Genomic DNA, 44,783 nt, shown 5'->3' with positions numbered 1-44,783 from the left:
CGCCGCGCGCCGTACGGCGAGGGCGGCGTCCACACGCGCGCGGGGTCCGAAGGCGGTGTCGGCCTCCCCCGCCCACAGGGCGGCCGCGTCCGTGACCAGGGTGGGGTCGGCGAGGCTGTGCACCTGGACGACGGCCGCGCCCGCCGCGCGCGAGCCGCTGTCGTCGCCCGCGTCGAAGACCGCGTACGCCGAGAGGTCCAGGCGCAGCGAGATCCGTACGCCCGCGTCCATGCCCGCGGCGACCTCGGCCGCCCAGTCGTGGGCGCCGGGCAGCGGCTGGGGTTCGCGGGCGGCGAAGGGGCGGCCGCCCGTATGCGGGGCGGCGGGGGTGCGGGGCAGGGTGTCGGCGACCGCGTCCAGGAAGGAGCGGACCAGGGCCTCGGGTTCGGGCAGCCGGAGCGGGCCCTCGCCGGGCAGCGGCACCGCGTGGCCCTCGGCGGGCAGGGCGGCGGCGACCGCGCGCAGGTGCGCGATGTCGTCGGGCTCCAGCGGGCCCGCGCGCCAGGCGTCGTGGCCGCTCGGGGTGAGGCCGGGCAGCAGTCGTCCCCGGGCGGCCAGGCGCAGGGCGTGCAGCGCGGCGGCGCCCCAGCAGACGGTGGCGGGGTGGGCGGCGGCGTCGTGCCGGGCGTTGGCGAGCAGGGGCAGCGCGTCCATGAGCGGCAGGGTCAGCGCGGGGACCTGGCGGCGCCGTACGGTCGCGCCATGGCGGCGTACGACAGTGAGCTCAGTGATCGTCCCGCTGGAGCCGTCCGGCTCGGGGAGCGGGGTGCCGTCGGGCGACCAGAGGGCGATCCGGCCCTCGCGGGGCAGGGGCGCGGGCAGGTAGAGGGTGGCGAGGTACGCCGGAATCCGGCCCCCGATCGCCTCGGAGTACGCGCGCTCGCTCAGCACGGCCGTGCCGCCGTCCATACGTCCTGTCACCTCCCGCCCGTGTGTCGGACCAGTTGTCTCCGACTGTACGGGCGGGGTCTGACAATCGGCTCCGGCGAGGGCCGGGGCCCTGTCACGGCACCGTGCGGGAGACCGCGTAGACCATCGGGAACCGCGGGTCGGAGAGGTTGACGACCACGTCCTGGGTGGGCGCCGGGTTCTTCTGGGTGCGGCTCACGCCGACCCAGGGGCCGGGGCCCGCGAAGTTCCAGCCGGAGACCTTGCGGTCGCGGGCGCCGATGGTGAGGTCGCCCTTCTTCAGTTCGTCGCGGCGCAGGCCCATGGTGGCGAGGAAGCTGTCCAGGCCCGCGTCGTTGGTGCGGAACTGCACGTAGAGGCGGCTGGTCTTCCAGTTGTTGGTCTCGTAGTAGGCGAGGTAGTCGGCGGGGCGCGGGACGGCGACCTGGTAGAGGCGGCGCTGCACCTTGGAGGGCCAGCCCGGGGTGAGGCCGGTGGCCGAGTACTTCGCCTCCTTGTCCTTGCCGCTGTCGCGGCTCTGGTTGGCGGAGATCACCAGATAGCCCGCCGGTACGCCGATGAGCAGCACGATGATCAGCAGCGTGAGCGCGCGGCGGCGGACGCGGTGGCCGGGGTCCTCGGCGGGGGCGTGCGGGGTGTCCGGTGGCGCCGCCTGGTGCGGCAGCGAGGTGGTCATGCGGTGTCCTGGTCCCGGCGGCCCTGGACGTACCGCTCGTAGCGTTCGTGCCGCTCGACCCGGCGGCGCTTGGCGCGGCGGAAGCGGCGGGCGACCAGGCGGGCGAGGTCGGCGGCGCCGACCATGCCGGCCTCGGGGCCGAGCTGGGCGCGGGCGATGCGGGCCTCGGGGCGGTAGCCGCGCCCGGTGAGCTGGCGCTTGAAGGCGTCGCGCGCGGGGCCGATGAGCAGGTCGTCGGCGGCGCTGACGCCGCCGCCGATGACGAAGCAGGAGGGGTCGAGGGCGGCGGCGAGGTTGGCGATGCCGACGCCGAGCCACTGGCCGATGTCCTGGAGCAGCTCGATGCACATCGCGTCGCCCTCGCGGGCCAGCTCCGTGATCATGGGCCCGGAGATGTCGCCGATCTGGCCCTTGACGTGCTCGATGATGCCGTAGGCGACGGGCGAGTCCGCGGCGGCCAGCTCCTTGGCCTCGCGGACGAGCGCGTTGCCGGAGCTGTACTGCTCCCAGCAGCCGCGGTTGCCGCAGGGGCAGCGGTGTCCGCCGGGGACGACCTGCATATGGCCGAACTCGCCCGCGACGCCGAACTTGCCGCGCTTGACCTGGCCGTCCTCCAGGATGGCGCCGCCGATGCCGGTGCCGAGGGTGATCATGACGAGGTGGTCCTCGCCGCGTCCGGCGCCGAAGCGCCACTCGGCCCAGGCGGCGGTGTTGGCGTCGTTGTCGACGAGCACGGGCACCGACAGACGGCTGGAGATGCGGTCCCTCAGCGGTTCGTTGCGCCAGGCCAGGTGCGGCGCGAAGAGCACCCGGTTGCGGTCGGCGTCGACCCAGCCGGCCGCGCCGATGCCGACGGCGTGCACGTCGTGCCGGTCGGAGAGGTCCAGGACCAGTTCGACGATGGTGTCCTCGACGACCTTGGGGCTCTTGGACTTGTCCGGGGTCTCCGTGCGGAGCTTCTCCAGGATGTTGCCGTCGGCGTCCACGACGCCCGCCATGACCTTGGTGCCGCCGATGTCGATGCCGACGGTGGGCACGCGGGGAGCCGTGAGATGCGAACGGCGTTCCCGGGTGCCGACGGTCCGCAGTACGGGCGCTCGGCGGGAACCGATGGGGGCCGTGAGGTCGCGGTAGGTGCTCATCGTCGTCGATTCTGCCTCAACGGGCGAGGTACATGGTGTCAAGGCGGGATAAGGGAGCGCGGGTGACCATGGACGCCGCGGAAGCGGCCATGGACGTCTCGGACGCGCTCCCCGCCCCCGTCAGCCGCGCTGGAGTTCGTGCACCAGGGCGTCGAGGTCGGCGCCGCCCGCCATCTGCTTGGTCAGCTCGTCCAGGGTGATCTCGTCACGTGTGTGATTACCCACCATGGTGCCGCGCCGCAGCAGTACGAACCGGTCGCCGACCAGGTACGCGTGGTGCGGGTTGTGGGTGATCAGCACAACGCCCAGGCCCTCGTCCCGGGCGGCGGCCACATATTTGAGGACCACACCGGACTGCTTGACGCCCAGTGCGGCGGTCGGCTCGTCCAGGACGAGGACCTTGGCGCCGAAGTGGACGGCGCGGGCGATGGCGACGCACTGGCGCTCACCGCCGGAGAGGGTGCCGATGGGCTGGTCCACGTCACGCAGGTCGATGCCCATGCGGAGCAGTTCGGCGCGGGTGGTGCGGCGCATGTGCTCGATGTCGAGGCGGCGGAAGGGGCCCCGGCCCCTGCGCGGCTCGGAGCCGAGGAAGAAGTTCCGCCAGACCGGCATCAGGGAGACGACGGCGAGGTCCTGGTAGACGGTGGCGATGCCCCGGTCCAGGGCGTCGCGCGGGGAGGTGAGCCGGGTCTCCTCGCCCTCGACGCGCAGGGTGCCGCCGTCGTGGCGGTGCAGTCCCGCGATCATCTTGATCAGGGTGGACTTGCCCGCGCCGTTGTCGCCGAGGACGCAGGTGATCTCTCCGGCGTGGACCTCCAGGGAGACGCCCTCCAGGGCGCGGACGTTGCCGTAGTGCTTGCTGACGTCGGTCAGCTCGACGAGCGGCACGCGCTCCTCGGTCACGGTCATTTCGTGGCCTCCGCACGCTTGCGGACCCAGGTGTTGAGCAGGGTCGCGAGGAGGAGCATCGCTCCGAGGAAGAACTTGAACCAGTCGGGGTTCCACTCGGCGAAGACGATGCCCTTGCTGGTCATGCCGAACAGGAGCGCGCCGACCGCCGAGCCGACCGCGCTGCCGTAGCCGCCGGTGATCAGGCAGCCGCCGATGACGGCCGCGATGATGTAGATCAGCTCGTTGCCGACGCCCTCGCCGGACTGGACGGCGTCGAAGGAGAAGAGCAGGTGCTGGCCGGAGATCCAGGCGCCGAAGGCGACGCCCATGTAGAGGCCGATCTTGGTCTTGGCGACGGGCACGCCGACCGCGCGGGCCGCGTCCGCGTTGCCGCCGACGGCGAAGATCCAGTTGCCGACGCGGGTGCGCAGCAGCACCCAGGAGGCGACGGCGACGAGGGCGAGCCACCACAGGATCGTCACCTTGAAGCCGACACCGCCGACGGTGAGCGTCGAGGCGAAGAGGGCGCGGGCGCTGGGGAAGCCCTCCATGTCGGCGATGGTCTTGGTGGAGACGGTGCCGTCGATCAGCTTGGTGAAGCCGAGGTTCATGCCGGTCAGCATCAGGAACGTGCCGAGCGTGACGATGAAGCTGGGCAGCTTGGTGCGGGTCAGCATGAAGCCGTTGAAGGCGCCGATCGCGAGGGTGACCAGCAGGGACACGCCCGCGCCGACCCAGACGTTCGCCGTCATCTGGTAGCTGAACATCGAGGAGATCAGCGCGGACGACGTCACCATGACGCCCGCCGAGAGGTCGAACTCGCCGCCGATCATCAGCAGGGCCACGGGCACCGCCATGATGCCGATGGTCGAGGAGGCGTAGAGGACCGTGCTGAGGCTCGACGCGTGCAGGAACCCTCCGGCGACGCACGCGAAGAACACGAAGACGGCGAGCGCGCCGACGACCGAGCCCAGCTCGGGGCGGGCGAGGAGTTTGCGCAGCGGGGAGGTCCGCAGCAGGCGTTCGTCGGCCGACGGACTGTCGGGGCCGGGCGGCGCGGGGGCCGCGGTGTTCACGCTCATCGGGTGCCCCGCTCGGTGTACTCGGCGAGCGCGGCGGCCTGGTCCTTGGTGATGATCTGCGGCCCGGTCAGGACGGGCTTGCCGCCGCCGAGCATGTCGCCGTTGTACTTGTACAGCCAGAGCAGGTCGATCGCCTCGTAGCCCTGGAGGTAGGGCTGCTGGTCGACGGCGAAGCCGAGGGTGCCGTCCTGCAGCTCGGCGGCGACCTTGGCGTTGAGGTCGAAGGTGTCGATCTCGGCCTTGCTGCCCGCGTCCTGCTTGGCCTTGGCGGCGGTGTCCGCGTACGGCGCGCCCAGGGTGACGACGGCGTCCACGGACCGGTCGGCCTGGAGCTTGGCCCCGATCGCGGACTGCACGTCGGGCATGTTGGTGCCGTTGACGTAGAGCTTCTGCACGGTGCCGTGGAAGGTCTTGGCGACACCGTCACAGCGCTGTTCATGGCCGACGTTGCCCTGCTCGTGCAGGATGCACAGGGCCTTCTTGCGGCCGCGCTTGTTCAGCTCGTCGCCGACAGCCTCACCGGCGATGGTCTCGTCCTGGCCGACGTGGGTGAGGGCGCCGAACTTCTCGGAGTCGGCGGAGCCGGAGTTCACCGTGACGACCGGGATGCCGGCCTTCTCGGCGCGGGCGACCGCCGCCTTGAGCGCGTCGGGCTTGGCGAGGGTGACGATGATGCCGTCGACCTTCTTGTCCACGGCGGCGTCGACCAGCTGCGCCTGCTGCTGGGCCTCGTCGTCGTGCGAGTACAGGAAGTTGATGTTGTCCTTGATCGCGGCCTGCTTGGCGCCGCTCTGCACGATGTCCCAGAAGGTGTCGCCGTCTCCGGAGTGGGTGATCATCGCGAAGGTCCAGCGGGGGGTGTTCACCGCCGACCTGCCCTGGGCCGCCGCCGCCTTGCGGGCGTCCTCGGCCCGCTTGCCGCCGGTGCTGCTACAAGCGGCGAGCGACAGACAGGCGATCACACCGAGTGCCCCTGCCATCGCCGTGCCCACCCGGGTCCGAAACCGTGCCACGAGGCCGTGCTCCTTCTTGCGTGCGTACTGACCGTGCTCCAACGTGCGAGAGGGGCGGGCGCGACTCCGTCGGTTCGTCCCGGCGGCGCCGTCACCTGCCCCAAACACTTCAGTATCGAACATACGGAACACTCGTTACATGCCCGGGGCACCCATTACGGTTACTTTGTCCGGACATACGGACACATACGCACGCGAAATCCGGACGCTCAGGACCGGACGAGGAGCTGGAATTCGAAGGAGTAGCGGGCCGGACGGTAGACGTGGTCGCCGTACTCGACGGCACGGCCGGTGTCGTCGTACGTGGTGCGTCTCATGGTGAGCAGGGGGGCACCCTCGGCCTCGGTGAGCCGTTCCGCCTCGGCGGGGACGGCGGCGCGCGCGCCGATCGACTGGCGGGCGCTGTGCAGGGTGATCCCCGCCGCGCGCATCATCCGGTAGAGGCCGGTCGCCTCCAGGCGGGCGGTGTCGAGGTCGAGCAGGCCGGGCGGCAGATGGTTGACGAGGTACGCCATCGGCTCGCCGTGTGCGAGCCGCAGCCGCTCGACGCGGTGGACGTCACTGCCCTCGGGCAGCCCGAGCGAGGCGGCGACCTCGGTGGACGCGGGCACCGTCGTGTTGACGAGCACCTTGGTCGCGGGGCGCTGCCCGGCCGCCTCCAGGTCGTCGTAGAGGCTGCTCAGCTCCAGCGGGCGCTTGACCTGGCTGTGCACGACCTGGGTGCCGACGCCCCGGCGGCGCACCAGGAGCCCCTTGTCGACCAGCGACTGGATGGCCTGGCGGACGGTGGGCCGGGACAGGCCGAGCCGCGCGGCCAGCTCGATCTCGTTGCCGAGCAGGCTGCCCGGGGTGAGCGCGCCGCGCTCGATGGCGGCCTCCAGCTGCTGGGAGAGCTGGAAGTACAACGGGACCGGGGAGCCGCGGTCCACACGGAGGTCGAGCGCCACGGTCGGGTCCACATCTGGTTTCGGCACGGGCCCGAGAGTAGTCCGGTGCCCGGTTGACGGGAAGTCGTGAAGTCCGATTGTCCGGACATACTGATTGACAAGTACAGGACGGCCCTCCACTTTGTTTCCATGCGCATCGGGGTCATCGGTACGGGCCGCATCGGCACCATCCACGCGAACACGCTCAGCCGCCACAGGGAGGTCGGATCGCTCATCCTGACGGACACGAATCCGTTACGGGCACAGGAGTTGGCACACCGCCTCGGCGAGACGGCGGCGCCCGGGGTGGACGAGGTCTTCCAGTGGGGCGTGGACGCGGTGGTGATCACCACGGCGACGTCCGCGCACGCCGAGCTGATCGGCCGGGCGGCCCGCTCGGGTCTTCCGGTGTTCTGCGAGAAGCCGATCGCGCTCGACCTGCCCGGCACCCTGGGCGCCCTCGCGGAGGTCGAGGCCGCCGGAACGGTGCTCCAGATGGGCTTCCAACGGCGCTTCGACGCGGGCTACGTGGGCGCGCGCGAGGCGGTGCGCTCCGGCAGACTCGGGCGTCTGCACACCGTGCGGGCGCTCACCTCCGACCAGTCCCCTCCCCCGCCCGAATGGCTGCCGCTGTCCGGCGGTCTGTTCCGGGACACCCTGATCCACGACTTCGACGTCCTGCGCTGGGTGACCGGGCGCGAGGTGACCGACGTCTACGCGAGTGGCTCCGACGCCGGGCCGCCCATGTTCCGCGCCGCCGGTGACGTCGACACCGGCGCGGCGGTCCTCACCCTGGACGACGGCACCCTCGCCACCGCGACGGCGACCCGCCTGAACGGCGCGGGCTACGACGTCCGCATGGAACTGGCCGGGGAACGCGACACGGTCGTGGTCGGCCTGGACGACCGCACCCCGGTCGCCTCCACGGAACCGACCGGACCACCCCCGTGCGACAAGCCGTGGAGCGGCTTCTTCGAGCGCTTCGGCTCGGCCTACGAGGCCGAACTGCGCGCCTTCGTGGAGGTGGTCCGGGGCGAACTCCCCAACCCGTGCGACGGCCGCGAGGCCCTCCAGGCCCTGCGGATCGCGGAGGCGTGCGAGACGTCACGACGCGAGCGGCGGGCGGTGGCGCTGGCGGAGGTGCCGGACCGGTTGGGGGCGCCTTACGAGGGGAGCGCGCTCAGGGTGTAGAGCCCGTGGCGGACCCCCTGATGCCACGGTTCGTCGCACCGGCGACCAGGGGGCTCCGCCGGTTCTGCCTCCGTACAGGTCGCAAACGGGCCCCGCGGACCGGCCTACAGAGATCCCGGCTCGCCGTCGGCGACGAACCGTGTCAGGGATCGTTCCAGCAGTTCCAGAAACCGCCGCAGGTCATCGGCCACCTTGTCGAGCTCCGGTTCGTCCAGCGACGCCGTCCGCATCCGGTGAACCTGCCCATCAGGGCCCACGACGTAGCAGAGGCCGCCGCCGTTCGAGCCGATGACCAGACCGTGGGCCTCCTGATCCGCGCCGACGTCGACAGCGCCGTACTCCTGGAGTCGCAGGAGTACGTCACTCGCCGGGTCGAGGAAGTAGCCGTTGCCGACGTCCGCCCAGGTGACGTCGCCGATGCTGTCGTAGAAGGTGACCAGATCAGCCGGTACGGGACTCACCACCGTCCAGGCCGACTTCAGCCGGACCTCATCTCTGCCAGAGGAAGGCGGCCTCGCTACAGGGGTGGCAGTGAAAGACGTAGCCGCGGCCGCATCCGCCGAAGTTGGCGGAGGTCGCGAAGTCGGCTCCCTCCTCGAGTTCGGCCGTGAAGGTCATTCGGGTCGCGCAGGAGGGACAGTCGGGGGTCTCGTCGTTCTGGATCCAGTCGGGTTCGCCACCCAGCCTCCCCAGAACCGGCTCCGCGGTGGGGACGTCGGCCGGGTGGGGGCGCAGGGCGGTCACCGCACCGAGCGTCGTGGCGCCCTCGGCGGGGACGGTGGCCGCCGAGAGTCCACCTGTGAACACGAAGGCGCGGTTGGCACCGGCGGCAGCGTCCCAGTCGTCACACATGCCCGGGTCGTTCTGGCAGAAGAAGACCGCGACCACCCCCGCGTCGAGGGGCAGGTGAGCGAGGAACTGCATGGGCTCGCCACACTCACGGCAGTCCGGCCACACGAATCCCTCCGGGACGAGTGGCACTCCACCCGTACGCAGTACGGGAGCGTCAACCATGGTTTCTCCGCCATTGACCAGCAGCATGACCGAAGTCTACGAGCGCGCGGAGTTGCGAACTGGTCGAGCGTGCCGAGGAGTACCTGGTCACCGAGGGCCACCGGCCCGTCTCACCCTCGCCGGATGTCCGGCAGGCGCCACCAACTGCCTGCCGCAGCCCCTCCCCGGACGCAGACCCGCCCAGCGACCCCAAGGGTGGGGGGAGGGGTCGCCGGGCGGGTCGTGTGAGGGGGGAAGGTCAGCAGCCGAAGTCGATCAGGTCGAACGTGGCGTAGTGGTCGGAGGTGTAGTAGTCCTCCTCGTACGCCTTGCCGGTGACGATGCGTCGGGCGCCGCGGGTGGATTCGCCCGGGGTCTTGACCGTGTACTCGTGGTAGTAGCCGGACGACTGGCTGGGCAGGACGCCTTCTCGGTTCTGGAAGACGACGCCGTCCTGGGAGTAGGGGAACGGGCCGCCCTGGTCGATGAGTTCCAGGGTGTCGTAGGCCTGCGAGGGCAGGTCGCCGTAGCAGATGCTGCCGACGGACGCGGTGGCCGCGTCCGCCGTGCCGGTGGCGACCGTGCCGCCGACAAGGAGCGCCGAGAGCAGCGCGGCGGCGGCGCCGATGCGAGACGTTCGTGGGGGGAATCTCATGCCCTCATGATGACGCGCGTAGACGTGGGCATGTCAATGACAAGGGTGTGGATTTTCCCGTCAGGTCCGATGAGTTCTCGGGAAGTTAACCTGCCCAGAGAGGGCCTTTCGGCCCCCTCCCACGCCTCGCGCGGCGGCGCCTCACGCCTCGTCGGACAGCTCGAAGCTGCCGTACTCGGGGTCGCCCGCCACGTCGTACGTCTGGATGGAGACACCCGTGCTGGTGACGCGGCCCGCGGTGTGGCGGAAGCGGGTGGGTACGGCGCCCTCCGCGAAGAGGCGGCGGCCCGCGCCGAGCACGACCGGGAAGGTCGCGAGGTGGAGGGTGTCGAGGAGGCGGAGGTTGACCAGGGCGCGGACCAGGGCGCCGCTGCCGTGGATCTGGATCTGCCCCTCCGTGCTCTCCTTGAGCGCGCGGACCTCCTTGGCCAGATCGCCGGAGAGGACAGTGGTGCGGTGCCAGGACGGGTCCTGGAGGGTGGCCGAAACGACGTACTTCGGGAGGCCGTTGAGCTTCGCCGCGATCAGGTGGTCGGGGTCGGTCACGTGCGGCCAGTACGCGGCGAAGATGTCGTAGGTGTGACGGCCGAGCAGGAACGCCTCGGGGCCCGCGAAGACCTCGGTGATGAACTCGCCGAAGTCCGGGTCGGAGAACGGTACGGTCCAGCCGCCCTGGGCGAAGCCGCCACTGGTGTCCTCTTCCGGGCCGCCGGGCCCCTGGTACACACCGTCCAGGCTGACGAAGACGGTGGAGACGAGCGTGGCCATGAGGTGCCTTCTTCCGATGCCGGGGCCGTCGGCGGCTGGGGGCCGCCCATGTCAACGGTGCAGACCCCGGCTCGGCGCGCAACTCATCGGTGGCCGGAGCGGGCATGTCGGCAGGGCCGAGGAGAACAACGGCCCCGATAACGCACCCACCGTGTCCAGTCACACCAAGAAAGGCCGATATAGCGCCCCACGGCCCGGAAATTCCGTAGCATCATGAGCGGAAACTCGTCCGGCGGCCCGGAAAGGACCGACATGGCCTCCATGAACGACGATCTTCTCGCCACCATCGCGGCGGAGCGGGAGATCTACCGGACTTTCTACACGTTCTTCCGGCTGGTCGATACGGGCCGGTACGAACAGCTCGTCGACTGCTTCACCAAGGACGCCCTGATCGAGTACGACGTGATGCCCGGCCCCACCCAGCGCTTCCATGGACGCGACGAATTCACCGCCTTCATGTCGGCGGGGCGGTCCCGGCGGTGGGAACCCACGGTCGCCCACGTCCTCGGCCAGACCCTCATCGAGTGGACCGACAAGCGACCCCACCTGCAGGCTTACGCCACGGTCTGGCACTGGAACGCCACCCGCACCCTCGACGGCCGGCCCCGCCCCGCCGACTGGACCGTGGTCGGCCTCGTGGAGGACGACTTCGAGCAGGAGGACGGCCGCTGGCTCATCAGCCGCCGTCACGTGGCCCCGGTGGCGGGACTCGTCGCGGCGGGAACGGGGCCGATGTAGCGCACAATTATCTGGACATTCGAAAACTGTCACTGATGTTCCGAAACAAGCATTCTCCGTGCCGCCGGAGAATTTTTACGATGCCGCCGAAGAAATGACGGCCTGTTCCCAGAGGTCCAGCCCCGCACGAAGGAATTCACGCACGGCCTCGGTCTCCTCCTCCGTCCACGCTCCGTCCCCGGCGGCCGGTTCCAGAGCCTCACCGCCGAAGATCTTCTCGTAGGTGCTGTCGTGGATCGACCCCTGCGGGGGCAGAGGTGGGTCCGGCCTTCAGGCTGTGGGAGAGGCCGTCGAACGACCCACCAACGCACCATCTCCAGATCGAGCGGGTCTCCGTCCTCCCGGACGAGCTCCCAGCCGTTGCGATCACAGTATTCCTGCACTGCGTCGAGGTCATGGAAGGTGAGAAGTCGTCCGAGTTCGTCAGTTGCCGCGGCGACACTCGCCGTGCGGGTCATCCTGCCTTCGATGATCACCGTGTGACGACTGAGATTCAGGTGGAAGCGCGGCGGAGTGACGTTCCCGGGCGGCGATACAAGGGTGTACGGCTCAGCCGCCCAGTTCCCGGTGGCGCGCCGCGAGTTGGGACGCCCCCGTCTCCGTGAGCGAGCCGAACAGACGGAGCCGGGAGATGCCGCCGTCGGGGTAGATGTCCACCCGCGCGTGCGTGCCGACGGCCGGGGCCGGGAGGACGAAGCGGTGGCGGGTGTCGGGCTGGAGGCGGGTGCGGGGCAGGAGTTCGACCCAGTCGGCGCCTGAGCTGTCCTCGCCGTCCCGTACCGACACCGACGCCCACCCCGCACTGTTGCCCTTCAGACACGCCGTGTCGATCTCGACCGCCCGGATCTCCGACTGGGCGGTGAGGCGGTAGGTGATCCAGTCGTGGCCCCGGTCGCGGCGCCGACGCGTCTCCCAACCCTCGTCCATACGACGGGAGTTGCCCGGAAGGATGGTGTGGGCGGGTGGGGAGTAGAAGCGGTCGGAGGCGTCCTCGACGCGGCCGCCGTTCTCCAGGGCGACGACGTCGAAGGTGCCGAGTGCCGCGAGCCATTCAGGGTCCGGGGCGACCTCGCCGTACACCCGCAGCCGGGCGATTCCGCCGTCGGGGTGCTGGTTGAGGCGCAGGTGGGTGAAGCGCTGCCGTGCCGACACCTCGAAGCCGTTGGCCGCGTGGCCGCCGACCGGGGTGCGCGGGACGAGCGTCGTCCACTTCACGTCGTCGCCGAGGAGTTGCTCCGGTGACGGGGTGCCGGGCACCGAGGCGGCCTCGACGGAGACGGCCTCGGGGTGGTTGCCCCGGAAGTGGGCGGTGTCCACGACGATCCCCCGGATCACCCCGGGCGCGCCGAGGCGGATCAGCGCCCAGTCGTGGTCCTCGGCGGTGGGCCACGGGTGCCCGGCGTCCGTACCGCGCCGTCGCCGGGTCTCCCAGCCGTCCATCACCTTGCCCTTGTGGCCGAAGTGCCCGGGGTCGAAGACGGCCCGGCCGGGCGTGAGCAGGTTCTCCCGCTCGGCGAAGAACTCGTCGTTCGCCGCGACGACCCCCGCGCCGAGCCGCCGGTCGGCGAGGTCGGTGTACGTCGTGAAGGGGAAGTCGGCGGTGCGGTAGTCGGCGTAGGGGTCGCCGCCGCCGAACGGGGCTGCGGGTCCGGTGAATCGGGGCGCCGTCACTGGGTTCCTTTCACTGACGCGGGGGCTCAACGTGAACGCGGGGGCTCGTCGTGGACGCGAGGGCTCGTCGTGGACGCGAGGGCTCATCGGTACGCGGGGGCTCATCGAGTACGCGGGGGCTCATCGAGTGCGGGTGAGGAGGCGGCCTCTCGGCTCGGTGAACTCACCGTTCGCGTACACCCGTTCGCCGCGCAGCCAGGTCGACTTCACCACGCCGTGCAGCGTCCTGCCCGCGTACGCGGTGACCGGGTTGCGGTGCTGGAGCCGGGCCGGGTCCACGGTGAAGGTCTCCTCGGGGGCGAGGACGGCGAAGTCGGCGTCGCGGCCGGGCGCGATGGCGCCCTTGCGGTCGAGACCCGCCAGGGCGGCGGTGCGCGCGGACATCCAGCGGACCACGTCCGCGAGGCCGTGGCCCCGGCGGCGCGCTTCCGTCCACACCGCCGGAAGGCTCAACTGGAGCCCGGAGATGCCACCCCAGGCGGTCGCGAAGTCCGGTGTCTTGAGGTCGGCGGTGGACGGCGAGTGGTCGGTCACCACGCAGTCGATCGTGCCGTCGGCGAGCGCCTGCCACAGCAGGTCCTGGTTGGCGGCCTCGCGGATGGGCGGGCAGCACTTGAACTCGCTTGCCCCGTCCGGGACTTCCTCGGCGGTGAGGGTGAGGTAGTGCGGGCAGGTCTCCACGGTGAGGCGGACGCCGTCGGCCTTGGCGGCGTCAATCAGCGGGAGCGCGGCGGCGGAGGAGAGGTGGAGTACGTGCACCCGTGCATCCAAGCGGCGTGCCTGCTCGATGAGTTGGGCGATGGCCTCGGTCTCGGCCGCGTGCGGCCGGGAGGCGAGGAAGCCCGCGTACGCCGTCCCGGCGGGGGCGTCGGCGAGCCGGGTCGGGTCCTCGGCGTGCACGATCAGCAGACCACCGAATCCGGCGATCTCCGCGAGCGAGCGGGCCAGTTGCTCCCGCTCCAGGTGCGGGAACTCGTCCACGCCGGACGGCGACAGGAACGCCTTGAACCCGAAGACTCCCGCCTCGTGCAGCGGGCGCAGGTCCTTGACGTTGCCCGGCAGCGCGCCGCCCCAGAAGCCGACGTCGATGTGCGTACGGCCGTGCGCCGCGGCCCTTTTGACGTCCAGGTGGGCCGTAGTCGTTGTCGGCGGCAGGGAGTTGAGCGGCATGTCCACGAGGGTGGTGATGCCCCCGGCGGCCGCCGCGCGCGTGGCGGTGCGGAAGCCCTCCCACTCCGCCCGGCCGGGATCATTGACGTGCACATGGGTGTCGACCAGGCCGGGCAGCAGCGCGTGGTCACCCAGCTCCTCCAGCCGGGTCGCGTCCGGGAGCGGCGCGTCGTGCGGCAGCACCGCGGTGACGGTCCCGGCGGCGACGGTGACCGTGGCGGCCCGCACCCCCTCCGGCGTGACGACGCGCGTCGAACGCAGCGCCAGTTCGGCGTCGGACACCCGGACCCCTCTCGGCCGTCGACAGGCGGTTCACATTCCGGAAACGGGATTTACGCCCATGTAACGGAATTCAACGTTCTGTTGAAGGAGTCTTCATGGCGGGCGGTGCGGCGTCAAGGGTGCGGGGGTGTGGCGACCGCGCGTCGGCCGCGGGGCGGTGTTCGGCCGCGCGGCGGCCCCAGGTGGTTCCGGCGAGCACGAGGACGGCACCCAGGTAGCCGAGGGCGCCGGGGTGGTCGCCGCCGAGGGCGACGCCGATGACTGCGGCCCACAGGGGTTCGGTGCCCTGGAGGAGACTGACGCGGGAGGGGGAGCTTCGGCGTACGGCCCAGAGCTGGATGAAGAAGGCGAACAGGGTGCACATGACGGACAGGTAGAGCAGGTTGACCCACTGGGCACCGGTGAAGGACGTCGCCAGCTGCCACGGGCCGGTTCCGCTCATCGGGGACAGGAGCGCGAAGACGGCGACGGCGGTGGACAGTTGGACGAAGGTGAGCGCCGCGTCGTCGGTGTCCCGTACGGCGGGGAGTCGGTGAATCACCAGGACGTTGACCGTACGGGCGACGGCGGCCAGCAGCATGAGCAGGTCGCCGAGGGAGGGCGCGGTGAAGCCGGTGCCCTGGGTGAGCAGGGCGACGCCGAGCAGGGAGAGCGCGGCCGCGGCCAGGAAGGACCGGCTGGGTGGGGTGCGGTTGAGGGCGGCTTCGGCGAGCGGGGTGAAGACCATGGTGAGGCTGATGATCAGCCCGGCGTTCGTCGCCGAGGTGTGGACGACGCCGTAGGTCTCCAGCAGGAAGATGGCGGCGAGAATCAGCCCCAGGACGCCTCCGCCGCCCAGCTCACGTACCGTCAGCCGCCGCATCGCGCGTCGCGCCACGAGGCCGAGGAGCGGGACGGCGATGAGGAAGCGCAGCAGGAGCAGGGTGATGACGGTGTCTTCACGCGTGATGTTCTTGGTGGCCAGATAGCTGGAGCCCCAGACGATGGCGACCAGCAGTACGGGGCCGTCGGTCAGCCAGGCTCTGCGGGAGCCCGGGGTGGTGGCGGGTGTGGTGGGCATGGACTTCTCCCGGTGTGGGCGGACCGGACCCGGGCGGTGGTACCGGTCGGCCGGGTGGCGGGGGTGGCCTTGGCGGGGCGGGGCATTCGCCGCCGAGCAGCGGGCCAGGACTCGTCGCACACCCCAGCGACCCCGTTGTGGCTGAAGCACCCAAAGATCAACTTCGGAGGGCCGACGCTACAAGGAGTCGGCGGCACACGCCCCGGTGACAATGATCACTTGGAGGATGGGTGGGCCGTGACTCCTGGGGACATCCGATCCTCCGGACGGGACATGGATGCCGGACGCCGGGTATGCAGGACGCATGACCCGGACCCCCCAGACCTCCCACGCCGACCTCGCCGGTCTGCTCCTCGCCGCCGGCGGGGGCAGCCGGCTCGGCGGCCGTCCCAAGGCGCTGCTGCCGTACCGGGGGCGGCCCCTGGTCGAGCACGCGGCCGGGGTACTGCGCGCGGCCGGGTGCACGCCGGTCCATGTGGTCCTCGGCGCACAGGCGGCCGAGGTCCGCGAGCGCGCCCGGCTCGACGGCTGCGTCCTCGTCGACAACCCCGACTGGCCCGACGGCATGGGCTCCTCCCTCCGCGCCGGACTCCGCTCCCTCGCGAGAACGGGCGCGCGTGCGGCCCTGGTGAGCCTGGTCGACCAGCCGGGCATCGGCCCGGTGGCGGCCGCGCGGGTCCTGGCCGCGTTCCAGGACGAGCACTCCCTCGCGTCGGCGGCCTACGACGGCGTACGAGGACACCCGGTACTCCTCGGCTCCGCGCACTGGCCGGGCATCGCGGCGACCGCCACCGGCGACCGGGGCGCGCGGGCCTATCTGCGGGACCACACGGCGGACATCCGGCTCGTGGAGTGCGGGGACGTGGCGGAGGCGTACGACATCGACACCGAGGCGGACTTGGACCGGCTGCGGTGATCGGCGATCAGCGATCGGAGACCGGGTGCGCGCCCGGGGGCCACGTCCCGGCGCGGACGATGTGCTCCACGATGCGCAACGCCTCCCCGAGGGGCACGGTGTCCGCGTTCGAGTACGCGTCGTGCTGCCCGTTGGCCGACACGAACCCCGCACTCGACCCCCGGGCTTCCGGGTCCACGGCGTGCTCGCCGGGGTCGCCCTCCTCCGCGAGCAGCATGACCATGGCCCGCTCGGTGTTCGTCAGCACCGCCAAGGACCGGCCGGACGAACCGACCAGCCACGTCTCAAGGCGTCCACGGCCGATCCGCGCCCGGAGAGCCTCCCGAACCGTCTCGGCCGCCACCGGAGCGGTGCCGTCGTCGGCGATCACCCAGGACTCGATCATGGTCACGACGATCTCACGCCCCGCCGAAGATCCCCCACCCGTTGAGGTTCCCCCGGGAAAAACCTACGATCCGCATCTCAGAAGCGACCGTCCGTGAGTTGAGGAAGTGACCGCTCATGTCCGCACCCGCGTCGTCCCCGCCCACGGTCGTGGATGCTCCGTCGCTGCCCCGGCAGGAGGAGGTGCTGACCGGGGAGGCGCTGGCGTTTCTCGGGGAGTTGCACCGGCGTTTCACTCTCCGGCGGGACGAGCTGCTGGCGCGGAGGGCCGGGCGGCGGGACGAGATCGCGCGGACGGGCACGCTGGACTTTCTGCCGGAGACGGCGGACGTGCGCGCGGACGAGGACTGGCGGGTCGCCCCGGCGCCGCCCGCGCTGGAGGACCGGCGGGTGGAGATCACCGGCCCCACCGACCGCCGGATGACGGTGAACGCGCTGAACTCGGGCGCCCGGATCTGGCTGGCCGACTTCGAGGACGCCTCGGCGCCCACCTGGGAGAACGTGGTCCTCGGGCAGCTCAACCTGAGGGACGCCTACGCGCGCCAGGTCGACTTCACGGACGAGCGCACCGGGAAGTCGTACGCGCTGCGCCCGGACGAGGAGTTGGCGACCGTCGTCATGCGGCCGCGCGGCTGGCATCTGGACGAGCGGCATCTCGTCGGCGCCGACGGCACTCCGCTGCCCGGCGCCCTCGTGGACTTCGGGCTGTACTTCTTCCACAACACACGGCGGCTGCTGGAGCTCGGCAAGGGGCCGTACTTCTACCTGCCGAAGACCGAGTCGCACCTCGAAGCCCGGCTGTGGAACGACGTGTTCGTGTTCGCACAGGAGTATCTCGGCGTCCCGCGCGGCACCGTACGGGCCACCGTGCTGATCGAGACGATCACGGCGGCGTTCGAGATGGAGGAGATCCTCTACGAACTCCGCGAGCACGCCTCGGGGTTGAACGCGGGCCGCTGGGACTATCTCTTCTCCCTCATCAAGAACTTCCGTGACGCGGGACCGGAGTTCGTGCTGCCGGACCGCAACGCGGTCACGATGACCGCGCCGTTCATGCGGGCGTACACCGAACTCCTCGTCCGCACCTGCCACAAGCGGGGCGCGCACGCGATCGGCGGGATGGCGGCGTTCATCCCGTCCCGCAAGGACGCGGAGGTCAACCGGGTCGCCTTCGAGAAGGTGCGCGCGGACAAGGACCGTGAGGCGGGGGACGGTTTCGACGGCTCCTGGGTGGCGCATCCGGACCTGGTGCCGATCGCCCTGGAGTCCTTCGACAAGGTGCTCGGTGACCGCCCGCACCAGAAGGACCGGCTGCGCGAGGACGTCCGGGTGACGGCGGGCGACCTGCTCGCGGTCGGCACGCTGGAGGCGCGGCCGACGTACGGCGGCCTCGTCAACGCCGTTCAGGTGGGCGTCCGTTACATCGAGGCGTGGCTGCGCGGTCTGGGCGCGGTGGCCATCTTCAACCTGATGGAGGACGCGGCCACGGCGGAGATCTCGCGCTCGCAGATCTGGCAGTGGATCAACGCGGGCGTGGAGTTCGAGAACGGCGAGCGGGCCGTGCCCGAGCTGGTCCGCTCCATCGCCTCCGATGAACTCGGCGCCATCCGGGATGAGTTGGGCGAGGACGCGTTCGCCGCGGGCCGCTGGCAGGAGGCGCACGACCTCTTCCTCCAGGTGGCCCTGGACGCGGAGTACGCGGACTTCCTGACGCTGCCCGCCTACCGGCACCTCAGAGGCTGACCCCAGAGGCTGGCCTCAGGGGCTGACCCCGGGGGCCGGGTCGCCTCCCTTGTCCGAGGGACCGTCCGAGTGGCCGAGGGAGCGGCCCGGGGCCACCCGGTCGCGGACCAGCCGCTTGACCGCCGTGGGCTCGGGGAAGCCCTGCTCGCGGCGGTCCCAGACCACCTCGTCGTCGACCCGGACGACGAAGACGCCGCCGGTGCCGGGCTTGAGGGCCAGCTCGGTCAGCTCGCTCTCGAAGGTGGTGAGCAGTTCCTGCGCCAGCCAGGCCGCGCGGGGCAGCCAGCGGCACTGGGTGCAGTACTCGATCACGACACGGCTCATCGTGGCCCCCTCATCGCAGATGCGCCGATCACTGCGGACGCGCTGATCGCTGCGGACAAACCGGTCATTGGAGATGCACCGACCAGTCCTGTTTCGCCGCCGGTTTGCCGTGCAGATCGGGAACCGCCTTCAGCCAGTCCGGACGGCCCCGCTGGGTACGTGCCGCGCGCGCGGCGTCCTCGGCCGCGATCTCCTCGCGGCTGGGGAAGTCGGTGGGCAGCCACTGCTCGGACAGCCGGACGCGGTCGAGGAGGTAGTCGACGTAGGCGGCGCGCACGTCGTCCGGGGTCGCGAAGCCCGCGTCCTCGGCGAGCCAGGCGTCGGGCACCTCGGCGACGACGCGGCGCAGCAGTTCCTCGGTCACCAGCGGGGCCAGTTCGGCGTCGGCGGCCCGTACGTCGGGGCCGTAGGAGCCGAGGGCGTGGTGGCGGAAGTCGTACTTCTTGCCGGGCGCGGTGGTGTCCCAGCGGTGGTGGAAGACGAGGGCGGCACCGTGGTCGATGAGCCACAGGCGCGGGGGCACGGTACCGCGGGTGGGCCAGAGCATCAGGTTGGAGCTGTGGACGGTGCGGTCCACGTTGGCGGTCAGCGCGTCCAGCCAGACGATCCGGCCCGCCTCCAGCGGGTCCACGGGGAAGTCGCGGGCCAGCTCGGGGGTGAGGTCGACGGCGCCGGAGAGGTAGTCCATGCCGAGGTTCACGCCCGCGCTGGCGCCGTGCAGCTCGCGTACCTCCTGGTGCGGTTCGTCGGCGGCGATGGCCGGGTCGAAGTGCACCAGGACCAGTTCGGGGAAGCGCAGCCCGAGCGCGCGGGCCAGCTCCCCGACGATCACCTCGGCGACCAGGGCCTTGTGTCCCTGGGCGGAGCCGGTGAACTTCGTGACATAGGTCCCCAGGTCGTCGGCCTCGACGACTCCGGGTACGGAGCCTCCGGACCGCAACGGGGTCACGTATCGGACGGCGGTCACCTCGCGCAGCACACCGGCAAGCCTAGATCAAGCGTCGGTGTGCCCGTCGGCCAGTGGCGGGTGTCCGTCGGCCAGCGGGTTGGGCAGCGGCAGATAGCGGGCGTCGGCGCCGTCCGCCCCGGTCCAGCGCAGCAGCAGGTTGGTCTTGCCCGGCAGGCTGGGCGCCGTCAGCAGGGCCGGGATCTCCGGCAGGGCGTGGCGGGCCAGTTCGCGGCGGACGGCGGGCCAGGGGTCGAAGCCGGGGTGGCGTTCGGCGAGGGCGGCGGCGATCTCGGTGAGGTTGTTGACGACCAGGCAGTACACCAGCCGCTCCCAGCCCGCCGCGCGGGAGACCTCCGGCAGGAGCTTCGCCCCCTCGGCGTCGCGGAACAGCGCCTGGACGGGTGTACCGGCGGCGTCCACGGCGACCAGGGTGTTCTGGAGGTGGGCCTCCAGGACGACGCCGTGGGTGTCGAAGGCGGTGAGCGCGGGCGGGACGACCGCGCGGAGGTAGGCCGTCCACCAGGCGCCGGGGTCGGGCGTGGAAGCCAGCGGGTCGCCGTCGAAGCCCTCGGCGAGCCCGGCGGCGAGCAGCGGGGTGGCGCCGGGCAGCACATGGTCGCGCAGGCCGTCGCGGACGAGGACGGCCAGTTCCTCGAAGGCGAAGGCGGCGGTGCGGTAGCCGCGGTCGCTCAGCCAGGCTGCGGGGCCGTCCATGGTCGCGAAGGCGCCGGTGGCCGCCTCGTCGGTGCGGCGGAGTCTGGCCAGGTCGTGGCGCCACAGGCGGCGGATGTCGTTGGTGATGCGGACGTCGAGGCTGAACTTCAGGAACAGATCGCGCTCGGGCTCGTACACCGTGCGGACGGCGGCCGTCGGCCACACCACGAAGGGCGTCTCGCCGAGCCGGACCAGGCGCCCGTCCTCGAAGGCGGGGGTCAGTTCGCGGGCGAGGAGGTCGAGCTGCCAGGGGTGGGCGGGCAGCAGCCGGTAGCCGGGCGGGGCGGTGCCGAGGGCGTCCAGGGCGCCGGTGTCGCCCTCCTCGGCCACCTGGTCCTCGCGGACGCCGAGCAGGGTCAGTGGGAAGCGGCCATGGGCCTCGGGGGCGTAGCGCAGCCAGGCGGCGGCCGGACCGCCGCCGCGCGCCTTGGGGGCGGGGTGGTGGGGGTGGCCGGTGATCAGCGACTGCTCGGAGCGCAGATACGGGTCCTCGGGCGCGACGGTGCGGGCGCGGGCGGTGAGCAGCGCGGCGACCGTGTCCCGGCTGTCGATCATCTCGGCGGGCAGGTCGCCGCCGGTCAGTCCGGTGTGCCGACGCAGTTCCTCCGCGACGAGTTTGACCAGTTCGGTGTGGCCGACGCGCTGCCACTGGTCTCCGGTGCGCACCTCGGGGCAGGCCGGGCGGCGGCCGGGGCGCACGCGCAGCAGCCGTCCGGTGCCGGGCAGCCGGTGGACGGGCCACTCGTCGGGGTCCGGGAGCGGCGTGGCGACCTCGCGGAGCAGGCAGTTGAGCAGGGGCGCCGCCGCATAGGCGTCGGCGCGCCGGCCGACGTCGTCGGTGTGAGGCTGGAGGTCCACGCGATCCATTCGTTCGTACTCGTCGGGCTCGTCGGCCCGTCGGGCTCGTCGTACTCGTCGGGCCCGTCGGGGGCCCGTGCCGGGGCGCCGTCGCCGGGCGGCTGTGCGGGCCCGGCTCCGGGCGCCGGTCGGGCGTTGTGCTTCGGTGTCCTCGCGGAGGGCACGGGCGTCGTCGCCGGTGTCCTGGACGGAGGGCGGACCGCGCCGTCCGCCGGTTCGCGTGCGGGGGCCGGTCGCGTTCAGTATGGCTCGCGTATCCGACAATCGTGCTCTGAGCTGCCCGTCCCCGAGGAGCCGACGTGTACCACTCTCCCACTGCCGAGGCCGAGATCGCCGAGGAGCTGACCGCCGTACGGCCCGCCCTGCTCGGCAGATACGCGGCCGCGCTGCAGGGAGCCCGGGCGGCGGTGCTGACCCGGCTGTGGCGCGCGCTGGTCCACGAGCCGCTGCCCTGGATCACCGGCCGCGCCGCGGACGCCGAGGGGCGCACCCTGCGCCTGGCCGACGGCCGGGCGCTGCGCGGCCCGCACTCCGATCCGTACGCCACCGGCGACCACGTCCGCACGCTATGGCTGGACCGCGAGCGCTACGACGACCCCGCGCGCCTGATGACCGACCTCGCGGTGCCGCACGCGGCCGCCTTCGCCACCGAACTCGCGGGCAGCGTGGCCTCGCTGGCCCTGTCGCGGGCGAACGCCGAGGCGTCCGGGGAGGAGTGGCCCGCGCACGACTGGGAGTGGGAGCAGCGCGTGGTCGACGGCCACCCGTACCACCCCAACTGCCGTTCCCGGCCCGGCTTCTCGGTGGCGGACCAGCTGGCGTACGGCCCGGAGCACCGGCCGGTGGTGTGGCTGGGCACGGTGGCCGTACCAGCCTCGGAGTGCCTGGTGTCGGGCGACTGGCCCGAGGAACTGCGGGCCGGGGGCGATCTGTTGCTGCCGGTGCATCCCTGGCAGGCGGCGCATGTGCTGAAGCGGTCGGCCGAACCCTGGCGCGCGGCCCACCCGTTGATGGCGCTGCGCACGCTGGCGGTCCCGGGCGGCCCGCATGTGAAGACCGCGCTCAGTGCCCGGCTGACCTCCTCGGTGCGGGACATCTCCGTGTACTCGGTGAAGGCGTCGGCCACCCTGTCCTCGTTCGCGACGGAGCTGGCCGCGCGGACCGACGGTCTACTGCACGTCACCCGCGCGCTGGGCGCGGCCACGGCCCGCTCCCCCGACCTGGCCGCGCAGTTGCGGGAGTCCCCGGAGACGTACGCGGGTCCGGGTGAGCGTGTGGTGCCGGTGGCGGCGCTGGCCGCGACGGAACTGCCCCGGTCGGCCGAGTGGATGACCGCCTTCACCCGGCTCGCGCTGACAACCGGGCTGCGGCTGCTGGACCTTGGCGTCGCGCTGGAGGCGCACGGACAGAACCTGCTCGTGGTGCTGGGCGCGGACGGCGCCCCGCTGCGGCTGGTCTACCGCGATCTGGCGGACATCCGGATCAGCCCCGAGCGGCTGGCCCGGCACGGCATCACACCGCCCGCGCTGACCGGGCGGCTGATTTCGGACGACGTGAACGTGTTGCGGCACAAACTATTCGGCTCGCTGGTGGCGGGTGCGCTGGCCGCGACGGCCGGTTCGGGTCCGGCGCTGGCCGCCGCGCTGCGGGGCGCGTTGCCCCACCTGTCCCGTACGCCTGATCTGGCGGCCCTGTGCGACGAGCCGCTGCCCGCCAAGGCGTTGACGCTGATGCGGCTCTCGCCCGAGACGCCGGGCGACCAATGGGCGGCGCTGCCACACCCGTTCGTTTTGGAGCGCGACGCATACGGTCAATAGGATCCGCCGATGATCAGAAGACATCGGCTGGCGACGGGCGTCTGCGCCCTGCTCGCGGCCCTGGGAGCCGGGATCGCGTTTCCCGGCGGCGCTGTGGCGGACGAGACGGAGCCACAGACGGCGGCCCCGAAGGTCGAACTCGTCCTGGACGTCAGCGGTTCCATGCGGGCGCGCGACATCGACGGCGGCACCAGAATGGCGGCGGCGAAGCAGGCGTTCGACGAGGTTCTCGACGCGACGCCCAAGGAGGTGGAACTCGGCATCCGCACCCTGGGCGCCAACTACCGGGGCAACGACCGGAAGACCGGCTGCAAGGACACCGCACAGCTCTACCCGGTGGGCCCGCTGGACCGGACCGACGCCAAGACTGCGGTGGCCACGCTCTCGCCGACCGGCTGGACCCCGATCGGCCCCGCGCTGCTGAAGGCCGCCGACGATCTCCAGGGCGGCGAGGGCACCCGCCGGATCGTCCTGATCAGTGACGGCGAGGACACCTGTCAGCCGCTCGACCCGTGCGAGGTGGCCCGCGAGATAGCCGCCAAGGGCATCGGGCTCACCATCGACACCCTGGGCCTGGTGCCGGACGCCAAGACCCGTGACCAGCTCAGCTGCATCGCGGACGCCACCGGCGGCACCTACACCTCCATCCAGCACAAGGAAGAACTGTCCGACCGCGTCGGCCAGTTGGTGGACCGCGCGGCCGACCCGGTGGTGACCCCGGTGGCCGCCAGCGGTGCCGACTCCTGCTCCGCCGCCCCGACGCTGAAGTCCGGACTCTTCACCGACCGCGAGGAGTTCGGCCGGCAGCGCTGGTACAAGGTCGACGTGCGGCCCGGCCAGGAGCTGCGCGCCTCGGTGAGCGTCGCGGACGACCGCGCCGTCTCCCCCGACTACGGCGTGCTGCTGCGCGCGGTGACCGCGAGCGGCCGCGAGATCGTACGCGGCGAGGCGGCCGGTACCGGCCGCACGGACGTGGTCTCCACGGGACTGCGCTACCCCAAGCCGGAGAGCGACGACGACACCGCGACCACGGAGTCGGTGTGCCTCCAGGTCACCAACTCCTTCTCGGCGGCGCCGGGTGTGAAGACCACGCCGGGTCTGCCGCTGGAGCTGACGGTGGACGTGGTGGACGGGCCGTCCGCGGCGCACGACGTCGCCGCCTTCGGTCTCGGGCGCGGCTGGTGGCTGCTGGGCGCGCTGGTGCTCACCGGTTTCGTCGCCGGTCTGCTGTGGGGCTGGCTGTCGCGCTGGCGGGTCGCGGTCTGGAGGACCAACTGATGCGTTTCACCCATGTGTTGAGTGTCGCCGCCCTGGCGCTCGGGCTCGCCGCCGCCCCGGCCGCGGCCGACTCCTCCCCCTCGCCGAACGCGTCGTCCGACGCCAAGGCGCCCACCCAGGCGGGCACGTCGTTCCGTACGGCGGCGGAGATGGACCAGGGGCAGACGGCCACCGCGTCCGGCTCCACCAGTGACTACTTCTACTGGTCGTTCGCGGCGGACGCGGGGCAGCGCCCCACCGTGCGGGCGACGGTGAAGCTGCCGCAGGCCCATGACGCCCAGACCTGGCAGATCGACGTCTACGACGGCCTGCGCCGCCGCCAGGCGTGCCAGTACGGCGCGGCCTCGCGCACCGCCGCGCAGGACGCGTCCTCGGTCGAACTGGCCTGTGTGCTGCGCACGGTGCGGGCCTGGTCCGACCCGTGGGCGAACGACCCGCTGCCGGGCACGTACTACATCCGCCTGACGGTGCTGAACCTCTCCTCCGCCGACCTCGGCAAGCCGGTGCACGCCGAAGTGCGCGCCGACTCCAAGGACATCGGTGGCGTGGCGGCGGTCGACGGCTCGCTGTCGAAGCCGCTCGTGCCGGGCATCGCGGTCAAGTCCCAGGCGGAGGAAGACGGTTCGAAGTCGGCCGTGCTCTCCGGCATCGAGCCGGACGACGGCTGGTCCTCCAACTGGTGGTCCGACCGCTGGGTGTGGACCGCGATCGGCGGCGTGCTGGCCGCGCTCGCCGGTATCGGCGGGTACGCGCTGACGCGCGGCTCGGGACGGCCGTACCGGGTGCCGCCGGGCGCCTGAAGTCACCAGTAGCAACCAGCTGTTGGAGCTGAAGGCCCGCCCCCGTGGCGGGCCTTCGGTCGTTCCCGGGGCTCACTCCTCCCGGAGCGCCTTGCCCAGCGGGCTGTCGCCGGTGACGGTGATCCGCCCGGCCCGTATCCCCTCGGGAACCGTCAACTCCCCCCGGACGACGGCCGTGCACGTCCCCTCGTCCATCACGAGCCGCGCGTCCGCGCCGCCGGGCGCGAGTCCCTCGCCGTAGACCGGGCCGTCCTCCGCACCGATGAACAGGTGGAAGTTCCCTTCCTCCAGGCCGACTTCCAGGATTCCGGGCCCGGTGTCCGTGTTCACTCCGCGCAGCGCGGTCAGCAGAGGGAGCGCGAACCAGTGCGCGCGTACGGCGTCGGTGGGGCGCCGCTCCTCCAGACCGTCCCGGCCCCACTCCCCCAGCGCCTGGAGCACGGGCAGCAACCCCCGTCCGCGCGGGGTGAGTTCGTAGACGTAGGCGGCGCCGGGCGGCCGGAGACGGCGACGGGTGGCGAGGGCGTCGCGCTCCATGTCCTTCAGGCGGGAGGCGAGTACGTCGGTGCTCACCCCGGGGAGGTCGGCGTGCAGATCGGTGTAGCGGCGCGGACCGGCCAGCAGTTCCCGGACGATCAGCAGGGTCCAGCGGTCCCCGACGAGGTCGAGGGCGCGGGCCGCGGAGCAGTACTGGTCGTAGCGTCGGCGAGGTGGCATGGGACGCAGTCTAGACAGTTCGTTGGACTTTCCAAGCTCCTGCTTGGTAAAACCAAGTAACACCAGACGGCGAAGGGTTGCGGCGCATGGAGTTCCGGCAGTCGAACAAGCTCAGTGAGGTCTGCTACGAGATCCGTGGCCCGGTGATAGAGCACGCCGACGCGCTGGAGGAGGCGGGGCACAGTGTGCTGCGTCTGAACACCGGCAACCCGGCCGTGTTCGGCTTCGAGGCGCCGGAGGAGATCCTCCAGGACATGATCCGGATGCTCCCGCAGGCGCACGGCTACACGGACTCGCGCGGCATCCTCTCCGCCCGCCGCGCCGTCGCCCAGCGCTACCAGGACCTGGGCCTGGAGGTGGACGTCGACGACGTGTTCCTCGGCAACGGCGTCTCGGAACTGGTCTCCATGGCTGTCCAGGCCCTGGTCGAGGACGGCGACGAGATCCTGATCCCGGCCCCGGACTTCCCGCTGTGGACGGCGGTGACCACGCTGGCCGGCGGCAAGGCGGTCCACTACATCTGCGACGAGCAGGCCGACTGGACCCCCGATCTCGCCGACATGGAATCCAAGATCACGGACCGCACCAAGGCCCTGGTCATCATCAACCCGAACAACCCGACCGGCGCGGTGTACCCGAAGGAGATCGTCGAGGGCGTCCTCGACCTGGCCCGCCGCCACGGCCTCATGGTCTTCGCCGACGAGATCTACGACCAGATCCTCTACGACGGCGCCGTGCACCACTCGGCCGCCGCCCTCGCCCCCGACCTGGTCGTCCTCACCTTCTGCGGCCTGTCCAAGACCTACCGGGTGGCGGGTTTCCGCTCCGGCTGGCTGGTGGTCACCGGACCCAAGCAGCACGCGAGGAACTACCTGGAGGGCCTGACCATGCTGGCCTCCATGCGGTTGTGCGCCAACGCGCCCGCGCAGTACGCCATCCAGGCCGCGCTCGGCGGCCGCCAGTCCATCCGCGACCTCACCGCCCCCGGCGGGCGCCTCCACGAGCAGCGCAACGTCGCCTGGGAGAAGCTGAACGAGATCCCCGGCGTGTCCTGCGTGAAACCCAAGGGCGCCCTGTACGCCTTCCCCCGCCTCGACCCCAAGGTCCACAAGATCCACGACGACGAACGCTTCGTCCTCGACCTCCTCCTCCGCGAGAAGATCCAGGTGGTCCAGGGCACCGGCTTCAACTGGCCCACCCCCGACCACTTCCGCATCCTCACCCTCCCCCACGCGGACGACCTGGAGGCGGCGATCGGCCGGATCGGACGGTTCCTGAGCGGGTACCGGCAGTAGCCGGGCGGCACTGTCAGCGTTGTCGGCGTCGTCAGCGTTGTCAGACCCCCGCCGTACGCTTCGGAAATGGGTCCGCCGTGGGGGCGGGTCCGGTTCGGGTGCGAGCGGAGGGAGCCGGTCGTGGGAGGACCGCCGAGTGCCGCGCAGCGGCGGCTCGTCGAGGGGGCCGATCCGGAGACGGGGCGGCTGCGGGGGACGGAGGCGCAGCTCGCCGCGCTGGTGAAGCGGGGGCTGGCCTTCCGGCATCCGAGGCCGCCGCACGATCACTTCCTGACTCCGGCGGGGCAGCGGATACGGGAGAAGGAGCCGCCCGCGGCCCCGGAAGCGCCCGCTTCCGGCGGGGTCTTCGCGGCCCGGGTCGGGGGTGAGAACGGGACCGTCGCATCCGGTCCCGCCCGGCTGCGCGAGGTGCGCGGGGCCTGGCAGGGGCTGCTCGAGATGCGGCGGATGACCAACCGGGACGGGGCGACGGACCGGCCCTGCGCGTGGGAGCGGAGTCACCTCGTGCGGGCTGCCGCGCTCGCCCTGGAGGCGGCCGGGCACCGGCCCGAGGGCGACGGGATACCCGGCTACCGGGTGCGCGCCACCCCGCAGCCGGAGGCGGTCGCCGTGTACGCCCCGGACGAGGAGACACTGCGCGCCTGCGCGGCCACGCTGGAAGAGGCGGGCTGGCAGCCCGGCGTGTGCACCGAGCCCCGTACCCGCGTGCGCTATCTGCTGGCATCCCCGCGCCGGGTGTGAGCCGCGTGCCAAGATCGGGTGACCGGAGAAGTGCGACGCGACAAGGGGAAGCAGTGTCCGAACCGTTTTCCGTCCGTGTGACCGTCCGAGGCTACGAGACCGACACCCAGGGCCACCTCAACCAGGCGGTCTACCTCAACTACGGCGAGCACGCCCGCTGGTCCCTGCTCCACGCCGCCGGTATCAGCCAGGCGCGGCTGGTCGGCCGAGGCGTAGGGCCGGTCGCCCTGGAGACCACGATCCGCTTCCGGCGCGAACTGCTCGCCGGGGACGAGGTCGACATCACCTGCGCGTTCGAGTGGACCGACGGCAAGACCTTCCGCATCCGCCAGGAGATACGCAAGCTCGACGGCACCCTCGCCGCCGAAGTCACCGCCGTGGGCGGCCTGATGGACTTGGAGAAGCGGAAGCTGGTCACGGACCCGCGCGAGGTGTTCAAGGAACTGGCCGCGGACCCGGCCCTGTTCGGGCTCTAGGGGGTGTCTCTTCGATCTTCGTGGATCAGCCCGCGGCGTCTGGTGCGGTGCCTCGGTGTGCGGTCGAGTCGTCCTCGTACTGGACGTACTTGGGCGGTTCGGCCGTGCGGCGAGGTGCCGTGCCAGACGCCGCGGGCCCGCGAAGATCGGGGAGACACCCCCTAGCCGAGCGGGACGGCAGGTCGGAGCCCGCTTCACGCCTGCCCGGCGATCCGCGCCAGGCGCCGCGCCTCGGCCCGGGTCGCGCGGGCGACAGCCTCCTCGTCCACGTGCACCAGCCGCCCGTCCGCCACGATCTGCCGTCCGCCCACGAACGACGCCGTGACCGGGGCCGCCGCGCCGAGGACCAGCGCCGCCACCGGGTCCGCGATGGAGGCGTGGGCCAGGGTGTCCATGCGCCACAGGACCAGGTCGGCCAGCTTGCCCGGTTCCAGGGAGCCGATCTCCCCGGCGCGGCCCAGGACCTGGGCACCGCCGAAGGTGCCCAGGCGCAGAGCCTGGCGGGCGGTGAGGGCGGACTCGCGGTGGGGGCCGAGACGGTTGACGAGGAGGGCGTTGCGCAGTTCGGTGTGGAGTTCGCCGGACTCGTTGGACGCCGTTCCGTCCACGCCGAGGCCGACCGGGACGCCCGCCCGGAGCATGTCGGGGACGCGCGCGATGCCCGCCGCGAGGCGGGCGTTGGAGGAGGGGCAGTGGGCGACGCCCGTGCCGGTGCGGGCGAAGGCGGCGATGTCGGCGTCGTTCATGTGGACGCAGTGCGCCATCCACACGTCCTCGCCGAGCCAGCCGGTGGACTCGAAGTAGTCGGTCGGGCCCATCCCGAACAGCTCGTGGCAGAACTTCTCCTCCTCCACCGTCTCCGAGCCGTGGGTGTGCAGCCGCACGCCGAGCGAGCGCGCCAACTCGGCTCCCTGACGCATCAGTTCGGTCGACACGGAGAAGGGGGAGCAGGGGGCCACGGCGACCTGGGTCAGGGCGCCGAAGGAGGAGTCGTGGTGCTCCCGCACCGTCGCCTCCGTGGCCGCCAGCGCGTCGTCCAGGGTCTCCACCGCGAAGTCCGGGGGCAGTCCGCCGTCCGACTCGCCCCGGTCCATCGAGCCCCGGGCCAGGGTGAAGCGCACGCCGGTCTCGCGGGCGGCCCCGATGATCGCCCCGGACAGGTCGCCGGTGCCGCGCGGATACACGTAGTGGTGGTCCATCGCCGTGGTGACACCCCCGCGCGCCATCATCGCGAGGGAGCCCTGAGCGGCCGTACGGACCATGTCCTCGTCCAGGCACGCCCAGGTCGGGTAGAGCGCGACCAGCCAGTCGAAGAGGTTGTGGTCGGTGGCCAGGCCCCGGGTGAGCCACTGGTAGAAGTGGTGGTGGGTGTTGACCAGGCCGGGGGTCGCCAGGTGCCCGGTGGCGTCGATGCGCCGGGTGACGTCCGACAGCCCCTCGGGTGCCGGGCCCGCGCCGACGGATTCGATCCGGTCGCCCGCGAGGACCAGGTGTCCCGAGGCGTACTCGGTGCCGTCCGCGTCGACGGTCGCGATCGCGCAGTTCTCGATGACGATGCGCTCGACTGCTGCCACGGTGCGTCCTTTGCGCTCGGAGGTTGCTCAAAGTTGGGTCGGGGGTGGCTCAGAGACGGCTCGGGGACGGCTCAGAGATTGGTGAGGTCCACCGGGATCGCGGCCTCGCGCCCCTCCCGCAGGACGGTCGCCTCGATGAGGCCGTAGGGCCGGTCGGCGGCGAGGTACACCTCGTTGTCGTTGGTCAGCCCGAAGGGTGCGAGGTCGACCAGGAAGTGGTGCTTGTTCGGCAGGGAGAGCCGGATCTCGTCGATCTCGTCACGCGTCTCCAGCACCCGGGAACCCATGGCGAACAAGGTCTGCTGGAGGGAGTACGAGTACGTCCCGGCGAATGCCTCCAGCAACCGGCGCCGGGCCTCCTCGTACGACACGTCCCAGTCGGGGGTCTTGCCCTCGCCGGTCCAGCCGTACCGCCAGCGGGCGGTGACCTCGGTCGCCAGCACGCGGTCGTGGGCCTCGGGCAGGGTGGTGTACTCGTCCTTGGCGTACCCCCAGAACTCGGAGTCGGTGGAGTTCAGCACCACCAGGTCCGCGAGGCCCGAGACGACCTCCCACGCCGAGCCGTCGTACGTGATCTGGGCGAGCCGGGTCTCCTGGCCCTTGCGGACGAAGGAGTGGCCGCCCTCGGGGGCGCCGGGCAGCGCGATCCGCTCCCAGGCGTACTCCTCGATACGGATACGCGCCCTGCCGATCGCCTCCTGCGAGGTGACGAAGTGCCGGGCGAGGAGGATGCCGAAGGCCTCGGCGGACTCGATGCCGTGCTTCTTGGCGAAGGCGTACACCGTGTTCTTGGTGGTGTCGGTCGGCAGGACGTTGGCGTTGGAGCCGGAGTAGTGGACCTCGTCCATCTCGCCGCTGAGCGTGACGGAGACGTTGAGGTCCTTGATGTGGTGGGTGGTGCCGTCCCGGGTGATCCGGACGACCCGGTTCTCGGCCTTGCCGTACTGGTTCTGCCCCAGGAGGGCGGGACCGGCGGGGCGGGATGCGTCTGCCATGGTGCTAACTCCCTCGGTATACGGAGTAGCCGAACGGGCTGAGCAGCAGCGGTACGTGGTAGTGCTCGCCGGGTCGTACGGCGAAGGTGACGGTCACTTCGGGGAAGAAGGCGGCCTCTTGCTCCTGGGCTTCGGCTTGTTCGTGAGCTTCGGCGAGGTACGGCTCCACGGCGAAGTCCAGCCGCGCCCACACCGTGCCCTCCGGCGGGTCCGGCAGGTCGCGGCAGCGGCCGTCGGTGTCGGTGGTCCCGGTGCCCGCCTCCCGCCAGTCGGCGTCGGGCGCGGCGCGGGCGAGGAGCCGTACGGCGATGCCCGCGGCGGGACGGCCCGCGGCGGTGTCGAGGACATGGGTGGAGACGGAGGTCGTGGGCATGGTTCACGCGTCCTTGGCGACGAGGCGGGTCAGCCGAATGCGGTTGATCCTGCCCAGTTCGGCGCGGGCGATCTCCCTCTCGCGCTCCGGAGCGTTGCCGATCCGCTCCTTCAGCGCGTCGCGCATCCGCTCGGCGGTCAGTCCGGTGGCGCAGATGAGGAAGACATGGCCGAACCGTTCCTGGTAGGCGAGGTTCAGGTCCAGCATCTCCGCGCGCAGGTCGTCGGAGGCGCCCGCCATGCCGCGCTGTTCCCGGGCGGAGGCGGGGTCGCCGGGCTTGGGGCGGCCGATCGGGGGGTGGCCCGCGATGGCCTCCGTGAGGCCGGGCTCGTCCAGCTCCGCGAGGGCGGTGTCGGCGGCGGCGTACAGCTCGTCCGGGGTGGCGTACGGCCGGGCGGCGAGCAGCCGGCGGCCCCACTCGGCGGAGGCGCAGACCTCGTGGAGGGCGGCGCGGGCCGCGCGTTCCTCCAGGGCGTTGAACCGGGCCAGGCCCGGGGGTGTCGCTGGCGAAGTCACGGGCGCCTCCGTGGCCGCATGGGCCGTCGTGCCGGACGAGGTGCGGTCAGCTAACGCCTGACGGCGACGGCACGTCAACACTTTGTTGAAAATTCCGGGTTAACAGGGCCCGGAAGGCCGCCCGAGCCCTTCTGCCCGTGCCCCTCTGCCCAAGCCTCTCCGCCCGAGGCCCTCAGCGGCCCTTCTCCCGGTTGAGGTAGTTGTAGATGGTGAAGCGGCTGACGCCGAGCGCCCCGGCCACGGTCTCCACCCCGTGCCGTACGGCGAAGGCACCCCGCGCCTCCAGTGTCCGTACGACCTCCTGCTTGGCCTTGCGGTCCAGGTCGGCCAGCGGGCAGCCCCGCGCGCGCTCCATGGCGGCGAGGATGTGGTCCAGGGAGTCCGCGAGCTGCGGCAGCCGTACGGCGACGACGTCGGCGCCCTCCCAGGCGAGGACCACGTCGTCGGGGCCCGCCTCGTCCGGCGGGAGGAGCCGTCCGCCCATGGCGTCGACCAGCGGTTTCACGGCCGCGATGAAGGGCTCGTCCGGGGCGGGGGTCATCTGCCCTGCTCCTCGGCGCCGATCACGTTGACCTGGAGGGAGATCCGGGTGGCGCCCGCGCCGAGGGTGCGGCGCAGCACCTCGTCCAGGGCGGCGAGCACCCCGTCGGCGCTGCCCTCGACCGTGTTGCCGAACGGCCCCACGTCGACGGCGTCGAGCCCGGCGCCCTCGATGACCTCGCGGGCCACCACGGCGTGCGCGGGGGCCTCGTCCAGGTCGAAGGGTTCGGTGGTGAACTCCGCTCTCAGTCGCACGGGTGCCCCCTGACGTGGTGGATCGCGCAGTGCGGCCGGCCGGCGTGGCGTGCCCCTGCCGTTCGGTCATGACCTTAACGGAGGGTGCGGGGGCGGAGGCCAGTGGCTGTCGCTGTGGACCGTCCGGCCCTGCGGACCGCACTCCGCAGGGCCGGTATGTCACTTCGGCAGCTCGCTCTCGTCGGTCGCCCAGGTGGTGTTGGGTGCCGTGGCCAGGCGGAAGTCCAGTCTGCCGCCGGAGCGGAGGACGTCCGGGCCGAGCCAGGAGCGGGTGAGCGGGTGCCCGTCGCGGCGTACGGCGTCGATGTAGAGGTGGGTGTCGTCGGCGTCGGGGGCGGTGATGACGAGGTCGCGGTGGTGCGGGCGGACGACGGTCGCCTTCGGGAAGAGGGGGGCACCGAGGAGAAGGGTGGCGCGGCCCGGGGTCTCGGGGTAGATGCCGAGGGCGGAGAAGACGTACCAGGCGGACATGGTGCCGAGGTCGTCGTTGCCGGGGAGGCCGCCGGGGCCCGTGGTGTAGACGGTGTCGAGGATCTGGCGGACGGTGGCCTGGGTCTTCCAGGGGGCGCCGAGGGCGTTGTAGAGCCAAGGAGCGTGGATTCCGGGCTCGTTGGTGGGGTCGTAGCGCAGCGCGTCGCCGCCGCGTACCGACCAGGAGCCGTCCGGCTTGTGGAAGAAGCCGTCGAGCCGGGCCTCGGCCTGGCTCCGGCCGCCCATCGCCTCGGCGAGACCCTGGACGTCCTGCGGGACCATCCAGGTGTACGTGGCGCTGGTGCCCTGCGCGAACCCGAGGTCGCTGCCCGGACTGAACGGCGTGACCCAGGAGCCGTCGAGGCGGCGGGCCTGGATGTAGCCGGTGTCCGGGTTGAAGACGTTGCGCCAGTAACCGGCGCGCGCCGTGAAGGACTTGGCGTCCTCGGCGCGGCCGAGCAGCGTCGCCCACCGCGCGAGTCCGAAGTCCGCGACCGAGTCCTCCAGGGTCTCGGCGGCGCCGCCCCAGCAGTGGCACACGTCCTGGGCGGCGTAGTGCGAGGTCAAGTACTGGCCCAGGTTCGGTCGTTGGCCCTCGCACTGGCCGGGGCAGCCCGCGTCCGAGAGGTCGGCGGGGGTGGGCACGGTGGCCTGGCGGACGAGCGAGGCATAGGCGCCGTTGTAGTCGAATTTCCTTATGCCCATGGCGTAGAAGGTCGCCAGGGTCGCGGCCGAGGGATCGCCGGTCATCACATGGGTCGCACCGCTGATGTGCACCCAGCGGTCCCACACTCCCCCGTTCTGCCGGGCGAAGTTGTACAGCGACTGCGCGAAGTCGCCCGCCACGGTGGGCCGTAGCAGCGCGAGCAACTGGATCTGGGCGCGGTACTGGTCCCAGCCGGAGAAGTTGCCGTACTGCGCCCGCTGTCCGCGCGCGAGCCGGTGCACGGCCTGGTCCATGCCCGGGTAGCGGCCATCGGAGTCGCTGATCAGGTTGGGCTGCATGAGGGAGTGGTAGAGCGCCGTGTAGAAGGCGGTACGGCGGGCCGTGGTGCCGCCTTGGATTCGTACGGTGCCCAGCTCGCGGTCCCAGGCGCGTGCCCCGGCGGCGGCCACGTCGGCCACGCTCGCGTGCGGGGCGACCTCGTGGCGGAGGTTGGCCTCGGCGCCCGCGAGGCTGACGTAGGAGATGCCGATCCGCATGTGGACATCGTTGTCAGCGCGCGTGTCGAAGCCGACCCAGCCGCCGGAGCCGCGTCCGGCCCGGTCGTTGCCGGTGGCGTACCCCTCGCCGCCGTCCGTCGAGGTGGCGCCCGGTGAGAGCGTGCCGTCGTGCCAGGTGCCGGTGGTGGCGAAGTCCCGGTCGAAGGTGGCGCTGAAGTGGAGGCGGTAGTAGCTCTTGCGGTTGTTGGTACCGCCGTTGGCGCGACGGCCGCAGAACGCACCGGTGAGCACCCAGCCGGTCACCTTGCGGTGGGCGGCGTCGATGTCGACGTGCGCGTCCTCGCTGCCGTTGAGGGAGTTGGACACGCGGAACAGCAGGCTGGCCGGACGGTCCGCCGGGAAACTGAAGTCGGCGACCCCGGCGCGCTGACTCACGGCCAGGTCGGCGGAGGCGCCGGAGGCGAGGCCGAGGGTGTAGCGGCCGGGTACGGCCTTCTCGTCGGCGTGGGAGAAGTTGGCCGCGTAGACCGCGTCCCTGGTGTCGGCGCTCGGCGAGGAGGTGACGTCCCCGACGAACGGCATGATCGGTACGTCGCCCGCCGCGCCGGGGTGGCATCCGGCACCGTTGACGTGCGTGAGGCTCAGGCCGCGTATCCGGGTGGTGTTGTACGCGTACCCGTTCGCGGCCGCGGTGTTGGTCTGGTCCCCGGTGGTGCTGGTCGGCGACCAGGCGATCATGCCCTGGGGCAGGGTGGCGCCGGGGAAGGTGTTGCCGCCGTTGGCGGAGCCGAGGAGCGGGTCCACGAGCCGCGACAGCGGTTCCTGGCCGGTCGCCGCCACGGCCGGGAAGGGGGCCGCCGCGGCGAGGGCGGTGGTGACCGCCGCCACGGCCGTGCGCGTACCGAGCCGTCTCGCCGCGCGCGCTAAAAGGTGACGCATCGTCAAATTGCCTTTCCGGAAGGGACAGTGAGCGACGCGAGGCTAGAGGGGCGGCGGGTGCGAGGGAAGGGTGCGGGGGCTGCGGACGATGAAGCCTGGGCGAACTCTTGCGGTGGCCGTCGCGCTCTCGCGGTGTCCGTCGCGGCGGGGAGTGCACCGCCTGGGGTGCGCCGACGTGCGCGGCCCCGCCGTCGGCAGGAGGCTGGACCCATGGCCGAACCTCACTACCCCCACATCGTCGTCCACGCCCCGGCACTCGACGGCTCCCGCCGAGTCACCGAGGGCGACGTCACCCTCGGCCTCGCCTCCCACCTCGACGACGTGATCGAGATCCTCCGCATGGCCGACCTGGACCGCATCGAGGTCGAGGAGAGCGACTTGATCGACTGGCAGGGGGGTGGGCCGGACGAGTGGCCGGGGTTGTCGGAGCCTGAGCCGTAGCCCTGGCGGGGAGGGGTGGCTCCAGCTGAGTGCGTGGGAGTGGGGCTACGAACCCTCACACACGCGCGGCGGCGCCGAAGTTCTCCGCGATCGGTTCCGGGCTCAGGCTCAGCCGTTGCCGGCTCGAGGCGATTCTGCTCAGCGCCCATGCCCTGACGGCGTTCCTGTCTTCCACCATGGCCACGAGTTCTCGCGTGATCTGCTGGGCGTCGTCCATCCAGGGGGCGATCGGCTCCTCGGCGAGGACCGTGGCGAACCGCTGCCGGGCGAGGGAGACGTTGCCGACCAGCGCCGCGGCGACCCCGGCGTGCCATGCGTCCCAGAACCACCCGCGTCTGACCGGCTGGGCGGCCAGGTCACTCGCCACCGATTCGAGGTCGGGGAAGCGGTCCCGGAGCTTTTGCACGGCGTCCTGCGCGTGGAGGGCGAGTTCGTCCGCCACCGGCGTGAACTGCTGGTCACTGCGATAGTGCTCGGAGCCGCTCAGCTCCTCGCTGACGTGGAACGCGAAGTGGTCGAGATCCTGCCACAGCCACATGGCTCCGACGTGCAGCCCGCTGCCCTGGCTCCACGAGGGCGACGGGAACTCGACAAGCCCCAGCCACCAGCCGTGATCGTCCAGCCAGATGCGGGACCGGCCGCGCCGCTGGAGCCCCAGGGGGCGGAGCCGAGTCCTGGCGGCCGCGGCCACCAGCCGCGACGCGGGAGAAGGGGAAGCCATGACGGCATTCTCCCTCCGGTCTCACCCCTCCCGTCCCGCCCCTCCCCCTTCACCCCTCACCCCTCCGGCAACCCCAACCGCACCCACCGCCCCGGCGCTTCCCGCTCCGTCGCGCTCCGGCCGTCCGTGATGGTCAGGCCCGCCGCCGCGCAGGCGTAGGCCAGATGGTTGGCGCCCCAGGGGAACGTCCGGCCGAGCTGCCAGAAGCGGAAGGGCCAGTGGGCCGGGTCGGCGCCGAGGGGCCAGTGGCCTGTCTCCTCCGTGTGGACGATCTCGCCGTCGCGGGCCAGGGCGCCGAACGTGCCGCCCTTGGGGTTGAAGTAGAGGCCGTAGGCGGTGGTGCCGGGCGAGACGGCACGCAGGAGCGTGTCGTCCTTGGGCAGGTAACCGTCCTGGGTGATCACGCAGCCGCCCGGGGTGCCGTCCACGTGCCGGACGACGACGTACCGCAAGGACTCCTCCCAGTCCGGTTCGTCGAGCCCCTCCTCGTCCTCTTCCTCGTCCTCCTCGTCCAGGTTCTCCGTGAGGCACTCGGCGGGGTCGGCGCCGAGGCGGCGGATCACCTCGTCCTCGGTCAGGTCGCGGACGAAGCAGACGCCGAGGCCCTCGGTCCACAGCGGTTCCGTGCCGAAGGCCGCGATCAGCGCGTCCGCCGCTCGCTGGGCGGCGCTCTCCGGCTCGGAGAGTTCCACCGCGCCGGGGAGGTCCCGGACGAGCGGGGCGAGGGGCGTCGTCAGCAGCAGCCGGCCCGGGGACCAGGGGCCGGACTGGGGTGTCCAGGCATCCGCTCCGGCGGCGAGCAGCAGCCTGATGCGGTCCTCGTCCATGCCGCACACGGCATGCCAGAGCGGGGTGTGACCGTCGTCGTCCCGCACGTCGACGTCCGCGTCGTCGCCCAGCCGGTCCAGGAGCACCTCGACCGCTTCCGCCGAACCCCATTCGGCCGCCAGGTGCAGCGGAGTCGTGCCGGTGCGCCCGGTGGAGGCGGTGAGCGGGGCCCCGCCGTCGAGCCGGGCGCGGATCAGCGCCGCGTCCGCCCAGTCGTCGTACCGCAGCCCCTCCCAGTCGGCGCGGGGAACGTAGCGCTGCCGGGCCTCCTCCTCGCGGCGCAGACGCTCGATCTGGTCGCGGGTCAGGGGCGGGGCCAGGAAGGTCGCGGGACCTCCCGTCGCCGTCCACAGCAGGGCGGGCTGGTCGACGGTCTCCGGTTCCACCAGGTCCGGCCACACCTCCACCACCCCCGTCGCGGCCGCGCGCAGCGCGTCCGTGTCCACGGCGACGCGCGTCTCCGGTATCGCCTCGTCGGGCCACTCGACCACCAGCTCGGTCTGTCCGGGCGGCGGCAGCTCCGGCAGATAGAGGTCCACGTCGGTCTTGAAGAGGGAGGGGCGGAGTCCCGGGTCCAGCGGTATCAGGCCGATCGCCTGATCCGTCTGGGCCACTCGCGTCTCGCCCTGCGGACCGGTGTAGGTGATCCGGCGCGTCGTGGTGCCGTCCAGGGAGGTCACCCGGCGCCCGTCGGACAGGAGCAGGCCCACCCGGAGGCCGGACTGCCGTCGTGCCGACGCGTCCTGCCGTCGGGTCCGGCGGAAGACCGCCAGGTGCAGGGTGACCGACCGGGGCCACACGGACCAGCCGGTCAGCAGCACCCGGGTCTCCGGCCCGGACCCGACCGGTTCGGCCTGGGGAACGCGCACCGGCGCATACCGGTCCACGGGCGGGGCGTACCGCCCGTCGTCCGCGTTCGGCGGCCGCAGTCCGGCCAGTACGGCACCCGCCTCGACCGGCTCTTCCGGCAGGACCAGCTCGTCGAAGAATCCCATGCGCGGAGCGTGACACACGCCACTGACAACGCCCCGCGCGACGACGGACCGGGCCAACCTCAAATCAACCTCTGAACCCGCCCGAGAATGCTTCAACCGCCCTCCGCGCCGGGCAGATTACGACCACGCGGGGCCCGCCGGGACGGGGGCGGCGAGGCCCCGCACGGGGGACTCGTGGGGCGCGGCCCGGCCGGTCGGGCCACGGGGGTGGCCGCGCCCCACGGGATGCCGGAGCGACACCGCTCCGTACGACCCCGCTCAGTCCCCGCGAAGCTCCCCGTACGTCTCCCGCAGCTCCACCTTCCGCACCTTGCCCGAGACGGTCATCGGAAACGCCTCCAGGATCTGGAGACGGCTCGGGATCTTGTAGTGGGCGAGCCGGTCCCGGCAGTACGCGTGCAGTTCCTCCAGGGTGAGCGGGTCCGCCGGGTCGTGCGGGACGACGCACGCGAGGACCTCCTCGCCGTAACGCTCGTGGGGGACGCCGACCACCTGGACGTCGCGGATCTTGGGGTGACCGTAGAGGAACTCCTCGATCTCGCGCGGGTAGATGTTCTCCCCGCCCCGGATGATCATGTCCTTGATACGGCCGACGATCTCGACGTACCCGTCCTCCCGCATGACCGCGAGGTCCCCGGTGTGCATCCAGCGCCCCGCGTCGATCGCCTCGGCGGTGCGCTCGGGCTCGTCCCAGTAGCCGAGCATCACGCTGTAGCCACGGGTGCACAACTCACCGGCCGTTCCCCGGGGTTGGGTGACACCCCTGGCCGGGTCGACGACCTTCACCTCCAGGTGGGGCAGGACGCGGCCGACGGTGCCGCAGCGGTGCTCCAGGTCGTCGTCCACGCGGGTCTGGAGGGAGACGGGCGAGGTCTCGGTCATGCCGTAGCAGATGGAGACCTCGGCCATGTGCATCTCCGCGACGACCCGCTTCATCACCTCGACCGGGCAGGGAGAGCCCGCCATGATGCCGGTGCGCAGGGTGGAGAGGTCGTACTCCGCGAAGTCCGGAAGGTTCAACTCGGCGATGAACATGGTGGGTACGCCGTACAGCGACGTGCAGCGCTCCCGCTGGACCGCCTCCAGGGTGGCCTTCGGCTCGAAGGACGGGGCCGGGATCACGATGCAGGCGCCGTGCGAGGTGGCCGCCAGGTTGCCCATCACCATGCCGAAGCAGTGGTAGAAGGGCACCGGCACGCAGACCCGGTCCTGCTCCGTGTAGGAGATCGACTCCCCCACGAAATAACCGTTGTTGAGGATGTTGTGGTGGGAGAGGGTGGCTCCCTTCGGGAAGCCGGTCGTGCCCGAGGTGTACTGGATGTTGATCGGGTCGTCGCAGGACAACTCGGCGTCACGGGCGTCCAGTTCGGTCACGTCCAGCCGCTCGCCCCGCGCGGCGAACTCCTCCCACCCGGGCTCCCCGAAGTACACCGCCTCCCGCAACTCGGGGCACCTGCCGCGCACTTCCTCCACCATGGCCCGGTAGTCGCTGGTCTTGTGGGCCGGGGTCGCGAACAGCAGCGAGATGCCCGCCTGGTTGAGGACGTACTCGACCTCGTGGGTGCGGTAGGCCGGGTTGATGTTGACCATCACGGCACCGATGCGGGCGGTGGCGTACTGCACGAGCATCCACTCGGGGCAGTTGACCGCCCAGACGCCGACCCGGTCGCCCTTGGCCACCCCGCTCGCGAGCAGCGCGCACGCCAACCGGTCGATGTCGGCGGTGAATTCGGCGTAGGTCCAGCGCCGTCCGGAGGGCACGTCGACCAGGGCTTCCCGGTTCGGCCACGTGGACGCCGTACGGCGGAGGTTCGCGCCGATGGTGTCGCCGAGCAGGGCGGTGTCGCCCGTGCCGTGCGTGTACGAGCCGTGCGTGTACGACAGGGCAGCGGTCACCGGAAGTCCTCCTCGCGGTACTCGTTCTCCGAGCCCTCGGCCGTGGCCTCGCGCAGTTCGATGCGGCGGATCTTGCCGGAGATGGTCTTGGGCAGCGCGCCGAACTCCAGCCTGCGCAGCCGCTTGTAGGGCGCGAGCACCTCACGGGAGTGCTCGAAGAGGGCCTTCGCGGTGCCGGGTCCGGGCTCCCAGCCCTCGGCGAGCACGATGTACGCCTTCGGTACGGCGAGCCGGAGTTCGTCCGGCGCGGGCACCACGGCGGCCTCGGCGACCGCCTCGTGCTCCAGGAGGGCGCTCTCCAGCTCGAAGGGGCTGATCTTGTAGTCCGACGCTTTAAAAACATCGTCCGCGCGCCCGACATACGTGAGATATCCGTCTTTGTCCCGCGAGCCGATGTCCCCCGTGCGGTAGTAGCCGCCCGCCATCGCCTCGTCCGTGCGCTCCGGGTCGCCGTGGTAGCCGGTCATCAGGCCCACCGGGCGCTCGGACAGGTCGAGCGCGATCTCGCCCTCGGTGGCGCCGGGGGCGCCGGTCACCGGGTCGAGGAGTTCGATGCGGTAGCCGGGTCCGGGGCGACCCATCGAGCCCGAACGCAGTTCCTGGCCGGGGCTGTTGGCGATCTGGACGGCGGTCTCGGTCTGCCCGAAGCCGTCCCGGACGGTGACGCCCCAGGCGCGCCGCACCTGTTCGATGACCTCGGGGTTGAGGGGTTCCCCGGCGGCGACCGCCTCCCGTGGCTTCGTGGCGAGCTGGGTGAGGTCGGCCTGGATGAGCATCCGCCACACGGTGGGCGGCGCGCAGAAGGTGGTGACCCCGGCCCCGTCCATCTCCGTCATCAGCCGACTGGCGTCGAAACGGCTGTAGTTGACGACGAAGACGGTCGCCTCGGCGTTCCACGGCGCGAACAGGTTGGACCAGGCGTGCTTGGCCCAGCCGGGCGAGGAGATGTTGAGGTGCACGTCGCCGGGCTTCAGGCCGATCCAGTACATGGTGGCGAGGTGGCCGACCGGGTACGAGGTGTGGGTGTGCTCGACCAGCTTGGGCTGGGCGGTGGTGCCCGAGGTGAAGTACAGCATCAGCGGGTCGTCGGCGAGGGTCGGTCCGTCCGGCACGAACTCGGGCGTGGCGGTGTACGCGTCCTCGTACGGCTCCCAGCCCTCCTTGGGCAGCCCGCCGACCGAGATCCGGGTGTAAGTCCCGGGCACCTCCGCGAACTTGGCGGTGTCGGCGGCTCGTACGACCACATGCTTGACCTCGCCGCGGCCGACCCGGTCGCGCAGGTCGGCGGGGCCGAGCAGCGGGGTGGCCGGGATGACCACCGCGCGCAGCTTCATCGCGGCGAGCATGGTCTCCCACAGCTCGGCCTGGTTGCCGAGCATGACGAGGACACGGTCACCGGCGGCGACGCCCCGCTCGCGCAGATGGTTCGCCACCCGGGACGAGCGGGTGGCCAGGTCCGCGAAGGAGAGCCGGGTCTCGGTGCCGTCCTCCTCGACGATGTGCAGTGCGGTGCGGTCGTTGCCCTCCGCGATCACGTCGAACCAGTCCAGGGCCCAGTTGAAGTGCTCGGGCCGGGGCCAGCGGAAGCCCTCGTAGGCGGCCTGGTAGTCCTCCCGGTTCTCCAGCAGGAAATCGCGGGCGCTCCGGAACAGCTCCGTCGGCGTCGTCATCCGTGTCCTCCTCGCGGCTGCGGTCGTCCGCCGAATCGGGCGGAACTCCCGCGTCCCGGGCCATTGCCGGGCGGCTCGTTGTCGTGATGCGGGTCTCGATACCGTTCCTGGAAACTGAGTGGGAGTAAGTCCTGTTGCCAGGTCTCGTGCTCAGCCGCGTGTCCCGAACGGTGTTGGGCACGCTGGTCGCCCGCTTTCGCTCCGCGTCCGGCGCGTACGGATCGTGTCCGTGGTCCGGGAACGCGGGGGCGGGGTTCCTCACGCCCCGGGGCACCTGGTCCGGCCTGGACGGTCCGATGCCCGCCATCATCGCTCCGGTGATGGCGGGGCGGTGCCTTCCGTCGCCGGATCGGGTGCCCCAGAGCGCGTCGTCCGATCGCCACCGCCGCCGCGTGGTGGCGCGTGGGTGTGCGGTTCTTGCTGGTGAGGGGTTTCTGCCAGTGCTGGGCACCCCACCGGGAGGTGTAGGCGGGGTCGACGGCGATCAGGGGGATGCCGCGTTCGGCCGCCATGCCGACGAGCCGGGCCCGCAGCCTGGAGGTGGGCATCCCGGAGACCAGCCGACGAAACCGCTTCTTGCGACCGTACTTTTCGCGGGTGGTCTCGGCGGTGAAGTCGAGATCTTCGACCGCGATCGCCAGACCGTTGTCTTCGGCCCAGTGCACCAGCCGGATCAGCGCGTGGCGGAGTTGGGCGTCGCGGTGGGAGGCGGTGCCGGACAGGTCGTAACCGAACGTCCTCGGCGCCCCGACCGGGTTGCCGTGGGCGTCCAGCCGCCAGGCGGCAAGGTGGTCGGCGTTCATGTCCACGCCGATCAGCCCGCGCGTGCGGGCGGCGGTCAGCGGCAGCACCGTCACGGCGGGCAGGCTCCACAAGGCGGTGAGATACCAGCGGCCGCGAACGGTGTCCTCGTGGATGCGGTAGGCGACCGCCCGGTTCGCTGTGACACGGTCACGCCACTGCTCACCCCGGTGCGCGTACACCACCCGCGCGCTCAGCACGTACCGGCCGTGCGGGGCATTCGCCAGGTGCGCGAGCGGCGCGGGAAGCTTGATGCTGACCTCGCCGTCCGGGCTGATGCGGATCGTCTCGTTGCCGTACCGCTTGCCCGACTCCCCGTCCGCGGCGAGAAACCGGCGTGCGGCCCGCCACCGCTCCCGCCACCCCTGCTCGGTGAGACCGGCCGCGTCGAGGTGGTGGCGGGAGTTCAGCAGCCGTTTCCCGCCCCGCACCACCCGCACCACACCCGCCTCCCAGTCCGCCCGCGCCGACCGCAGCCGGTCCTCCAGCACGCGCAGGCGACGGGACTTCGCATGCCACTCCCGCCGCGAACGGTAACCACCCGGCGCCCGCCCGCTGCCCTTCTCCCCGACCGGCAGAGACAACCGGTGCGCGACCGCACGCGCCCCCGCCTCCAAACCCCGCACATGCGCGAGCTGGGCACGCCGGGCCAGAGCCCACTGATCGTGCGTGGCCTTCGTGAGCGACCCCGCCCACCGCGACGACGACTCCGCCGTGAGCACACGCTTCCGCTCCGCCCACCGATCACTGGCGTGGCCCAGCCCGGCCGTACACCGCGCCTTCAGGTCACTCGAGGCAAGGCTGCCGAGATGGTCACCCACCAGCCGCAGCACCCTCTCGTCCTCCGCGCTCAGGCGCTTGAGCCGATCCCGGAGCGCGACACCCGAGGGCGCGGGCACCACGAACGGCGCAGCCACCTCCCGCAGCCCGCCCACCCCATCTCCTCCCGGCCCGAAGTCACCGCCACTACACCCAACGACCATCACCCACCAAGGTCACCCATTCGACACACAAACTCCTGTTCCCCACAACCCACCTGCGAGGTGAACGGGCACGAAGGGCCGGGCCGCAGGGGCAACGCTGCGGCGGCAGACGCGATGACAGTGACCCGGCGCAAGTGCGGCCCCAGGGGACATCTCCCCCAGAGCGCCCTGCGGCAGTACCCTCGGGGAAGTTCTCCGGCCTGTTTGAATTTGGGGTGAGTTGTAATTTCCCTCACCTCCACTTCCGGCCGAATTCGGGGCTCTGTTGCCTAGAATTTGGCCAGGACACGACACGAGGGGAGCGGCGACCGTGCGACGGGACTTCCAGGAGCCTGCTCGATGCCGCCCCGACCTGGTCATCGGCCACGAGGACCTGTTCGCGGCCGCGAAGGACCATCTCGGCTCCGGGGGCAGTGTGCTGCTGCACGGCCCCGCCGGAATAGGAAAGTCGACCGTGCTGCGGGCATTGGCCGAGGAATACGGGGCGCACGCGCGCACCGTGTTGCGCTGCTCGGCGACGGAGTCCGAATCGCATCTGCCCTTCCTCGCCCTCGCCGACCTCTTCGGACTGGTGCTCGACGAGATCGCGCCCCGGCTGCCCGCGGCCCAGCTGACCGCCCTGGAGTCGGCGCTCACCGGACGGGGCGAGTCCAGCCTCCAGCGCGACGGCCTCGCCCTGCGGCTCGCGGTGCTCTCCGCGCTGCGCGCGCTCGCCACGCAGGGCCCGGTGCTGGTGGTCGCCGACGACCTCCAGTGGCTCGACCCGGCCAGCGCGGAACTGCTCGGCTTCGCCGCCCGCAGGCTGGAGGGCACCCCGGTGCAGATGCTGTGCGCGGTGCGCACGGAGGGCTCGGACTCCCAGGAGTACGACCGCCATCTGCGCGCCTGTCCGCCGGGCACCGCCGCGCTCCGGCTCGGTCCACTGGGCCGCGCCCAGGTGGCCCGGCTGCTCGACCACCGGGGTCACGGCGCGCTGCCCCGCTCCACGGTGCGCGAGATCCACCGCACCAGCGGCGGCAATCCGCTGTTCGCCCTGGAGCTGGGCCGTGCCCTCGCCGACAGCCCGACCCCGCCGCGCCCCGGCGAGCCACTGCCGGTGCCGACCTCGCTGCGCGCGCTGGTGCTCAGCCGTCTGGACATGCTCTCGGTGGAGGCGCGCCGCACCCTGCTCGTGGCGAGCGCGGGCGCCCGGCCCACCACGGCGCTGCTGCACGCGGCGGGCCGGGAGAACGCCGAGGCCGAGTGCGCCCAGGCGGCCGAACTCGGGCTGCTCGCCACCGAACCGGAGGCCCCGGCCGTACGGTTCGCGCATCCGCTGATCTCCGCCGCGCTGTACGCCGAGGCCCCGGCGCCCGAGCGGCGGGCCGCGCACGCGGCACTGTCCACGGCCGCCTCGGACCCGATCGAGCGGGCCCGCCATCTGGCCCTCGCCACCACGG

Annotated in this window: 42 protein-coding genes and 1 pseudogene; 12 read left to right on the top strand and 31 right to left on the bottom strand. The window is 71.8% G+C overall.

Features of this window, described 5'->3' with window-relative positions:
* The 7 genes and pseudogenes from GTW40_RS12950 to GTW40_RS12920 all read right to left on the bottom strand — a co-directional run.
* Positions 1-909: pseudogene (locus tag GTW40_RS12950) on the bottom strand (ATP-dependent helicase); the annotation flags it as partial.
* Between the two features lie 94 nt (positions 910-1,003).
* Positions 1,004-1,585: a sugar kinase gene (locus GTW40_RS12945; protein ID WP_161178823.1), complete on the bottom strand. Its 582-nt coding sequence runs from the start codon at positions 1,583-1,585 to the stop codon at positions 1,004-1,006.
* Positions 1,582-2,727: an ROK family glucokinase gene (locus tag GTW40_RS12940; protein ID WP_161178822.1), complete on the bottom strand. Its 1,146-nt coding sequence runs from the start codon at positions 2,725-2,727 to the stop codon at positions 1,582-1,584. The genes GTW40_RS12945 and GTW40_RS12940 overlap by 4 nt, the downstream gene beginning before the upstream one ends.
* A 120-nt stretch (positions 2,728-2,847) precedes the next feature.
* Positions 2,848-3,639: an ATP-binding cassette domain-containing protein gene (locus tag GTW40_RS12935; RefSeq protein WP_202485793.1), complete on the bottom strand. Its 792-nt coding sequence runs from the start codon at positions 3,637-3,639 to the stop codon at positions 2,848-2,850.
* A complete protein-coding gene (locus GTW40_RS12930) occupies positions 3,636-4,703 on the bottom strand; it encodes an ABC transporter permease (RefSeq protein WP_161180314.1) in 1,068 nt (355 codons plus the stop codon). Before GTW40_RS12930 ends, GTW40_RS12935 begins: the two co-directional genes overlap by 4 nt.
* Positions 4,700-5,716, bottom strand: a complete 1,017-nt coding sequence (locus GTW40_RS12925; protein ID WP_161180313.1) for a sugar ABC transporter substrate-binding protein — start codon at positions 5,714-5,716, stop codon at positions 4,700-4,702. The genes GTW40_RS12930 and GTW40_RS12925 overlap by 4 nt, the downstream gene beginning before the upstream one ends.
* 209 nt (positions 5,717-5,925) lie before the next feature.
* The gene (locus GTW40_RS12920) at positions 5,926-6,663 is read right to left on the bottom strand and encodes a GntR family transcriptional regulator (RefSeq protein ID WP_343245677.1); all 738 of its coding nucleotides are present in this window, start codon (positions 6,661-6,663) and stop codon (positions 5,926-5,928) included.
* A gap of 129 nt (positions 6,664-6,792) precedes the next feature.
* Here GTW40_RS12920 and GTW40_RS12915 point away from each other — a divergent pair, with 129 nt between their 5' ends.
* Positions 6,793-7,833 carry a Gfo/Idh/MocA family oxidoreductase gene (locus tag GTW40_RS12915; RefSeq protein ID WP_161180312.1) on the top strand — a complete coding sequence of 347 codons (1,041 nt, stop codon included), beginning with the start codon at positions 6,793-6,795 and terminating at the stop codon, positions 7,831-7,833.
* Between the two features lie 104 nt (positions 7,834-7,937).
* On the opposite strand, the gene GTW40_RS12910 is transcribed toward GTW40_RS12915, so the two are convergent.
* From GTW40_RS12910 to GTW40_RS12895, 4 genes are all read right to left on the bottom strand, one after another.
* Positions 7,938-8,294 (bottom strand): SMI1/KNR4 family protein, encoded by a 357-nt coding sequence (locus GTW40_RS12910; RefSeq protein WP_343245676.1) that lies wholly within the window; start codon positions 8,292-8,294, stop codon positions 7,938-7,940.
* 28 nt (positions 8,295-8,322) lie between these two features.
* Complete coding sequence (locus GTW40_RS12905) at positions 8,323-8,757, bottom strand: hypothetical protein (protein ID WP_237525481.1); 435 nt, start codon at positions 8,755-8,757, stop codon at positions 8,323-8,325.
* Positions 8,758-9,085: 328 nt separating this feature from the next.
* Positions 9,086-9,481 carry a ribonuclease domain-containing protein gene (locus tag GTW40_RS12900; RefSeq protein WP_161180310.1) on the bottom strand — a complete coding sequence of 132 codons (396 nt, stop codon included), beginning with the start codon at positions 9,479-9,481 and terminating at the stop codon, positions 9,086-9,088.
* A gap of 141 nt (positions 9,482-9,622) precedes the next feature.
* Positions 9,623-10,249, bottom strand: coding sequence for a dihydrofolate reductase family protein (locus GTW40_RS12895; protein ID WP_161180309.1), 627 nt, complete (start codon positions 10,247-10,249; stop codon positions 9,623-9,625).
* Positions 10,250-10,462: 213 nt separating this feature from the next.
* Here GTW40_RS12895 and GTW40_RS12890 point away from each other — a divergent pair, with 213 nt between their 5' ends.
* Positions 10,463-10,987, top strand: a complete 525-nt coding sequence (locus GTW40_RS12890) for a nuclear transport factor 2 family protein (protein ID WP_237525480.1) — start codon at positions 10,463-10,465, stop codon at positions 10,985-10,987.
* Between the two features lie 549 nt (positions 10,988-11,536).
* Here the strand turns inward: GTW40_RS12890 and alc are convergent.
* The 3 genes from alc to GTW40_RS12875 all read right to left on the bottom strand — a co-directional run bounded on the left by alc (position 11,537) and on the right by GTW40_RS12875 (position 15,170).
* Complete coding sequence (alc, locus tag GTW40_RS12885) at positions 11,537-12,658, bottom strand: allantoicase (protein ID WP_161180308.1); 1,122 nt, start codon at positions 12,656-12,658, stop codon at positions 11,537-11,539.
* Between the two features lie 120 nt (positions 12,659-12,778).
* Positions 12,779-14,110: an allantoinase AllB gene (allB, locus tag GTW40_RS12880; RefSeq protein ID WP_161180307.1), complete on the bottom strand. Its 1,332-nt coding sequence runs from the start codon at positions 14,108-14,110 to the stop codon at positions 12,779-12,781.
* A gap of 70 nt (positions 14,111-14,180) precedes the next feature.
* The gene (locus GTW40_RS12875) at positions 14,181-15,170 is read right to left on the bottom strand and encodes a DMT family transporter (RefSeq protein ID WP_237525479.1); all 990 of its coding nucleotides are present in this window, start codon (positions 15,168-15,170) and stop codon (positions 14,181-14,183) included.
* 304 nt (positions 15,171-15,474) lie between these two features.
* Here GTW40_RS12875 and GTW40_RS12870 point away from each other — a divergent pair, with 304 nt between their 5' ends.
* Positions 15,475-16,086, top strand: a complete 612-nt coding sequence (locus GTW40_RS12870) for a nucleotidyltransferase family protein (RefSeq protein WP_161180306.1) — start codon at positions 15,475-15,477, stop codon at positions 16,084-16,086.
* Between the two features lie 7 nt (positions 16,087-16,093).
* Here GTW40_RS12870 and GTW40_RS12865 read toward each other — a convergent pair whose 3' ends face one another.
* Positions 16,094-16,471, bottom strand: coding sequence for a hypothetical protein (locus tag GTW40_RS12865; protein ID WP_161180305.1), 378 nt, complete (start codon positions 16,469-16,471; stop codon positions 16,094-16,096).
* Between the two features lie 116 nt (positions 16,472-16,587).
* Between GTW40_RS12865 and aceB the strand changes: the two genes are divergently transcribed.
* Positions 16,588-18,213 (top strand): malate synthase A, encoded by a 1,626-nt coding sequence (aceB, locus tag GTW40_RS12860; protein WP_161180304.1) that lies wholly within the window; start codon positions 16,588-16,590, stop codon positions 18,211-18,213.
* A gap of 15 nt (positions 18,214-18,228) precedes the next feature.
* Here the strand turns inward: aceB and GTW40_RS12855 are convergent, their stop codons facing one another.
* The 3 genes from GTW40_RS12855 to GTW40_RS12845 form a co-directional block, all read right to left on the bottom strand.
* A complete protein-coding gene (locus GTW40_RS12855) occupies positions 18,229-18,537 on the bottom strand; it encodes a SelT/SelW/SelH family protein (protein WP_161180303.1) in 309 nt (102 codons plus the stop codon).
* A gap of 64 nt (positions 18,538-18,601) precedes the next feature.
* Positions 18,602-19,516 (bottom strand): HipA family kinase, encoded by a 915-nt coding sequence (locus GTW40_RS12850; protein ID WP_161180302.1) that lies wholly within the window; start codon positions 19,514-19,516, stop codon positions 18,602-18,604.
* Between the two features lie 15 nt (positions 19,517-19,531).
* Positions 19,532-21,067: an IucA/IucC family protein gene (locus GTW40_RS12845; protein ID WP_161180301.1), complete on the bottom strand. Its 1,536-nt coding sequence runs from the start codon at positions 21,065-21,067 to the stop codon at positions 19,532-19,534.
* Between the two features lie 290 nt (positions 21,068-21,357).
* Between GTW40_RS12845 and GTW40_RS12840 the strand changes: the two genes are divergently transcribed.
* The 3 genes from GTW40_RS12840 to GTW40_RS12830 are packed head-to-tail and all read left to right on the top strand — an operon-like array spanning position 21,358 to position 24,953.
* Positions 21,358-22,875, top strand: coding sequence for an IucA/IucC family protein (locus GTW40_RS12840; RefSeq protein WP_161180300.1), 1,518 nt, complete (start codon positions 21,358-21,360; stop codon positions 22,873-22,875).
* 9 nt (positions 22,876-22,884) lie between these two features.
* Entirely contained in the window at positions 22,885-24,153 is a 1,269-nt protein-coding gene (locus tag GTW40_RS12835) for a VWA domain-containing protein (RefSeq protein WP_161180299.1), read from the top strand.
* A complete protein-coding gene (locus GTW40_RS12830; protein ID WP_161180298.1) occupies positions 24,153-24,953 on the top strand; it encodes a hypothetical protein in 801 nt (266 codons plus the stop codon). The genes GTW40_RS12835 and GTW40_RS12830 overlap by 1 nt, the downstream gene beginning before the upstream one ends.
* Positions 24,954-25,025: 72 nt before the next feature.
* Here GTW40_RS12830 and GTW40_RS12825 read toward each other — a convergent pair whose 3' ends face one another.
* Positions 25,026-25,670 (bottom strand): helix-turn-helix domain-containing protein, encoded by a 645-nt coding sequence (locus GTW40_RS12825; RefSeq protein ID WP_161180297.1) that lies wholly within the window; start codon positions 25,668-25,670, stop codon positions 25,026-25,028.
* Positions 25,671-25,756: 86 nt separating this feature from the next.
* Here GTW40_RS12825 and GTW40_RS12820 point away from each other — a divergent pair, with 86 nt between their 5' ends.
* From GTW40_RS12820 to GTW40_RS12810, 3 genes are all read left to right on the top strand, one after another.
* Complete coding sequence (locus tag GTW40_RS12820; protein ID WP_161180296.1) at positions 25,757-26,965, top strand: pyridoxal phosphate-dependent aminotransferase; 1,209 nt, start codon at positions 25,757-25,759, stop codon at positions 26,963-26,965.
* A 120-nt stretch (positions 26,966-27,085) separates the two neighbouring features.
* The gene (locus GTW40_RS12815; RefSeq protein WP_161180295.1) at positions 27,086-27,706 is read left to right on the top strand and encodes a hypothetical protein; all 621 of its coding nucleotides are present in this window, start codon (positions 27,086-27,088) and stop codon (positions 27,704-27,706) included.
* A gap of 53 nt (positions 27,707-27,759) precedes the next feature.
* Positions 27,760-28,182 (top strand): acyl-CoA thioesterase, encoded by a 423-nt coding sequence (locus tag GTW40_RS12810; protein ID WP_161180294.1) that lies wholly within the window; start codon positions 27,760-27,762, stop codon positions 28,180-28,182.
* A 194-nt stretch (positions 28,183-28,376) separates the two neighbouring features.
* On the opposite strand, the gene GTW40_RS12805 is transcribed toward GTW40_RS12810, so the two are convergent.
* The 7 genes from GTW40_RS12805 to GTW40_RS12775 all read right to left on the bottom strand — a co-directional run bounded on the left by GTW40_RS12805 (position 28,377) and on the right by GTW40_RS12775 (position 35,009).
* Positions 28,377-29,756 carry an 8-oxoguanine deaminase gene (locus tag GTW40_RS12805; RefSeq protein ID WP_161180293.1) on the bottom strand — a complete coding sequence of 460 codons (1,380 nt, stop codon included), beginning with the start codon at positions 29,754-29,756 and terminating at the stop codon, positions 28,377-28,379.
* A 71-nt stretch (positions 29,757-29,827) separates the two neighbouring features.
* On the bottom strand, positions 29,828-30,751 hold the full coding sequence (pucL, locus tag GTW40_RS12800; protein WP_161180292.1) for a factor-independent urate hydroxylase: 924 nt from the start codon (positions 30,749-30,751) through the stop codon (positions 29,828-29,830).
* A 4-nt stretch (positions 30,752-30,755) separates the two neighbouring features.
* Complete coding sequence (gene uraH, locus GTW40_RS12795) at positions 30,756-31,124, bottom strand: hydroxyisourate hydrolase (RefSeq protein ID WP_161180291.1); 369 nt, start codon at positions 31,122-31,124, stop codon at positions 30,756-30,758.
* A 3-nt stretch (positions 31,125-31,127) separates the two neighbouring features.
* Positions 31,128-31,640 carry a 2-oxo-4-hydroxy-4-carboxy-5-ureidoimidazoline decarboxylase gene (uraD, locus tag GTW40_RS12790; RefSeq protein WP_161180290.1) on the bottom strand — a complete coding sequence of 171 codons (513 nt, stop codon included), beginning with the start codon at positions 31,638-31,640 and terminating at the stop codon, positions 31,128-31,130.
* A gap of 172 nt (positions 31,641-31,812) precedes the next feature.
* The gene (locus GTW40_RS12785; RefSeq protein ID WP_161180289.1) at positions 31,813-32,181 is read right to left on the bottom strand and encodes a helix-turn-helix domain-containing protein; all 369 of its coding nucleotides are present in this window, start codon (positions 32,179-32,181) and stop codon (positions 31,813-31,815) included.
* Entirely contained in the window at positions 32,178-32,435 is a 258-nt protein-coding gene (locus tag GTW40_RS12780; RefSeq protein ID WP_161180288.1) for a hypothetical protein, read from the bottom strand. The genes GTW40_RS12785 and GTW40_RS12780 overlap by 4 nt, the downstream gene beginning before the upstream one ends.
* 159 nt (positions 32,436-32,594) lie before the next feature.
* Entirely contained in the window at positions 32,595-35,009 is a 2,415-nt protein-coding gene (locus tag GTW40_RS12775; RefSeq protein ID WP_161180287.1) for a GH92 family glycosyl hydrolase, read from the bottom strand.
* 210 nt (positions 35,010-35,219) lie between these two features.
* Here GTW40_RS12775 and GTW40_RS12770 point away from each other — a divergent pair, with 210 nt between their 5' ends.
* Positions 35,220-35,450, top strand: a complete 231-nt coding sequence (locus tag GTW40_RS12770) for a hypothetical protein (protein ID WP_161180286.1) — start codon at positions 35,220-35,222, stop codon at positions 35,448-35,450.
* A gap of 55 nt (positions 35,451-35,505) precedes the next feature.
* On the opposite strand, the gene GTW40_RS12765 is transcribed toward GTW40_RS12770, so the two are convergent.
* From GTW40_RS12765 to GTW40_RS12745, 5 genes are all read right to left on the bottom strand, one after another.
* Positions 35,506-36,171, bottom strand: a complete 666-nt coding sequence (locus GTW40_RS12765) for a hypothetical protein (protein ID WP_161180285.1) — start codon at positions 36,169-36,171, stop codon at positions 35,506-35,508.
* Between the two features lie 56 nt (positions 36,172-36,227).
* Entirely contained in the window at positions 36,228-37,994 is a 1,767-nt protein-coding gene (locus GTW40_RS12760) for an ankyrin repeat domain-containing protein (protein ID WP_161180284.1), read from the bottom strand.
* A 258-nt stretch (positions 37,995-38,252) separates the two neighbouring features.
* Positions 38,253-39,890, bottom strand: a complete 1,638-nt coding sequence (locus GTW40_RS12755; protein WP_343245675.1) for an AMP-binding protein — start codon at positions 39,888-39,890, stop codon at positions 38,253-38,255.
* Complete coding sequence (locus GTW40_RS12750) at positions 39,887-41,560, bottom strand: AMP-binding protein (RefSeq protein WP_161180283.1); 1,674 nt, start codon at positions 41,558-41,560, stop codon at positions 39,887-39,889. Before GTW40_RS12750 ends, GTW40_RS12755 begins: the two co-directional genes overlap by 4 nt.
* Positions 41,557-43,296: an IS200/IS605 family accessory protein TnpB-related protein gene (locus GTW40_RS12745; protein WP_343245674.1), complete on the bottom strand. Its 1,740-nt coding sequence runs from the start codon at positions 43,294-43,296 to the stop codon at positions 41,557-41,559. The genes GTW40_RS12750 and GTW40_RS12745 overlap by 4 nt, the downstream gene beginning before the upstream one ends.
* A gap of 358 nt (positions 43,297-43,654) precedes the next feature.
* Between GTW40_RS12745 and GTW40_RS12740 the strand changes: the two genes are divergently transcribed.
* A partial coding sequence (locus tag GTW40_RS12740; protein ID WP_161180282.1) for an ATP-binding protein occupies positions 43,655-44,783 on the top strand: 1,129 nt, incomplete at its 3' end.

Source organism: Streptomyces sp. SID4985, from assembly GCF_009863025.1.
Taxonomy (GTDB): domain Bacteria; phylum Actinomycetota; class Actinomycetes; order Streptomycetales; family Streptomycetaceae; genus Streptomyces.
The sequence above is the reverse complement of the archived record's forward strand: the minus strand, read 5'-3'. Positions and strand labels throughout refer to the sequence as shown.

What these genes read in the sequence shown, in the direction of transcription:
- GTW40_RS12945 (WP_161178823.1), bottom strand. Translation starts at nt 1,585, where the DNA reads ATGACCACCTCGCTGCCGCACCAGGCGGCGCCACCGGACACCCCGCAC.
- GTW40_RS12940 (WP_161178822.1), bottom strand. Translation starts at nt 2,727, where the DNA reads ATGAGCACCTACCGCGACCTCACGGCCCCCATCGGTTCCCGCCGAGCG.
- GTW40_RS12935 (WP_202485793.1), bottom strand. Translation starts at nt 3,639, where the DNA reads ATGACCGTGACCGAGGAGCGCGTGCCGCTCGTCGAGCTGACCGACGTC.
- GTW40_RS12930 (WP_161180314.1), bottom strand. Translation starts at nt 4,703, where the DNA reads ATGAGCGTGAACACCGCGGCCCCCGCGCCGCCCGGCCCCGACAGTCCG.
- GTW40_RS12915 (WP_161180312.1), top strand. Translation starts at nt 6,793, where the DNA reads ATGCGCATCGGGGTCATCGGTACGGGCCGCATCGGCACCATCCACGCG.
- GTW40_RS12905 (WP_237525481.1), bottom strand. Translation starts at nt 8,757, where the DNA reads ATGCAGTTCCTCGCTCACCTGCCCCTCGACGCGGGGGTGGTCGCGGTC.
- GTW40_RS12900 (WP_161180310.1), bottom strand. Translation starts at nt 9,481, where the DNA reads ATGAGATTCCCCCCACGAACGTCTCGCATCGGCGCCGCCGCCGCGCTG.
- GTW40_RS12895 (WP_161180309.1), bottom strand. Translation starts at nt 10,249, where the DNA reads ATGGCCACGCTCGTCTCCACCGTCTTCGTCAGCCTGGACGGTGTGTAC.
- GTW40_RS12890 (WP_237525480.1), top strand. Translation starts at nt 10,463, where the DNA reads ATGAGCGGAAACTCGTCCGGCGGCCCGGAAAGGACCGACATGGCCTCC.
- GTW40_RS12875 (WP_237525479.1), bottom strand. Translation starts at nt 15,170, where the DNA reads ATGCCCACCACACCCGCCACCACCCCGGGCTCCCGCAGAGCCTGGCTG.
- GTW40_RS12870 (WP_161180306.1), top strand. Translation starts at nt 15,475, where the DNA reads ATGACCCGGACCCCCCAGACCTCCCACGCCGACCTCGCCGGTCTGCTC.
- GTW40_RS12865 (WP_161180305.1), bottom strand. Translation starts at nt 16,471, where the DNA reads ATGATCGAGTCCTGGGTGATCGCCGACGACGGCACCGCTCCGGTGGCG.
- aceB (WP_161180304.1), top strand. Translation starts at nt 16,588, where the DNA reads ATGTCCGCACCCGCGTCGTCCCCGCCCACGGTCGTGGATGCTCCGTCG.
- GTW40_RS12855 (WP_161180303.1), bottom strand. Translation starts at nt 18,537, where the DNA reads ATGAGCCGTGTCGTGATCGAGTACTGCACCCAGTGCCGCTGGCTGCCC.
- GTW40_RS12845 (WP_161180301.1), bottom strand. Translation starts at nt 21,067, where the DNA reads ATGGATCGCGTGGACCTCCAGCCTCACACCGACGACGTCGGCCGGCGC.
- GTW40_RS12835 (WP_161180299.1), top strand. Translation starts at nt 22,885, where the DNA reads ATGATCAGAAGACATCGGCTGGCGACGGGCGTCTGCGCCCTGCTCGCG.
- GTW40_RS12830 (WP_161180298.1), top strand. Translation starts at nt 24,153, where the DNA reads ATGCGTTTCACCCATGTGTTGAGTGTCGCCGCCCTGGCGCTCGGGCTC.
- GTW40_RS12825 (WP_161180297.1), bottom strand. Translation starts at nt 25,670, where the DNA reads ATGCCACCTCGCCGACGCTACGACCAGTACTGCTCCGCGGCCCGCGCC.
- GTW40_RS12820 (WP_161180296.1), top strand. Translation starts at nt 25,757, where the DNA reads ATGGAGTTCCGGCAGTCGAACAAGCTCAGTGAGGTCTGCTACGAGATC.
- pucL (WP_161180292.1), bottom strand. Translation starts at nt 30,751, where the DNA reads ATGGCAGACGCATCCCGCCCCGCCGGTCCCGCCCTCCTGGGGCAGAAC.
- uraH (WP_161180291.1), bottom strand. Translation starts at nt 31,124, where the DNA reads ATGCCCACGACCTCCGTCTCCACCCATGTCCTCGACACCGCCGCGGGC.
- GTW40_RS12785 (WP_161180289.1), bottom strand. Translation starts at nt 32,181, where the DNA reads ATGACCCCCGCCCCGGACGAGCCCTTCATCGCGGCCGTGAAACCGCTG.
- GTW40_RS12775 (WP_161180287.1), bottom strand. Translation starts at nt 35,009, where the DNA reads ATGCGTCACCTTTTAGCGCGCGCGGCGAGACGGCTCGGTACGCGCACG.
- GTW40_RS12770 (WP_161180286.1), top strand. Translation starts at nt 35,220, where the DNA reads ATGGCCGAACCTCACTACCCCCACATCGTCGTCCACGCCCCGGCACTC.
- GTW40_RS12765 (WP_161180285.1), bottom strand. Translation starts at nt 36,171, where the DNA reads ATGGCTTCCCCTTCTCCCGCGTCGCGGCTGGTGGCCGCGGCCGCCAGG.
- GTW40_RS12760 (WP_161180284.1), bottom strand. Translation starts at nt 37,994, where the DNA reads ATGGGATTCTTCGACGAGCTGGTCCTGCCGGAAGAGCCGGTCGAGGCG.
- GTW40_RS12750 (WP_161180283.1), bottom strand. Translation starts at nt 41,560, where the DNA reads ATGACGACGCCGACGGAGCTGTTCCGGAGCGCCCGCGATTTCCTGCTG.